This is a genomic window from Mycobacterium sp. MAA66, assembly GCF_041261665.1.
Lineage (GTDB): Bacteria > Actinomycetota > Actinomycetes > Mycobacteriales > Mycobacteriaceae > Mycobacterium.
This window is the reverse complement of the sequence record NZ_JBGCCC010000005.1, coordinates 114,479-169,855: the sequence shown is the minus strand read 5'-3', so window position 1 is coordinate 169,855 and position 55,377 is coordinate 114,479. Positions and strand designations below refer to the sequence as shown.

The following is a 55,377-nucleotide window of genomic DNA, read 5'->3' as shown; positions in this document are numbered from 1 at the left end:
GTGCACATGCTCAGCACTCTGTCACCGGTGGTCCTGCTGTGTCAATGGCATCTGCAGTTTCGGGCGGTTTGTACACCCCGCTTAGATGAGTCCGGTTTGGGGTGCGTGCCGGAATGTCCGTATCTGTCGCCAAAGTAATTGTGCAACAGGATAGTTCGCCGATCTACGCGAAGCGCTGGTTCGTTCGCCTCGCTTACGGAGTGGGCGTGACTATTTGGGCCCGCGTAGTAGTGCGGGTCGATAGAACGCGAGACTGTCAGGGTTTCGCAGGGCGTCTGGGCTTGCGACGCTGTCTGGGTCCGCGCCTTGCAGGAGTCGTTTGACGGGGATTTCGAGCTTTTTGCCGGTGCGGGTGTACGGGATGTCTGGGGCGGTCACGATCCGGTCGGGGACGTGACGGGGCGAGAGGTTCTGGCGTAAAGCGCGCTTGATGCGCGTGTGCAGTTCAGCTTCGTGCGCGGCGGGGTCTGTGGGTACGGCGAACAGAATGAGCTGACCATGTCCGGTTGTCGGGTCATCGAGATGGACGACGAGGCTATCGCTGATTTCGTCCAGGCTCTCAAGCACGTTGTAGAACTCTGCGGTGCCCAGGCGCACGCCGCCGCGGTTGAGAGTGGCATCGGAGCGGCCATTGATGATGGCCGAGCCTCGGCTGGTGATGGTGATCCAATCGCCTTGTCGCCAGATCCCGGGATAGGTGTCGAACCAGGTGTTGCGATAGCGGGAGCCGTCACGATCGTTGTAGAGGGCTACCGGCATCGCGGGGATGGGCCCGGTGATGACGAGTTCGCCGTCGGCGTCGATCACCGAGTTGCCGTCCGTGTCGAACGAATCAACAGGTATGCCCAGTGCACGACAAGACATTTCGCCGGACCACACCGGGGTGAGTGGCGAACTTCCGACAAGCACGGAGCACACGTCGGTGCCGCCACTGACCGAGCCCAGGAGGACTTTGGCGTCCAGGTGCTCGTAGACCCAGACGTAACCGTCGGGAGGCAGGGGCGAGCCTGTGGAACCGACAAAGCGTAGTGCGGCAAGGTCACCAAAGTTCTTGGGCTCGATGGCAGCGGCCCGGCAGCCCATGATGAATGAGGCGCTGAGCCCGAAATGGGTGACCGACTCGGCGGCCGCCACCTGCCAGAGCGGCCCGAAGTCCGGGTAGGTGGGGTTGCCGTCGTACAGAACGATGGTTGCGCCGGCCACCAGGCCCGACACCACGGTGTTCCACATCATCCAGCCGGTGGTGGTGTACCAGAAGAGGCGATCGCCGGGCTTGATGTCCAGGTGCAGCACATTGTCTTTCAGATGCGTGAGCAGCATCCCGCCGTGGCCGTGCACGATGGGCTTCGGTCGGCCGGTGGTGCCCGAGGAATACAGCACATAGAGTGGGTGGTCGAACGGGACGCGATCGAATGCCAAAGGTCCTTGCTTGGAAAGCAATTCAGACCACGCGAGCATCCCGTCCGGTGCGGTGTCGTCGAATGCCGAGGGTACGTACACGGTTGTTCGGATCGAGGGGATCGCGTTGATGAGAACGGCGTGTTCGGGGCGTCGGTCGATGGTCTTGCCGCCGAAGGTGTAGCCGTCAACGACGAGGAGCACCGTCGGCTCGATCTGGCCCAGGCGGTCGATGACGGCTCGGGTGCCGAATTCCGGTGGGCAGCAAGACCACACCGCACCCAGGCTCGCGGTGGCGAGAAACGCAACGACGGTCTCGGCGATGTTGGGCAGGTAGGCCGCTACGCGGTCACCGGGGCGTACTCCGAGTGCATGAAGTCCCGCGCGGGCGCGCGCAACTTGGTCACGCAGCTCACCGTACGTGAGTCTGACTGTGCCACTGCCTGATTCGGCGTGTGCGATTACTGCGGGCGCACTGGCGGGGCGTCCGTTGGACACGGCGTGTTCGGCGTAGTTCAGCCGGGTTTTGGGGAACCAGCGAGCGCCGGGCATGCTGCGATCGGCGAGCACCGGAGTCGCTTCACCGTCGGCTTGGATGTCGAAGAACTGCCAGATCGAGGTCCAGAAGCGATCGGTGTCGGACGTGGACCATTCCCACAAGCTTGCGTAGTCGCTGAAGGTTTCGCCGATATAGCCACGGCGACAAAGCCATTCGATGTAGCGGACGATCTCGGTGCCTGCGGCATCGTGCGGTTCCCAGAGCACGGTCGGCATGGCGACTCCTTCGGTCATCAGTCCCCGTTGACACAAGAATTCCGCGTCAAGAGCGGACAGTACCGCCAGCGGCGGCCTTAATGCAATGTTTTAGCGTTAAGGTCTGGAGGTGTGCTCCGCGATCCGAACAATCCGCGGAACTGGAGTGACACTGAATCTCAACTGAGACAAGAGAGTTCGCCACAGGAGTGGGTCGACGGAGCGGTGGCTTCATGGGTTGATTGTGTTCTCCCCGATTTGACGGCCCCAGATGTAGTCGGACGCGAACGGCGAACCGAGACCCAAGTGGTTGTAGGGCGCGATGGAGGCGCCGGTATCGATCACCGTGTACGGCATCGGCCAGATGTCCTTGGTGACGGTCCAGCAACCCGGCCGGCCCTCGGGGCCACCTGAGGCGTTGGTCCGGGGCAGGTTGTCCGGATAGACGTAGCGGTTCCCCGCGCCGCCGAGTTCGGTGTGACTCGTCATCGAGTAACCGTTGGCGCCCAGGGCCCTATTCAACGCCTGTGCGCCCCTCGCGAAACCGCGGATCATGCAGTCCAATTCGGGGCTGTACTTGTCGAGCAACTGAGAGGTCGGCAGCAGGTCCTGGGCCCCACGGACCAGGTACGGCGCGCCGCGTTCGAAGGTGTCGCCGCCGGTGTTGCCGAACCCGACCGAGGCCATCAGCGCTTGATCGACGTTGCCGCGCTGATCATTGAAGGTGTGCGCGGTAGTCACCGCGCTCTTCAGGCCGTCCCACAGGTCCGGTGACGCCTTGGCGTACACGTCGGCCAGGTCGGCGAAGCCCCTGGTGTCGTGTCGGAACGAGGGCATCCGCTGGTTCAGGTCGGCCAGGATGGTGTTGCCGTTGACCAGCGACTGACCGAACTTGTCGCCCAGCCCGTCGAGCGCTTGCGCGGCCGCGGTCAACGTCTGGTTCAGCTTGATCGGATCGATCTGCTCGGAGATCGCGGTGATGGTCTCGAACAGCGTGTTGAACTCGGTGGTGACGCTGACCGCGTCGACCACGTCACCGCTCTTGAGCCGCTGCGGTGAGGGGGCCGGGGGTGAGGTGAAGGCGATGTACTTGTTGCCGAAGGCCGTGGTGGCAAGCAGCTTGACGTCCACATTGCGGGGCAACAGGTCCAGATACTCGGGATCGACGTTGAGCACCAGGCGGGCCTCGGGCTTCTCGCCGTCACCGGTGATCGCTTCGGCGGCCTTCAGCCGGCCGATCGGCACCCCGTTGTAGGTGACCTTCGAACCCGCATCCATCGAAAGCCCGGAACGACTGGCCAGCACGTACAGCTGGGCCTTGGTGTCGAAGTAGCCGCGGAACTGGGCCCAGGTCACGGCCAGCACGATGGACATGATCACGGCCAGGGCAAAGCCGGCGATCTTGTACGGCGGGTTCTTGTCGGTGTTGAGCGGAGCGCGGACTTGGCCGTCGGCTATTGCGTGCTGTGGAGTCGTCATCGCGCTATGACTCCTTCGGTCATCAGTCCGCGTTAACGCAAGAATTCTGCGTTAAAAGCGGACTGTACCGTGAGCCGGGCGCTTAATGCAATGCTAGAGCGTTAAGAGTTGATGGCGTGCCTTACGGGCTGGACACGCCACGGAGGAGGGCGTCGACGATCTGCTCGATGACACCGTCGTCGACCGGCCAGCGGGTAATCAGCGCGCGCGTATGTAGCGGCGCGACAAGCAATTCGAGAACGAGGCGGGGGTCGGCACCGGCGGGCAGTTCGCCGCGATCGGTGGCGCGCTCGAAGATTGCGCTGGCTGCGTCGACGCGGGACTGCCAGTACTGGGCACGGCTGTCGGCGAGCGCTGGATCATCGTCGGCCACGGCCATCGCGCGAGACAGTGCCGTGCCAAGGGGTTTGTCCAGGCTGGCCTGGACTCGCTGCGCGAGCGCTATGAGATCGGTACGCAACGTTCCGGTGTTTGGGGCAGCTCGTTCCGATTGGCTGTAGTCCAGCAGCGCATCCAGGATCAGGTTCTCTACCGATCCCCAGCGTCGCAAGATCGAGGAGCCGTGCACGCCGGCCGCCCGTGCGATCTCACTGATCGACACGCCTTTTGGTCCCCGTTCGGCGATGACGTCTTGTGTCGCTTGCAGTACCGCGGCGCGAACCCGCGCGGAGCGCCCGCCGGTACGGCGCTTGATCTGCGTCTGGGTTTCGACGTCGCTCATCGTCCACATATTAATGCATGACTATTGCGTTACCGATCGACGCGGCCTAGTGTCGCCGTTAATGCACGAGTATTGCATTAACGGCGAAGAGAGGGCCACACGATATGACCAAGACACTGTTCAAGGACGGTGCCATTTTGAGCATGGATCCGTCGGTCGGCGACTTCCGCCGGGGCGACGTGCTCGTCGAAGACGGCGTGATCACCCATGTCGGCGATTCGGTCGGGGAGACCGGCTGCGATGTGGTCGACGCATCCGATGCGATCATCATGCCCGGGCTCATCGATGCTCATCGCCATCTGTGGTACTCGGGCGTGCGCGGTACCGGTATGGACGAGGCGGCCGGCGAAGCGCTCGCGGCGTGGAGCAAGCTCGGCCCCGCGTTCACCCCAGATGTGCTGTACGCCTTCACCCGCGCCGGCATCGCGAATGCGCTGGAGTCCGGCGTCACCACGGTGTTCGACTGGTGCCACGTCATCAACACCCCGGAGCTTGCCGAGGCTGCAGTCCAAGCCCACCTGGACATGCCGATGCGCGCGGTCTTCGCCTACGGCGCCTCGATGCGGCAGAAGCTCGACGAGTTCGCAGGCAAATTTGGCTCGGCCTCCTGGGACCATGCAGCGCAGTTGCGGCGTCAGTACTTCTCGTCCGACGACAAACGGCTCACGTTCGCGCTCGCGCTGCAGGGGCTCGACTTCACGACTCTGGAAATCACCCGTGACGACATTGCCGCTGCACGCGCGATGGGCGTCCCGATGAGCTTTCACACCGGTGTTGCGCTGGGCCCGGCGAAAGAGTCGATCAAACGGCTGGCCGAGGAGGGTCTACTCGGTTCGGATATGAGCTTCGTGCACTGTTGCACCACGACCGACGAGGAGTTCCGCTTGCTCGCCGAGCATGACGGACGGGCGGTCTCCTGCCCAGCCGTCGATGCCGCACTCAACTTCGGCGCGTCACCGTCGGAGCGCATGCGCAAGAACGGCCTGGCCCCGTGCTTCGGCGCAGATGCGATCGCTACCGCCAGTGGCGATCTGTTCGAGGAAGCGCGCGTCGGGCTGTTCCTCGAACGCAACGACTACGGACACGCCCGCCACCTCAACGGTGACGTCGTGATGACACACGGGGACCGCATCTCCGCACGCGAAGCCTTGGCGGCGGTCACGTCGGTAGCGGCCAGGAACTGCTGGCTCGAAGACCACGTAGGTTCCCTCACTCCGGGAAAGCGCGCCGACCTCATCCTGCTGCGAGCCTCCGACTCCAACCTCTGGCCGTTGGGGAACCTGCTGAGCGCCGTCGTGAGCGCCGCCAACCGCGGCAACGTAGACGCGGTCATGGTGGACGGCAAGTTCGTCAAGCGTGGCGGCCGGCTTGTCGACATCGACACTGCAAGTATTCGCACCGATCTCGTCCGTGCCCGCGACAGCCTTTATGCCGCAAGCGGTTACGACGACATCGAACCGAAACTAGCCGGCTAGCGGCGCCGACACAACACGGGAAGGGATCCACATGAAAGGCCTCGACAAGAAGGTCGCCATCGTCACCGGGGGCGCGAGCGGCATCGGACGCGCAACCGCAGAGCGACTGACATCAGAAGGTGCCCGCGTCGTGGTCATCGACATCGACGGTGAGGAGGCGGCCGAGGCGGCGGCTGAAATCGGTGGTGGGGCAATCGGTTTGGGTGGCGACGTGTCTTCTGAAGCCGACGTTCAGCGTTACTTTGGCGAGGCCGCGCGACACTTCGGCCACGTCAATGCGCTGTACAACAATGCCGGCATCGGTCCGTACAGCATGCTCGTCGACCAGGACCTCGTCACCTTCCAACGGCTGGTTGCCATCAACTACGTGGGTGTCTTCCTGAATTTACGGGAGATGTTGCGCATCTCCCGTGCCGCGGGCACGCCCGCGAATATCGTCAACACGACATCGTTGACCGTCGAGAGACCCACACCGCTGCTGGGTGCGTACGGCTCGACCAAGGCGGCGGTGATCAGCCTGACCCGCACCGCCGCGATCGAAACCGCTTGGACGGGAACACGTGTCAACGCGGTCATGCCAGGGCCCATCGATACTCCAATGATGCAGCAGCTAGATGACGCCGGTCGTAAGACCATGGCGGCGGCGATACCGATGGGGCGTTTCGGCCGACCCGATGAGGTCGCGGCGATGGTGGCATTCCTGCTGAGCGACGAGGTTCCGTATGCCACCGGTGGCGTGTACCCCGTTGCCGGCGGCGGTTCCTGAAATCTGCACAACTCTGAAACATGATCAGGGAAAACAACATTTAGGCCGATGCGCCGCCGCGAAGCGGACGCTGCTTCCCCGCGCGGTACGGGCTCCCATCGTAGGTAATTTCCCGTCATCCAGATCGGCGTGCCGAGACCCGTCGGTCGATCGAACCCCACCCTGCATTAATGCAGAGATCTTGCATTAATGCACGATTGGGCGTAACTTCCACTAAAGCAATAATCGAGCTTTAATGATGCGGGACCTAGGGAGAGCTGTCATGTCGTACCAATGGCCACTGGACGTACACGCACTGTTCGGTGAGCGGCACCCACAGATGGTCAACACCGGATTGCCGGCGGACGATGTCGAGGCCGTGGGTGCTGCGATCACCGACATGTGGGCGGACACCGCCGGTGGATGGGTCCCCGAATGGTCACGACTGGCCGCGACCTATGCGGCAGCTGGCTCGCACCAGGCCGCGGCGCTGGCCTACGGGTGGGCGAAGTTCCCGACTCTGGCCGACGATGCCAAACGTCAAGCTCTCGCCAATCAGCTTGAGCAGTACCAGCTTGCGGCCCCCGGGTTCGGAGTGCAATTCGAACGTCACGTGTTGGAGCTGCCGTATCGCGGTGGCACCACCGAGGTGCCGGTGCATGTGTACACGCCATACGACCTGCCCGCTGACCGGCCGGTCGTCATCGCCAGCGGAGGTGTCGACAGCTGGAAGATGGACGTGCATGGACTGCTGGTCCTGACGGCAGCCCGCCTGAGTGTGCGGGTGGTGGCTTTCGACATCGTGGGCACCGGCGAATCGGCGGTACCGATGACCAGTTCGGGCGGCGCGGAAATCATTCGCGGCATCGTCGATTTCGCCCGGCCCCTCGGTAATGGCATCGTTGGGCACATCGGAATTTCGATGGGTGGGCACTATTCGGCCCGATCCGGCCTGGACGGTGACGTGGACGCCGCCGTGGTGTTGGGTGGCCCGGTCGAAGACGCCTTTGGTGGTGACCGCGACGCGCCGTCGTTCGGTATGGACGGAATCGTCGGTAACGCACTGGGATTCGATACACCGCCCAGTTTTGAAGAACTGACAAAGGCTTTGCGAGAGTTCTCGTTGCGTCCGCTACTCGACCAGGACCGCAATGTCCCGATGTTGGTCATCAACGGAGCCGACGACGTCCACGTCCCACAACGCGACACCCTGGTGTTCCAGGGTCGCCGCGACACCACGGTCGAACTTGTCCCCGACACCGGGCACTGCGCGGTTTCCAAACTGCCCGAAGTGTTCCCGATCATTCTCGACTGGCTCGACCGCACCCTCGCCGCCCTCGCGCCGAGCGGGGAGTAGCCGACCTTACGTCGGCGGTGTGTGGTCCCGCGCGGCGTCTGCGAGGGTGTGCAGAGTCTCGACCAGTTGTCGTGCCTCGGTCTCACCTAGCACCTCGGCGATCCACTCGTGGGTTTTCCTCACCGGGGCGTGCGCCTGGCTGAGCTGTCGTAGCCCGGTCGCGGTGATGGATATCTGCCGTCGGCGCCGGTTGGCTGGATCGATGGTCTTGCTGATCAGATCGCGGCCCTCGAGCCGGTCCAGCAGTGCGGTAAGGGTCGACGTATCCAACGATGTGAGCGCGCCGAGCTCTGACTGCGACAGCTCATCGTGTTCGGAGAGCGCGAACAGGACCGAGAACTGTGGTGGCGTCAGGTCGGGAAGATGTTGCAGCCAGATGGCTGACACTGCCTGGTTCGCGCGACGCAGCTGGTGCACGGGGCTGTCGGACAGATTCCCCCTTTTGACCTTTGTGGTCTTCGCCATCACGCGACTATAGTCAGTGCCACAATAGTACGTACACGTATAATACGTATACGTACTATTGGTCACGGGTCGGGACCTGGCACTAACGAAGGATCGGCATGGAATACACGCGACTTGGCAATTCGGGGCTTCAGGTCAGCAGGATTGCGCTGGGATGTATGAGCTTCGGTCGGCCCAGCGCCGGCCGCGATTGGGCGCTAGATGAGGACCGGGCCGAGCCGATCTTCCGAACAGCAGTCGACCTTGGTATCACGTTCTGGGATACCGCCAATAACTACAGTGCGGGTTCCAGCGAAGAGATCACCGGCGCCGCGATCGCCAAGTACACCCGCCGCGACCACGTGGTGCTCGCCACCAAGCTATGGGCCCCGGTCGGTGACGGCCCTGGCGGACATGGCTTGTCGCGCCGGGCCGTCTTCGAACAAGTCGACGCCTCACTGCGTCGCCTTGGCACCGACTACATCGATCTCTATCAGATCCACCGTTTCGACCCGGACACACCGGTCGAGGAGACCATGGAGGCACTTCACGACGTGGTCAAAGCCGGCAAGGCGCGATACCTCGGCGCGTCGTCGATGTGGGCATGGCAATTCGGGAAGATGCAACACGCCGCACGGCTGCACGGATGGACACCGTTCATCTCCATGCAGGATCAATACCACCTGCTGCAGCGGGAAGAGGAACGCGAGATGTTCCCGCTGCTGGCCGACCAAAATGTCGGCTCAATCCCATGGAGCCCGTTGAGCGGCGGATTCCTGACCCGCCCGTGGGGGAGTGATCGCCCCACCGCTCGCGGGGCAGAGTCGGAGGCACGTCGCCGCGATATCTACGGCACCCCAACGATCTTGGACGCGGACAAGAAGGTGGTGGACGCAGTCGAACGCATTGGCCGCGACCGTGGCGTCTCGATGGCACAAGTGGCGATGGCCTGGGTGCTGAAGAACCCCGTCGTGGATGCACCGATCGTCGGCGCGACGAAGACCGATCACCTCGTGGATGCCGCCGCGGCAGTCGATCTGACCCTCACCGCCGAGGAGATCAAAGCCCTGGAGGAGCACTACACCGTCCGCCGCCCGACCTACTATCAATAGGCCGCGCAGCCTATTTCAGCGCCAACGCCCCGACTGGGGTGCCGGAGGCACCAGTTATCGGCAGGTGTGGGGCGGCCAACATGAATTCATACACGCCGTCCCGCGCGCAGTCCTCGGCGAGCGCTTCGAGGTCGAAGATCTCACCGAAGGCCATGCCGGCGTGGACGAGCAGCACGACGTGGAGAGGCTGGAAGTAGGCGATCTCGTTGGGCCGCACTTCCAGGCCCCAGGTGTCGGAGGCGATCGCGGAGAGGTCCTTGTGGCGCAGCCATGGCGCCGCGTGCAGGGAGATTCCCGGCGCATCGCCGCCGGCATAGTCACCCCAATTGCCGCGTCGTGCCCCCAGGAAACCGGTACGCACCAGCAAGGCGTCTCCGGCCAGTAGTTCGATGCCCTTGCTGTCGAGGAATCCTTCGATGTCATCACTGGTGATGGCGTACCCCGGGTCGAGCGAATCGACGCCTTTGTATCGTGCGATATCGGCCAAGACGCCCCGGGCAATGCCCTTATCCGCGACATGCTCGACTGCGTTGTGCGCCGATGCGGTGGCCGAAACCTCCTCGGCGGGACGGTTGTTGTACATCTTGCCTTCCCAGAACACATGGTTCAGGCAGTCCCACTGGGTGCCCGACTGCGTCGGCATGATCACGGTGTGGTCGGAGAACCCGATACCGGGGCGTGGTGAAAGTCCCATGGCCACAATGTCTTGCTGCCCGGTGACCACATCGGTCCCGGTCAGCGACGAGTACAAGACCGGATTGAAGCGGCCCCACTGCCCGGTCTGCGGGCCACTCTGGTCGTACGGCAGCGACAACGGAATCGACTTGCCCTGCTTCACCAAAGAAGCGGCATGACGGAGCTGATCAGGCCCTACCAGGTTCCAGGTACCCATTTGGTCGTCCTCGCCCCACCGTCCCCAGTTGGAGCATTCGGCGATGTATCGCCGCAGGATCGCCTCGTCCTCGTCGGTGGGCTTCTGGTTGTCGGTCATGGGTTTCTCTTTCGTATACGGACGGTGGTGTTGGCGCGGCTACTGCGGTACGTCGCCCCATGAGGTCGGACCCGCATCCAGGGGCACGTTCAGTGATTTCAGGAAGATCGACGTCATCACGTAATGACCAGTGAGAAGGGCGATCTCGGCGATCTGCCGGTCGGTGAAATCGCTTGTGAGGGCCTCGACCATCTCGGGGCAGACCGTGTTGGTGACTGCTGCGTCGACATAGGTCACCAAGCGCCCGAGCCGAGGGTCCTGAAAGTCGGTGGCCTTGCTGAGCAGTTTGTCGATAACGGCGTCGCCGACGCCCAGCGAACGGGCGATGTCAGTGTGCTGCATTGCCTCGTAGGGATTGTCGAGGATGCTACCGACCCGCAGGATGACGCATTCGCGGTCTTGGGGTGTCAGTGTCGAGTAGCGGAATGATATTCCCAGATCTAGATACAGTCCTGCCGATGCCTGGGCCAGGACGAGATACCGCATCAGGTTGGCGGGAAAGCGCTCGTAGACCGCTCGCTGTTCCGCGGTGAGCGCGTCAAGTTCAGGTGGGGTGGGCATGCGGTCTCCTTCCGTATTGTGGGCGACGGCGCGGCGGTGGGTGCAGTTGGCGAGGGCTGTTGGGCCGCTGCCTGATTCGTGGAATCGATTGCAGGCGCGGGCCGTTGCCATCTCGGTTTTCGGCGGTATCACCCACGGGATCGTCGGCCCCCGGCAGGCTAAATTGCTTGAGTGCCTTAGCCATTCGCCGTGACCATCAAGTAAGTACCTCGTGTTCGGGTCTTTCGGGTTTGTTGTCGCGCAACGAAGTCATTAACGCGCGATCAATGCGTTAGTTCCAGGTTAGCGTGATGCCCGATTAATCGCAACGCTCGTGCGTTAAAGGGGACTGTTCCCGTCAGTCGACAAGGGGTTGGTAGGGGTTCTGGTCGCAGAAGGGTGCGGCCGACGTGCGTGCTCGATCAGGAGGGGCCGACGCTATGGATGCCACGCATATGGTGAGAACACTGCCATGTTGGCCGGCGATCTCACGTTGGCTCAGGCGTCCGCTGGCGGTAGAGCTCTCGGTCCCGAGAATGCGATTCTCGGGTTAGTCCGCGGCGAATCCGTGGGCGCAGAAGTCCCACACTTCATCAGCTGTGATCGGCTTGATGGAGGCGTCATCGGAGCTGCTTGACTGCGCAACAAACATGACGGTCTGCATCGTCATCGCGGCCATCCGTCGGGCATTGATGCCGGACCGCAGTACGCCTGCCTCCGAGGCCTCTTCCATGAGTTCGGTCAGCAAGGCCACTAGCGGCGCGTGGGCGATCTTGACCTCGGACGGGTGCGAGACCAGCAGGCGCGGCGCAAAGTCGGTGAAGAGGGGGCGACGGGCGGTTGGGTCGGGACGAGACGACTCGAACAGCAATTGAACGGCAACCTTGAGTCGCTCGATCGGATCGGTCTGGCCTGCAGTGGCTGCCCGGATCTGGTCGGCTGAGCGGCTCAGTGCATCCTCGAACAGTGCCAGCAGCAGCTCGTGCTTGCCATCGAACTGCAGGTAGAAGCTGCGCAGCGACTGCCGTGAACGGTCGACGACTTCCTGGACGGTGAAGTCGGTGCTGCCCTTCTCGATGATGATGGCCTGGGCCGCGTCGAGGAACCGCTGCACGCGCTGCGCGGCACGCAGCTTGGCCGTCTTGATCGACCGTTCAACCGCGCGTTGTTTCCAGGCGGGTTCGTCGCTGGGGGTGGTCGTCACCAGCGGCTCAGCTGCAGGTCGATCAGGGAGAGCATGGATGAACTGTACCGGAGATAGTCTTGCCATCGGCGCGCTGGACCTCCTCGTCGACCACGTGTCCGAGATCGAAGCTTTCCCATGGCGAGAATTGTATTCTCATTCGCGTCCGAAAAGTAGGGCTGCCTGAAAAGTGGCGTTCCCCTTCGGGGCGGAGGGGTGCTAGAGCGGGGCGAGGCGAGGAGCGGAGCCGCGGGCCCGAAGGCCTGCACCGGCCTTCTTGGTGAGTTCTCTTGAGCTACCCAGTAATCCGTCGATCACCAGCGTGCGCTTCACATGGATGTGCAACTCGTGTTCTGCGGTGAAGCCGATGCCGCCGAGCACCTGCTGGCAGTGCTTGGCGGCGGTCAGCGCGGCTTTGCCCGCGGCGGCCTTGGCGAGCAGCGCGGTCAGGTCAGGGCTTTCGGCGTCGGGCAACGACAGGGTTGCCTCCGCGCCTTCGATGGCCACCAAGGTCTCCGCCAGCCGATGCCGCACGGCCTGGAACGACGCGATCGGTTTGCCGAACTGCACCCGGTCCAGCGCGTGTTGACGTGCCAGCGCCAACATCGCGCGTGCGGACCCGATCAGCCACCAGCCCAGTGCCTTGCGGGCTTCGCTCATCCGCATCAGTTCGCCGTCAGGCACCTGCCGTAGCGGCAGCCCACCGAGCACTGCGATGTCCGCGCGGGGAATCTGTTCCCAGATCACCCAGCCGCCACCGGCGTACGGCATCGGTGGAGTGCCGCCGGGCAGGCCGCCGATGGTCTCCAGCAGCACATCGTTGACAACCGAAGCATGCGAACCGGTTTCGCCCAAGAGTCGGAACACGAGGGGGATCGCGACGTCGGGCATCTCGGCCAGCATGTCTGCCCAGCCGAGGTCGGCCAGCGCGGCGTCCAACTCGGCACCGGACGACGAGAGCATGGTCTTGCGCAGGGTGCCTTCGAGCAACCCCAACGATTCGGCATCCATGGCAGTCACTCCTTCCCGAGATCCAGCAGTCGACGGGCGATGATGTTGCGTTGTACCTCGGCGGTACCGCCATAGATGGTGGCCGCACGCGAATACAGGAATTCGGCACGCCAGTCGTCATCGGACAGTTCGATGGTGCCGGGCAACAGGTCTCGTGCGGTGTCGTAGAGCTTCTGTTCGGCGTCGGCCAATAGCACTTTGTCGATCGAGGTGTCCGGGCCGAGCTTGTGTCCGGCAGCCAGCCGTTGCTGGGTGACCAACGATCGGCAGCGCAGGGTGTGCAGCGCCAGGAACGCCTCACCCAACTCGTCATCGACGCCGATGCCGGCGCCGCGGACCTTGCCGATCAATGCGTCGAATCGTGAATACAGATAAGCGATGCGCTGCCAGAAGCACGTCGAGCGTTCATAGGGCAGTAGGTCCATCGCCAATTTCCAACCGTCGCCGACCTTTCCGAGCATTCGGCTGGAGTCGACCACGACGTCATCGAAATACACCTCGCAGAACTCGTCGACCCCGTGCATGGTGTGCAGCGGCCGCACCGTGATGCCCGGGGTGTCCAGGTCGACGAAGAACGCGGTGATTCCAGCGTGGCCCTCGCCGGTGCGGGTCAGCAGGATGCACCTGTGGGAGTACTGCGCGAAGCTGGTCCACACCTTCTGACCGTTGATGGTGTAGCGCTGACCCTCCGCGTCCGGCACTGCGCGGGTGGTGATCGACGCCAGGTCACTGCCCGAGCCGGGTTCGGAAAATCCTTGGCACCACTGCTCTTCGCCGCTGAGCAGCTTGGGCACCATCTCGGCGGCCAATTCGGCAGTGGCGTAATCGATCATGGTCGGCGCCAGCACCTCGAGCATCGAGTAGGGACCCGGCTCGGCAAGTCGGCGGCCTACCACCTCTTCGCCGACGATGGCCCGAAGCATGGCCGGGCCGCCCAGACCGCCGGCGTGCTCGGGCCAGCCGTACCGGCTCCAACCGCCCTGGTACAGCGCCCTCTGCACGCGCGCGAATTGGCGCATATGGCCGTCCAACGAATGATCGTCGGGTGGGGTCAGGTCGTTCTCGGCCAGCCAGGCTTGCAGTGCGACACGGAAGATGGCGGGGTCGTGAAGGTCGGTCATGAGGTCGGAGCCGCTTGGCCGGCGACATCGGCCGGAGGCCGGCCGATCGCATGTGGCTTGCCATGATCGTGATCACCGTTGCGCCGGATGAAGGTCATGGCACGGGTTTTCAGCCGCCAGCCGTCCGCGGTGCGACGGTAGGTGTCGCGGTAGTAGCCGATCCGCATCTCGTGTGCCGAATGCTCGATGAAGCACAACGTCTGGGTGCCAATGGCAGCATCCGGGTCGTCGGCATCGAACTCGACCAGTGGCACACCGGTCATGAACAGACCTTTGGGTGCGGCATCGACCAGCACTGGAAACCGTTCCAGTGCATAGGTGTCGCCGAAGGCACTGTAGGTGCCGTCTGGGGTGAAAACGCTGACGAGACCTTCGATGTCGCCCTGCGTGATGGTCACGGCGTACTTGGCGAGCAACTGTTGGATCTCGACCAGATCGTCAGTTCTAGGTGGCGTACTCATTACGAAAGACCTTACCGCCCTTCATTACAAAATTCACGTGCTGTGTAACGGTAATGTCCTGGAGTGGATCGCCCGGGACGGCGATGATGTCGGCCAGCATCCCGTCGGCCAGGCGGCCGCGGTCAGTGACATTGATCAAGTCCGCGGCCACCACCGTTGCGGCGCGCAATACGGCGGCCGGAGGCATGCCCCACTCGACCAGGGTGACCAGTTCGTCGGCGTTGCGGCCGTGCGGGATCGCCGGCGCGTCGGTGCCGACGGCGATCTTCACCCCGGCCTCGTAGGCCGCCTTGATCGAAGTCTGGGCTTTCGGGAACATCTCGGCGGCCTTGTCCTGCAATGCCTTCGGTGCCTTGGATACGTCCATGGCCTGGGCCAGCCGGCGGGTGGTGACCAGGAACCGGTCATTGTCCACCAGCATCTGGATGGCCTCGTCATCCATCAGGAAGCCGTGCTCGATGCAGTCGATGCCGCAGGCCACCGCATGCTTCACGGCCTCGGCGCCGTGGGTGTGCGCAGCCACCCGCAGCCCACGGCGGTGCGCCTCGTCGACGATGACCCGCAGTTCTTCGTCTGAATAGTGTTGCGCGCCGGCCTCTCCGGTGAGCGACATGACGCCACCGGAACAGCACACCTTGATCAACTGGGCGCCGTGCTTGATCTGATAGCGCACCGCCTTGCGGATCTCGTCGACCCCGTTGGCGATGCCCTCCTCGACGGTCAGCTCCAGGACGCCGGGCATGAAGCCGGCGAACATGGTCGGATCCAGGTGCCCGCCGGTCGGCGTAATGGCATGTCCCGCAGGCACGATGCGTGGCCCTTCGATCAACCCCGCATCGATCGCGTTGCCCAGCGCGACGTCGAGGAGATACCCACCGGTCTTGACGAACAGCCCCAGATTACGCACTGTGGTGAATCCCGCCCGCAGCGTACGTCTGGCATTGCCGACCGCGCGCAGTACCCGGGTGGGCGGATCGTCCTGCACCTGGGACAGGCCTGGATTCTCCCCCCGGCCACCCATGAGCAGGTTCACCTCCATGTCCATCAGCCCCGGCAGCAGGATCGAGTCGCCGAGGTCGAGAACCTCTGAACCTTTGGGAATTTCGCCGCCGATCCCAACAATGCGCTCGCAGTCGACACGGACGATGCCGGGACGAATGATCGTCCCGGCATCGACGTCGACCAGGCCGGCCGCCTTGAGAGTCAACATGACTCAGACCACCGGCTCGCGGACCAACTCCACCCAGGCCGCGCCGCTGTCGAGTACCCGGGGCTGTTTCCACACCTCGACCGGGAAGCTGACCATGACCACGGACTGCATCAGATGCATGAGCCGCTTGGCGTCTTCGGGCATGTCGTGCAACGGGAATCGCGCGTCGAGATACACCATGACCTCTTCCAGCCGGGCCAGCCCGACGTCGTACAGATCCTGCATCTCGGCCATGGACGAGGCCAGTCGCTTGGCGTAGCGCTCCGGTTCGGTGGCCAGTATCCAGTCGGAAAAGCGCTCCAGATCGGCGAATTCGGCGGGCAGCAAGGCGTCGGTGGTCTCAGACATGTGCGACTCCATTGGTCTTGACGGCTTGGGAGGCCTTGTACTCGTCGACGTACTTGTGCGCGGTGTGGTGCAGGTGCCGCAGCAGGATCTCCTGGTCGCACAGTGGGAACTCGGTGACCGCGCGGGTTCCGATCTGGGTCTGCGTAGCCTCCAGAGTGTTGGCGTCCTGCAGCGCGTATTCCTTGAAGGTCACCGCCGCCAGTTCCTGCGACAGGCGCTGGCGGGTGTTCTTGGGCGGGACGAAGTACAGGTTGGCCTCGAAGATATGGGTGTCCACACCGGTGGGCCAGTAGTTGTAGGTCAGGTACCAACCCGGAACCCAGAGCAGCAGAGTGAAATTGGGGAAGAATTCGAAAGAGTCCTGACCCCAAGTCTTCTGACGCGCGGGGTTGACCGCGGGCGGCAGCTCGTCGGGCAGGATGCCCTTGATGTCGGGCCGGTCCCACGGGCCGAACAGGCCGCTGTGCAGGATCCGTTCGATCGGCTTGACCATGTTCAGGTCCTTGGGGGGGCTCATGCCGCCCCAGGACGAGATCATCGAGTGCTGATCCTTGATGTCGTAGTGCAGCGCCTCGAAGCCGACCTTGGCGAGCTTGTCGGCTTCTTCCTTGGTCGCCTGTTTCATGTGCAGGATCGGTGCATGGTAGAACTCGACGAACGCGTCGATGAACAGCTTCCAGTTCGCCTTGATCTCCGATCGGTAGCTGTACACCTCGGTCATCTCGTGAAAGGGGTAGCCCTCCAAGCCTTTTGCGAAATCGCCAAGGTATTCCCCCAGCGGCGCGGCGTCGTTGTCGAAGTTGACGAAGATGAAGCCCTCCCAGACCTCGCAGCGGACCGACTTGAGCGGGTAGTCGGCCTTGTCGACGTCGAAGAACTCCTGCTCCTGCTGGATGAAAGTCAGGTCGCCGTTGAGCGCGTAGCGCCAGGCGTGGTATTTGCAGGTGAATTGGCGGCAGCTGCCCGAAACCTCTTCGCCCGGATAGTCATTCCACACGAGTTTGTTACCGCGGTGCCGGCACAGGTTGTAGAACGCCCGGACGGTTCCGTCTTTGTCCTTGACGATGATGATCGATGTACCGGTGCCGACCGACGGCATCTCGCGGGTGAAATAGCTGCCGATCTTGGGTAGCCGCTCGACGCGGCCCACGTGCAGCCAGGTCTTGCGGAAGATGGCCTGCTGCTCCAGCTTCCACTGTTCCGGATCGATCGAGTCGGTGTAGTCGACCGGAGCTGTGCCCAATTCGGGCCAGTTCTCGGTCCAGCTGCCGGCCTCGGGTTTCGGAAAGTGCGCCATCTGTCAGTTCTCCTGTTCGGGTACCACGCCAAAAGTGTTGAATGCCATGGCCAGTAGGCCGTAACTGCCGATCGTGAAGACGAGGTCCATGCGTTGGCGTTCGTCGAGGTGCTCCGACAGCACCGCCCAGGTGGCGTCGGAGACGTTGGATCGTTCGTCGAGTTCGTCCACGGCGGTGAGTACGGCCTGGCTCAACTCGTCGTCGGCCTGACTGCGCCGCACCTTGTCGATGGCCTCGGGGGAGAGGCCCTCGCGTTCGGCCATCTCGGCGTGGTGCACCCATTCGTACTCACAACTCCGGCGGTGGGCGATCCGCAGGATGGCCAGCTCCCGCAGGCCCGCGGGCAGGGTCGAACCGAACAGCAGATAGCCGTTGAACCGAAGGAACGCCCGGGTCAGTTTCGGGTGGCGGGCCAGGGTTTCCAGCGCGGTGCCGGCCTGTCGGCGCTCCATGCGTTCCGGGGACACGAACCCGGACAGCGCGGTGATCACGTCGTCGTCCCACTCGTCGGGGGGCAGGGGTGCTACCCGCACCGGACCTCACCCCCTCTCGGCTCTCGCTTGTGAGAATCACATTCTCGTATTTGACCAACAGGTTTCCAGCTTTTGCCTGAAACGTCAATGCGCCGGCGCCCGCGTGGTTCGATGGAATTGCCCGTTTGAACCCCAAAACTGCAGGTGCCGGGGACTGGCGCGACCGATGGCATGTTGATTCTCGTACTGCGAGAGTCTAGTTTCCTAAAGTAGAGAATGTGGCGGCGGTGCCGCCAGTTGGGGACAAGGAGCGGTTGTGAACAAAGACGACATGATCCTGATCAGCGTCGACGACCACATCGTCGAGCCGCCGGACATGTTCAGGAACCACTTGGCCAAGAAGTACCTGGACGAGGCGCCGCGCCTGGTCCACAACCCGGATGGCAGCGACACCTGGCAGTTCCGTGACGTGGTGATCCCGAATGTCGCGCTGAACGCGGTTGCCGGCCGCCCGAAGGAGGAGTACGGCCTGGAGCCCCAGGGCCTCGATGAGATCCGGCCGGGATGCTTCAACGTCGACGAGCGGGTCAAGGACATGAACGCCGGCGGCATCCTGGGGTCGATGTGCTTCCCGTCGTTTCCCGGTTTCGCGGGTCGGTTGTTCGCCACCGATGATCACGAGTTCTCGTTGGCGTTGGTACAGGCGTACAACGATTGGCACGTCGAGGAGTGGTGTGGCGCTTATCCGGCGCGGTTCATCCCGATGACACTGCCGGTGATCTGGGACCCGGTGGCGTGTGCGGCCGAGATCCGGCGCAACGCCGCCCGCGGTGTGCACTCGCTGACCTTCACCGAGAACCCCGCGGCGATGGGCTATCCGAGCTTCCACGACTTCGAGTACTGGAAGCCGGTGTGGGACGCGCTGGTCGACACCGAGACGGTGCTCAACGTGCACATCGGCTCGTCCGGTCGGTTGGCCATCACTGCCCCTGATGCCCCGATGGACGTGATGATCACGCTGCAGCCGATGAACATCGTGCAGGCAGCCGCCGACCTGTTGTGGTCGCGTCCGATCAAGGAGTACCCGACCCTCAAGGTCGCGCTGTCCGAGGGCGGCACCGGCTGGATCCCGTATTTCCTTGAGCGCGTTGACCGTACCTACGAGATGCATTCGACGTGGACGGGTCAGGATTTCAAGGGCAAGCTGCCCAGTGAGGTGTTCCGCGAGCATTTCTTGACATGTTTCATCGCCGACCCGGTGGGCGTGACCACCCGCGGTCATATCGGGGTGGACAACATCTGCTGGGAGGCGGACTATCCACACAGTGACTCGATGTGGCCCGGTGCGCCCGAGCAACTCGATGAGGTGCTCAAAGCCAACGACGTGCCGGACGACGAGATCAACAAGATGACGTATGAGAACGCGATGAAGTGGTACCACTTCGATCCCTTCAGCCACATGTCCAAAGAGCAGGCCACGGTCGGGGCGTTGCGCAAGGCCGCCGAAGGTCACGACGTCTCGATCCAGGCGTTGAGCAAGCACGATCACGCCCACGCCGACATGTCGTCGTTCGCCGCCAACGCAAAGCAGTTGACCGGCAACAAGGACTAGTGGTTCGGCCAGACCAGGCGCCGGTGCTCGAGTGACCGCATCGGCGCGCGGTCGTGCACACATCACGTTAGGAGCAGACGGTGTCTAGTGGCATGAACTTCGAACTGACCGAAGATCAGCAGCTGATCCGCGCATCGGTTGCCGAACTCGCCGCCAAGTTCGACGACCACTACTGGATGCAGAAAGACCAGGGGCACGAATTCCCGCAGGAGTTCTACGACGCCATCGCCGGCGGCGGCTGGCTCGGCATGACCATTCCCGAGCAGTACGGCGGGCACGGCCTGGGTATCACCGAAGCCACCATCCTGGCTGAGGAGGTGGCCCGCTCCGGCGGCGCGATGAACGCCGCCAGCGCCATCCACATGTCGATCTTCGGCATGCAGCCGGTGGTGGTCTTCGGCTCCGACGAGATGAAAGCCGAGACGCTGCCGAGGATCGTCAGCGGTGACTTGCACGTGTGCTTCGGCGTGACCGAACCGACTGCGGGACTGGACACTTCGCGAATAACCACCTTCGCCAAGCGGGACGGCGACCAATACGTCGTCAATGGGCGCAAGGTGTGGATATCCAAGGCGCTGGAGTCCGAGAAGATCCTGCTGCTCACCCGCACCACGCCACGTGATCAGGTGGACAAGCCCACCGATGGGCTGTCACTGTTCCTGACCGACCTGGACCGCGACCACATCGACATCCGACCGATCACCAAGATGGGTCGAAATGCAGTGTCCTCCAACGAATTATTCATCGATGACCTGCGGGTGCCGGTCGAGCACCGGATCGGCGACGAAGGCAAGGGCTTTTCCTACATCCTGCACGGCCTGAACCCGGAGCGGATGCTGATCGCCGCCGAGGCACTCGGCATCGGCCGGGTAGCCCTGGACCGCGCCGTCAAATATGCCAACGAACGTGTGGTGTTCGACCGGCCGATCGGGATGAATCAGGGCATCCAGTTCCCGCTGGCCGATTCGTTGGCCCGGCTGGATGCCGCCGAGCTGATCCTGCGCAAGGCCACCTGGTTGTACGACAACGGCAAGTCCTGCGGCCGCGAGGCCAACATGGCCAAATACCTCTGTGCGGATGCGGGTTTCACCGCTGCCGATCGGGCCCTACAGACCCACGGTGGCATGGGCTACTCGGAGGAGTACAACATCTCCCGGTTCTTCCGGGAGGCCCGACTGATGAAGATCGCCCCGGTGAGCCAGGAGATGATCCTGAACTTCCTGGGCACCAACGTTCTCGGCCTGCCGAAGAGCTACTGATCCGCTAGGAGCGCAATGACGAACCCGATGTTCGACCTGACCGGCCGGTCGGCCCTGGTGACCGGTGCCGGCTGTGGCATCGGTGCCGCGGTGGCCGCCGCGCTGGCGCAAGCCGGTGCCGCCGTTCTGGTCACCGACATCAATCCGGAATCGGCTGCCACAGTGGCAGAGCGCATCGCCTCCGCCGGCGGCACTGCGGACAGCGCGGCACTGGACGTCAGCTCCCGGGAGGCGGCCGAAGCGGCCGCGTTGCGCGCATCTGAATTGGCCGACGGCACGTTGCACATCCTGGTCAACAACGCCGGCGTCACAGCACCGGCGATGTTCCCCAAGCTCACCGACGAAACCTTCCGACTCACCTTCGATGTCCACGTGATGGGCACCTTCCACTGTGCGCAGGCGGCGCTGCCGTACCTCCCGACCGACGGCACCGGTCGGATCATCAACGTGACCTCGTCGGCGGGCATCACCGGAACCCTGGGGCAGGTCAACTACTCGGCGGCCAAGGCCGGCATCATCGGCATGACCAAGTCGCTGGCCCGCGAGCTGGCCACCAAGAACGTCCTGGTGAACGCGCTGGCGCCGTTGGCCGCGACACCGATGACCGAAACCATCCGCAGCAATGAGAAATTCGCGGCCAACATGATGAACCGGATTCCGTTGAAGCGCTGGGCGGAAGCCGAGGAAGTGGCCGGGCCGTTCGTGTTCCTGGCCTCCGATGCTGCGTCGTATATCACCGGGCAGGTGTTGCCGGTCGACGGCGGCATGGTTATGTGACGGTGTGGGCGAAGTTTACGAGCGAACCATGGACCTGACCAGCAACTCGCGTTTGCCACTGGCCGGGATCACGGTCATCGCCATGGAGCAGGCGGTGTCGGCGCCGATGTGCACCCGCGTGCTGGCCGACTTCGGTGCCCGGGTGATCAAGATCGAAAACCCCGACGGCGGCGACTTCGCCCGTGACTACGACGACGTGGTGCTCGGCCAGGCCGCGCATTTCGTGTGGGCGAACCGGGGCAAGCAGTCGCTCGCCTTGAACCTGAAGTCCGACAAGGGAGTGGCGGTGCTGCACCGACTGCTGGAAGGGGCCGACGCATTCGTCTCCAATCTGGCGCCCGGGGCCACCGCACGACTTGGCCTGTCCCCGGCGGATCTGCGTGTGCGCCATCCGCAGGTGATACCTCTGGAGATCGACGGCTACGGGCCAGGAGGACCACTATCGGCCAAGCGTGCGTATGACCTTCTGGTACAGGCGGAATCGGGGTCGTGTGCGTCGACCGGGTACGCCGGCATGCCGGCCAAGCCGGGGGCGGCGGTCGCCGATGTCACCACAGGCCTGTACTCGGCGCTGTCGATCATGGCACTGTTGCTGGGGCGCGCCCGATCCGGTGATACCGGCCCGGCGCCGTCGGTGGCGGTCAGCCTCTTCGACACCATGACCGACATCATGGGGTACCAACTGGCCTACACCCAGCACTCCGGAGTGGACCAGATCCCGCTCGGCATGAGTTCACCGGCCGTCGCGCCCTACGGTGCCTTCGCCACCCGGGACGGGCAGACCGTGGTGCTGGGCACCACCAATGACCGGGAATGGCAGCGGCTGGCGCGGGAGATCATCTCTCGGCCGGATTTGGCCGACGATTCCCGCTTCGCCACCAACCCCGACCGCTGCGCACACCGTGATGAACTCAACCACGCCATCGAATCATGGTGTGCCGAGCGTGATCTCGACGATATTCAGCGGGTGGCCGACATGGCCGGCATCGGTAACTCCCGCTACAACCTGCCCAGCGAGGTCATCGCGCACCCGCACCTGAAGGCCCGCGACCGATGGCGGCAGATCGGCACCCCGAACGGCCCCATCGACGCTTTGCTGCCGCCACCGGTGATCAGCGATTTCGAGATGGGTATGGGCGCGGTTCCGGGACTTGGTGAGCACACCGATGCGGTACTGCGCGAATTGGGTTACCAGACTGTGGAAATCGCCGGGCTGCGGGCCGACGGCGTGATCGGATAGGAGCGCAGATGCGGGAAGTTGTGATCGTCGAAGCCGTACGTACGGCTGTCGGTAAGCGCAACGGCGGGCTGGCCGGCGAGCACGCCGCCGACCTGTCTGCGGTGGTACTCAATGAGCTGATGGACCGGGCCGGGGTGGCACCGGATCTGGTCGACGATGTGGTGTGGGGCTGTGTCTCCCAGGTGGGCGACCAGTCCAGCAATATCGCCCGCTATTCGGTGCTGGCCGCGGGATGGCCCGAACACATCCCCGGCACCACGGTCAACCGGGCGTGCGGATCTTCGCAGCAGGCTGTGGATTTCGCGGTGCAGGCCGTGATGTCGGGGCAGCAGGACATCGTGGTCGCCGGCGGCGTCGAGGTGATGAGCCGGGTTCCACTGGGCGCGGCCCGCCAGACGGGACAGCCCTACGGTCCGAAAGCCCTTGCCCGCTACGACGGTTTCAGCTTCAACCAGGGCATCTCGGCGGAGCTGATATCGCAGAAGTGGAACCTGTCGCGGGCCCGACTGGATGAATACTCTGCGCGGTCGCATGAACTCGCCGCAGCCGCTCAGGACGGCGGGGCGTTCACCACCCAGATCGTTCCGGTCTTCACTGCGGACGTGAGGAGCGATTCAGGTGGAGCCGATGGGGGCATCATGTACCAGGACGAAGGCATCCGCCGCGGCACCACGCCCGAGAAGCTCGCCGGGCTCAAGCCTGCGTTCATTGACGACGGGGTGATCCACGCCGGCAACTCGTCGCAGATTTCCGACGGTGCCGCAGCACTTTTGGTGATGACCCTGGAGAACGCACTGCAGCTCGGGCTGACCCCGCTGGTGCGCTACGTCGCCGGCGCGGTGACCGGGGCCGACCCGGTGCTGATGCTGACCGGCCCGATCCCGGCCACCGAAAAGGTGCTGCGAAAGGCCGGTGTCGGAATCGACGAGGTCGGGGTGTTCGAGATCAACGAGGCCTTCGCGCCGGTGCCGCTGGCCTGGTTGGCTGAGACCGGAGCCGACGAGGCGCGGCTGAACCCGTTGGGTGGGGCCATCGCGCTCGGCCACCCGCTCGGCGCGTCCGGCGCGGTGTTGATGACCCGCATGATCAACCACATGCGGGACAACGGAATTCGATACGGCCTGCAGTCGATGTGCGAGGGCGGCGGAACGGCCAACGCCACGCTGGTCGAACTGGTCGTCTAGGGGGATCGGGTGCAGCGCAATCTCTTCACCGAAGATCACGAAGCCTTCCGGGCCCTGGCACGGGATTTCGTGGAGAAGGAGGTCGTACCGGCCTACCCGTCCTGGGAGAAGGGCGGCCGGATGCCACGCCAAGTCTTCGAAACGATGGGTTCGCTGGGCATGCTCGGCATGGCCATACCCGAGGAATACGGCGGCGGGGGACAACCCGATTACCGCTACAACGTGGTGCTGCAGGAAGAGGCGGCGCGGGCGCTGGTGACGCTGTCCACGGTGCGCACCCAGCTCGAGGTGATCCTGCCCTACTTCCTGACCTACGCCGATGCCGAGCAGCGCGAGCGCTGGTTCCCGGGCCTGGCATCGGGCACATTGTTGACCGCGGTGGCGATGACCGAACCTGGCACGGGGTCGGATCTGGCTGGTATGCGCACCACTGCCGTGCGCGACGGTGACGATTGGATTGTCAACGGCGCCAAGACGTTCATCACCGGTGGCATGCAGGCAGACCTGGTGATCGTGGTGGCGCGCACCTCGACCGACCCGTCCAATCGTCGGCGGGGGTTGACCCTGTTCGTGGTGGAGGACGGCATGCCCGGCTTCACCCGCGGGCGCGAACTGGAGAAGATGGGCTGCAAGGTGCAGGACACCGCCGAACTGTCCTTCGTCGATGTCCGGGTTCCGGCGGCCAACGTGCTGGGCGGGGTGGATGAGGCGTTCGGCTACCTGGGGCACAATCTGCCGCAGGAACGATTGACCGTCGCGGTGGGCTCGGTGGCCCAGGCGCGGTCGGCGATCGCGGCAGCCATCGATTACACCCGGGACCGCAGGGCTTTTGGTACGCCGGTGGCCTCGTTCCAGAACACCAAGTTCGAATTGGCTTCCTGCTCAACCGAAGTCGAGGCAGCCCAGGCCATGCTGGACCGTGCCGTCGCGCTACACACCGATGGTGAGTTGTCCGCACCGGATGCTGCTCGGGTGAAGCTGTTCTGCACCGAGATGCAGGCCCGGGTGATCGACCGCTGTCTGCAGTTGTTCGGCGGATACGGCTACATCATGGAATACCCGATCGCCCGGCTGTACACCGATGCCCGCGTGGCCCGGATCTACGCCGGAACCAGTGAGGTGATGAAGGTGATCATCGCCAAAGACCTGGGCCTGTAGTGCGATTTACCTGCGTGCGTGCGTGCTCACCCGCCACGGCGGGAAACGTGGACATCGCGCAAGGCAACTGTGCTGCCGCCGGACCAAATGTAGCGTAACGTCGATAGTGTCGGGCAGCTCGGATTGCGAGCGAAAATGCCCGACTCCGAAGGAATCTGGTTGCCGGCCACGTGTCGAGTGCGCCGAAGATCGATCCTTCAGAAGATGCAATGTGCGGTCCGAAGGCTGAGCCGTTGTCCGTCAACTACATACCAGTCGGCGATCCCGGCTCATTGGAGGTCCGACCATGACCGTTACCGTGACACGTTCCGACGGGAGCGTCGACGAGTATTCGCGTTTCGGCGATGCATATTTCAAACGCAACGACGGTGGCCTCGACGTGATTCGAACTGGCGCCAAGAAGCCCTTCAATTATCAGTCGGGACAGTGGCTCGACGTCGAGGGCGATCAGAGCGCACACCGAGTACGCAGCTTTTGGCGTCGATGACCACTGATGACCTGAGCTCGATGCGGCGAAAAGTAGGGGTCGACCTTGAAGTGGAGGTAACTGCCCCGACGACGCTGGAGTTCCAGATCGCAGTCGCTCCACATCCGGGGGCTCAGGTAGTGGAGTCGTTGTCCGTCGTATTGGACGGCAATCCGATTGAGCCCATTGAGATCAGCGGTATGCACGGCGACCGCATCCATAAGATGGACGTCGCCGGTGGCACTCTCAAAGTGCACTACGCCGCCACCATCGATGGACGCGCCGATCCTGCTCCCGTCACCGAGTACGACCTGTCGATGTATCTGCGGCCCAGTCGGTACGCGGAGGTCGACAAGTTCTTCGGCTTCGCCGCAACGGAATTCATGAACTATGTCGGTTCGACGGTGCTGCTGGACAAGGTGTCCTCGTGGGTTGGAAACCGACTGAAATACGTCGCGGGCTCCAGTGACCCCATTGACGGCGCGGTGGACACCTTGCTTGCCGGTACTGGTGTGTGCCGGGATTTTGCCCACCTGGTAGTGGCCTTGCTGCGTGCGGTCTACGTTCCGGCCCGTGTGGTGTCGGTATACGCACCGGGCTTGTCCCCGATGGACTTTCACGCCGTGGCCGAAGCCTTTGTCGAGGGAAGCTGGCGGGTGGTCGATGCGACTCTGCTGGCACCGCGACAGTCCCTCGTGCGTATCGCCACCGGACGCGATGCAGCCGACATCGCCTTCCTTGACAATCACGACGGTGCTATTGCACTGACCGGAATGGCTGTGACGGCCGTTGTGGATGGCGATCTGCCGATCGACTCATTGGGCCAACTGGTGTCGATCGGCTGACTCCGGACCCCGGTGCGGCGCGCAGTGACGCAGCGTCAGCCCCGGGGGTTCGGAAAAGGTCAGAGGGCGGTTACGCCGACGGCTTGCGGGCCTTTATCACCCTGAGTGACTTCGAACTTCACCCGCTGATTCTCTTCCAGGCTGCGGAAGCCGCCGCCCTGGATCTCGGAGTGGTGAACGAATACGTCCGCCGTCCCGCCGTCCGGGGCGATGAAGCCAAAGCCCTTGTCGTTGTTAAACCACTTAACGGTTCCTTCGGTCATGCTGTACTACTTTCTTTCATGATGAATGCAAGTTGATGCATCCAAATCTATTGGGGCACAGCTTAAGACATCAATTCTCGTTAGTCGGCGTGCTGCGCTGTCACCAGCAGGTCCGTCGCAGTTGAGCGATTGTTGGGGCTCGCGGCGGTCATCAACGCCGAATGCGCTTCGGCCGGATCGGTGTCGGCCGGCACCGTGAGAAGGACAATCCTGTCGCGGTCGAGTCCAATGACCTCGACCGTATTGACCGGCTGGCGCTGGTATCCGTCGAGTCGTACCCGCCGCCCTCCGACGGCGAGTTTGGTGGGGGCTTTCGACCACTCGCCGATGTTGTACAAGACGCGGTCGATCTCTCCCAGCCGAACAGACAGCACCGCCAAGAGATCCGGCAGTTCATTGGTCAGATTGCCGGTGTGCGGCCACCACGCCCCATCCACGAATCCGCTGCGGGGAGCTTTGGGCTTCAATCTCAATCGTGGAGTCTGATTGGGGGATGTGCGCTCTGTCGTGGTTGTGTGGTCGTGTTGCAGCGTCATCGAGACGCTCCCGCCTTGACCGCGAACCGGCCAAATTCTTCGAATCGGCGACGGCGTAGCTTTGACCAGCCATGCGACGAAATACCGCCGATAACTCCAGCATACGCGCGCACGCAAGTCGTTCAGGTGGCGAGGTCCAGGGCGATGTCGGTCAGCATGTCTTCCTGGCCGCCGATCATGCCGCGACGGCCGGCTTCTTCGAGCAGGGTGCGGGCATCGACACCGAAACGGGCCGAGGCGATTTCGGCGTGACGAAGGAAGCTGGAATACACCCCGGCGTAGCCGAGGGTAAGCGTTTCGCGATCGACTCGAACCGGGCGATCCTGCAAGGGTCGAACCAGGTCGTCGGCAGCGTCTTCCAGCGCGTGGAGGTCACAGTCGTGCCGCCAGCCCATTTTGGTCGCTACGGCGATGAACACCTCCAGTGGAGCGTTGCCCGCGCCGGCGCCCATACCGGTGAGTGACGCGTCGACCCGGTTTGCTCCGTGCTCGACGGCGACGATGGAGTTGGCCACCCCGAGCGACAGGTTGTGGTGGGCGTGGATGCCGATTTCGGTTGCCTCGTCCAGTGCTTGACGTAGTGCCTCGACGCGGTCGGTGATGTCTCGCATGGTCAATGCGCCGCCGGAGTCGACGACGTAAACGCACGTGGCACCGGCTCTTTCCATCAACTGGGCCTGCTCGGCCAACGAGTGCGGATCGGTCAGGTGACTCATCATCAGAAAGCCCACGGCGTCCATACCGAGACTGCGAGCGGCGGCCAGGTACGGGGCGGCGATATCGGCCTCGGTGCAGTGGGTGCCCACCCGTACCACGGCTGCGCCGGCACGGTGGGCGTCGGTGAGGTGACGCACGGTGCCGATACCCGGCAGCAGAAGCGTGGCGACCTTCGCCCGGTGCACCGCGCCGGCAACGGCTTCGATCCATGCCAAGTCCGTGTGGGCGCCGAATCCATACACGCAACTGGACCCGCCGAGCCCGTCGCCGTGGGCGACCTCGATCGAATCCACCCCGGCGCGGTCGAGAGCGGTGGCGATGGTGGTCACGTCGTGCAGGGTGTATTGGTGACGGACGGCGTGCATGCCGTCACGCAGCGTGACGTCGCTGATGTAGAGGTCGTGACTCATGTTGCCGCTCCGGCGATTTCGACGGTCCGGGCAACGACGCGTTCGGCTGTGGCCCTGGCTGCGGCGGTCATGATGTCGAGGTTGCCTGCATACGCGGGCAGATAGTCTGCGGCACCGGCGACTTCGAGCATGGCGGTAACGCGAGTGCCGGTGAAGCTGCCAGTATCCGGTAGGTAGAGCGCCTTGCTGTTCGCGAACGTTTCGAATTGAATGCGTTGTTTGAGCCGGTATCCGGGTACATACGAATTGACCCGTGCGACCATGTCGGTGATCGATGACTCGATAGCATTTCGGTCGGTGTCGCCGTCGACCAGGCAGTAGACGGTGTTACGCATCAGCACTGGCGGGTCGGCCGGGTTGAGCACCATGATGGCCTTGCCTCGCCGTGCCCCGCCGACCGATTGCAGTGCGGTGGAGGTGGTTTCGATGAACGTGTCGAGGCCGGCGCGGGTTCCGGTGTCGGCTGACCGACTCGATATCGATGAGACGACCTCGGCGTAGGAGACGATGCCGCAGGCTGCGACAGCGGCAACGATCGGCACCGTGGCTTGCCCGTCGGAGGTCACCATGTTCAGGTTCGGCGCGTCCAGATGATCGTCGAGGTTGACCGCGGGTACGGAGTACGGGCCGATGGCGGCCGGGGTGAGGTCGAGTATCCGCACGCCGGTGGCTGCGAGTGCGGCCCGGTTGTGTTGATGTGCGCTGTCGGTCGCGGCATCGAAAACGATTCTGATAGAGCTGAATTCAGGCATCGCGAGTAGACCGTCGATGCCACCGGGGGTGGTCGGCACGCCGAATCGCCTGGCTTGGGCCAGCCCTTCGGAGGCGGCATCGATACCGACCATCGCCGCGACCCGCAGCGGGCCGCCGCTGCGCAGGATCTTGATCATCAGGTCGGTGCCGATGTTGCCGGACCCGATGATGGCGACCGGGTAATCCCGTCGGGTGGACACGCCGTGGGCCACGGTCATGACAGGCGGTTCTCGGCGATCATGCGTAGCGCCGTGTCGTATAGGGCGTGGGCGTGCAATTCGAACAGCGCAAGCAGGTCCACGGTGTCGCCGCCGATCTCCTTGGCGATGAACAACCCGTCGGCGCCGGCGATTGCATAGGTCACCAACTGCTGAACCTGTGCGGGTTCGAGTCCCGCGGTCATGTCTGCGAGTGCCTGCTGCAAGGACTCGGCCGCCTGCGTGCGCGACCACAGGAACATCTCGCGAGCTCGGGGCTCCACCGGTCGGCGCTCCAATGCCAGCATGAGCCCGAGCCGGAGGAAGTCGGGGTTGTCGAGCAGCGCCTTCGCGAGTTGTAGGGCCAGGGTGGTGATGCGCTCGCGTGGCTCACCGCCGGCGGGGAGCTGCCAGGCGTGTAGCCAGTCGGCGAAGCTGCGCTCGATGACCGCGGCGAGCAGGTCGTCTTTGTCCTTGAAGTGCCAGTAGATCGAACTGGCGGGCAGCCCGCATTTCTTGCTGACCAGTCCGATACTGGTGCCCTCGTATCCGCGTTCGGAGGCAATTTCGGTGGCGGCGTCCAGGATTCGTTCGCGGGACAGTTCGCCGTCGGCGCGCTTGCGGCGAGGCTTGGGGGTTTCGCTCATATCCACTCCCAGGTCTTGACTCCGTAGTGATCGCTACATTACCGTAGCGATCACTACAGAGCAACCGGAGGCCCAGTGAGCGCTCAGGACATCTACGACGTCGCCGTCATCGGCTATGGACCCACCGGCGCGACCGCGGCGAATCTGTTGGGCCAGCTCGGCCTGAAAGTCATTGTGGTCGAACGTGATCCCGACATCTACAACAGAGCGCGGGCCATCTCCACAGACGAAGAGGTGCTGCGGGTGTGGCAGTCGATCGGCTTGGCGGATCGACTGCAGCAGGACATGTTGCCCGACCGGCCGGTCGCTTTCGTCGATGCCGACGGTGTGCCGTTCTTCGAAATGACCATCACTGGTCGCGGATGCGGTCATCCACCGCAGCAGTTCATCTATCAACCAGCGATCGATAAGGTGCTCCGCGAAGGCGTCGCCCGGTTCTCGAACGTCGAGGTGCTGCTCGAACACGAATCGCTGCGGGCACTGAACAAAGGTGACCACGTCGAGTTGCTCTTGGCGGATCTGTGTACCGACACCGTCAAGAAGGTCCGCGCCGCGTACGTGATCGCCGCTGACGGCGGATCTTCGCCGACCCGCGGGCTCCTGGGTGTGGGTTACTCGGGTCGTACCTACTCGGAGCGCTGGGTGGTCATCGATACCAAGGTCATCGAAGAGTGGGATGCACACGACCGCTTGCGGTTTCATTGCAATCCCGATCGACCTACCGTGGATTGCCCGACCCCACTGGGACACCACCGCTGGGAATTCCCCGCTCGCGCAGGCGAATCTGACATAGACCTGGTCAGCGATGCCTCGGTCTGGAAAGTGCTCCACGATCAGGGCATCACCGAAGAGAACGTCGAAGTCCTGCGCGCGGTGGTCTACAGCCACCATGTACGCGTTGCCGACCGGTGGCGGGTCGGCAGAGTGCTGCTGGCCGGGGATGCCGCGCACGCCATGCCGCCGTGGATCGGGCAAGGGATGTCCGCCGGAGTGCGCGACGCGGCCAACCTCTGCTGGAAGATCGCTGCGGTGCTTCGTGGCCAGGCGCCCGAGTCTCTGTTGGACTCCTATGAGGCCGAACGCAAACCGCACGTGACCGAGGTGACCCGCCGTGCGGTGTTCACCGGCCGGCTGATCACCGAACGGAGTCGGGCAATCGCGGCGGTACGCAATCGGGTGATCCGTGCTTTCACGAAAATCCCTGGTGCCCTCACGCTCCTGCAGAAACGATGCTGGATACCCGACGCCCATTACGACGCCGGCTTCTTCGCCTCATCAGCCCGCCACGTGCCTGGTTTGCGTAAGGGTGGGGCCATCGGCTGGCAGATTCCGCAACCGTGGGTGACTGAGGGCACCACCGGAGACATCGTTCGACTCGACGACATCCTCGACCGTCAATGGGCCGTGCTGCACCTGGGTGCCGCACCGAGCGGAGCCCAGGCCTGGTCGGCGCGCGGGGTGCGCAGCATTGGAATCGGCAGCGACCTGACAGACCACACCGGCGCGCTGACCAAGTGGCTCGCCAGTATGAACGCCGTGGCAGTCGTTGTGCGCCCGGATGGATTCATCTATACCGCAGTCGATTTCGGGCAGCCGCTGCGTGCGCCGGCAGTCGGCCTGAAGCCCGTTGCATCTTCCTTCCCGACCCGAGACGGAGTCCTCGCATGACCATCACCGCATTGGCCGAACACACGATCACCGTCAACGGCCGGCCCATCTTCTACGCCGAGGCCGGCACCGGTCCGGCAGTGGTGATGCTGCACGGCGGAGGGCCGGGCGCCTCGGGAGTCTCGAACTACTTCCGCAACATCGACGCCCTCGCAGCCAACTACCGGGTGATCGTGCCCGACATGCCGGGCTACGGCCGATCCACCAAGACGCTCAACCAATCCGATCCGTTCGGCGCACTGGCCACCGCGATCCGCGGCCTGCTCGATGAGCTCGGTATCGACACCGCCCACCTGATCGGCAACTCCTACGGCGGCGCGGCAGCCCTGCGCCTGGCACTGGACACTCCCCACCGGGTGGGCAAGCTCGTGCTGATGGGTCCCGGCGGCATCGGCACGACCCGGGGCCTGCCGACCGCCGGACTCAGCAGTCTGCTCGGCTACTACGGCGGAGACGGCCCCAGTCGCGACAAACTGGCCTACTTCATCCGTAATTACCTTGTCTACGAGGGCGAGTCGGTGCCAGACGAGCTGATCGACCTGCGCTACCGGGCATCCATCGACCCCGAGGTGATCGCCAACCCACCACTGCGCCGGCCGTCTGGCCCGACGGCACCACTGACCCTGTGGCGTATGGACTTCACTCGCGACCCGCGGCTGAAAACCCTGCAGACCCCGACGTTGGTGCTGTGGGGCCGCGACGACAAGGTCAACAAACCCTCCGGCGGCCCGATGCTGCTCAACACGCTGCCGAACGCCGAACTGGTGATGACCAGCCATACCGGACACTGGATGCAATGGGAACGCGCGGAGCTTTTCAACCAGCTTGTCGCCGAATTCCTCAGTGCTGATTCGACACTCGCCCATGAGTAGCGTCTTCGGAAACGTCCACCTGGGTTATGTCGTCATCGATACTCAGAAGTTCGCAGACTGGCGCAGGTTCGGGCGGGATGCCATCGGCATGCAGGCCGATGACCTTTCTGGTGACGTCATGCGGTTCCGCCTGGATGACCATGAATGCCGATTCCTGCTACAGCGCGGACCCGCAGAAGACGTCACGGCACTGGGTTGGCAACTCGACGACCACGCCACCTTCGACGAAATCCTGACCCGCGTCACCCGCACGGGCGTGCCGGTCGCCGAGGGCACCGCGGAGCAAGCCAACCTGCGGGGTGTGGAACGTCTGGTGCGATTTCCCGGCCCGAACGGCCTCACTCAGGAGATCTTCACGCGAGCGCGCACCGGCAACACCCCGCTGCAGATGGTCAACCGTGGCGGATTCGTCACCGGCGACGCCGGTTTGGGACACGTCGCGCTGACCACCAAGAATCCGCACCTGACGCGCGGCTACTACAGCACCGTCTTCGATGCCCGACTGTCGGACTACATCGACGAGACGATCAGCGGGATCAAATTCAAGATCCGATTCCTGCGGGTCAACGAACGCCACCACTCCGTGGCAGTTGCGGCCGTCAACCGGTTGCCGCTCAACCCGATCCGCACGCGAGTTCAACACCTCAACATCCAGGTTGCCGATCTCGACGACATGACTACCTCGTATCAGCGGGTCAAAGAACTCGGCTTCGACATGGCGTTGGGGGTCGGTCAGCACACCAACGACAGGGAGCTCTCGTACTACGCGCTGACCCCGTCGGGGTTCGAGTGGGAGGTCGGCTGGAACCCGATTGTCGTCGACGAAAATACCTGGGAACCAACGACTTACCAGGGCATCAGCATCTGGGGTCACACACCGGCAGGGCAGAGCATCGTCGACAAGCTCGAACAGTTCAAGATCGGTGCCGCCTCACTGTTGCACCGCGAAGACTCGGTACCCGCACTGGCCGGTGCCGGTATCCCCGACAACTGATCAGGACACACTCATGGCGAGAATCGATACGCACCACCACGCCGTTCCGGCGGACTACCGTACGGCTCTGCGCACGGCCGGCATCGACGAAGCCGGCGGTCGCGCACTACCGCAGTGGAGCCCCGAAGCCTCGCTGGAGACCATGGACGCGCTCGAGGTCAGCACGGCGATCTTGTCGGTATCCACGCCCGGCACGACGTTCCTGCAGCGGGCCGCCGACGCCGCCGGACTGGCCCGCGACCTCAATGATCATCTGGCCGGCGTGGTGAGGGAACGGCCCGGCCGGTTCGGCTTTTTCGCGACCATCCCGATGCCACACGTCGACGCAGCGGTCACCGAAACCGTTCGTGCCCTGGACAGTCTGACGGCCGACGGCGTTGTGCTGCTGGCCAACAGCAACGGGGTGTATCTCGGTGAAGACGGACAGGACGACCTGTTCACCGCCCTCAATGAGCGCTCGGCGGTGGTGTTCATTCACCCCGCCGATCTACCAGGGCCGACCGTCCCGGGCGTGCTGCCGTTTGCCGCCGACTTTCTTCTCGACACCACGCGGGCGGCATACTTGTTGGTGCGTAATGGGATTCGCCGCAGATATCCCGACATCAAGTTCATCCTCAGTCACGCTGGGGGTTTCGTGCCCTATGCCAGCCACCGCATGGCGGTGGCGATCACCAGCGACACCGGAGCGAGCCCCGCCGACACCCTTGACGAGTTCCGCGGTTTCTACTTCGACACCGCGCTGTCGTCCAGCGCCGCTGCGCTGCCGTCGCTGCTGGGCTTCGCCAAGCCGGGCCACATCACCTTCGGCTCGGACTGGCCGTTTGCGCCACTGCCGGCCGCCAAACTGTTCGCAGCCGGGCTGGAAAACTACGACCTCGACACCGTCACTCGCGCGGCGATCGACCGCAACAACGCGCTTGCGTTGTTCCCGCGTCTCGGTGCGGCACCCGCTCCGCCGTCTCGATCACTGATCGACAACGCCAAATCCTTTGCGAGCCGGACAGTCATGCGCGGCGTTGCAAAGTTGATGACCGCACATTGACACCGGTGTCGCACCGCGCCGGCATCGCAGGGTGGCCGATGCGGTGTTCATGAACCGGCGCCAGGGCCGCCGATTACCGGTACGGTGCGCTCCAACGCGAACGCATGCGCTGCGGTCAGCACCTGGTTCTGCTCAACGACGACGCGGGCCAGGGGAGCGGAGTTCATGATGCTGTCGATCTCAGCGCGATCGGCGGCTCCGAAGAACACCATGCCGTGGTAGCGATGCTGGATCGGATTGTCGTGGGCTACGCCCGGTGACTGGTGGGCCAGCGCAGTCCATGGCAGGAACGTGTAGGCGCGCAGATCGGCTGCGCCAGCTGCCACAAGCGCCGGGGCCAGCTCGGTACGAACGAAACGATGGAACGCCGTTCCGCGGGCGCCGCGCCGGCGCCGTAGCAGCACCGCCACGTGTTGCCCCAGAGTGCCATCGAAACCTGTTGTCCACCAACGACCCCCACCGGGACCGGTGAGCTGGCCGAGCACCCGCGCAAACGCGTTCTGCTCGTCGAGATACACCTCTTTGGCGAACAAGCCGGTGGACAGCAAGCTGGCCTGGCTGCGGAACCGGATCTCTGCACAACCGTCGACGTGCCACTCGTCGGGGACGATGGTGCCGATTCCACCTGCGGTGGGCCAGAATCCGTGATCGGTCTCGGAGAACAGTCGCTGGTTGTACTCGACGATGTTCGGCAGCTTCTTGACTTTGTCGGCGTGAACGCCCTTCCAGTGATCGGTCGCAGTCTGTCGGGTCAGGTCGCGGCGCAGCATCAGCGGTGACACCATCGAGGTCGTGTGAATAGGTGGCGCGGTCATGCGAATCGCACCGTGTTGCGTTGCGTGCCAAGGTCAATGGCACCGTCGTCGGTGGCCACACTGGCTTCTACGACGTCGCCGTGATGCAGGTACTTCGGATTGCTTCCCTGGCGTTTGAAGAACGCCCTCCACTTCAGTGCCGGGGGCAGCAGGGCGCCGATCAGCTCGATCGGCTTAGGTGGTGCGCTCAGCGCGGTGCCGACCGGGGTTCCGGTCAGGATCAGATCACCGGCGGACAGGTCCTGGAATCGCGTCAGTGACTGCAGGGCTTTCAGCGGTTTGTAGATCATGTCAGGGCCGACGTGCATGTCTTGGCGCAGTTCGCCGTTGACCTTCAGTCGCAGGTGCAGATCGCCGAACCGCTTCCAGTCGTCGGCGTCGAGCAGGACCAGTGCCGGGCCGGCTGGGGTGAAGCTCGGATACGACTTCGCCTCGTAGAACTGGGTCTGCGGCAATTGGATGTCGCGGGCCGAGACGTCGTTGGTCACCACCAGCCCGGCCACCACCTCAGGAAGGTCCGCGGCCGTCAAGGAGGTTCCCACGGGGACGTCGCGGCCGATGACCAGCCCGACCTCGACTTCGTAGTCGAGCAGCTGTACATGGGCGGGTTTGACGATGTCGCCGAATGGACCGGTGATCGACGCCGATGACTTGCGGAAGAACGTGAGGGGGATCGTCTTCGGATCCATGCCCGAGTCGGTCACGTGTGAGACGAAGTTGGTCATCTGGGCGATCACCCGGCACGGCGCGGTGACCGGTGACACCAGTTGGAGGCTGTCGATATCCGCCATCGTGTTCGAGGCCGCGGCGACCTCGATGGCGGCGCGGTCGGCCAGCAGTTCGCCGGTAGTGGCTGCCACGGTATCGATCTGCGCTGCGCCGGAGCGGGTTTGGACCCACCAGGCATCGGCGGTACGCAGGACGGCGATGGTCATGATCGGGCTACTTTCATAAGGCCGATGAGGCGGTGCAGGTCGAATTCGTTCTCTTCCCGCAATGCGGTGAGCAGTGCGGTCGCTTCGCCGCGGAGGTGGCGTGCGCCGGTGCCGAGGAAATCGGTGGTGGCCGGCGGCCCCCACTGGGCCAGCCCGGAAGCGGTCAACGGTGCCCAGCCGGGTTTGAGGGTGTTGTCGAACATGTCGCCGTCGGTGAAGTGTTCGACGAGGAAGTCGTCGGGGTCGCGCCAGTAGTCGAAGATCTGGCTGCCTTGGATGTGCCTGCCGATGCCCCAGGAGCGTTGGTAGCCATTGTCTTTGAGGTGCTCGCCGCCCGCGGCCAAGGCGTCGAGATCGCAGACCTGATACGCCGAATGCAGATATCGGTTGGCCGGGCCCAGCGCCAATGCCACCGTGTGATGGTCGGCCGGCTCCGAACCGCGGTCGCAGCGGATGAAACTCATGGTAGGTCCCCGGTCACGCTGTCCGGGGTAGAACTGGAAGTCGCTGACGATCATCCCGAGGGTGTCGAGGTACCAGTCCAGTGCCGCACGATATTTCGTGGTCTGTAGCACCACGTGTCCGAGACGCTGGACGGCAGCAGGTGCCCGCAGTGGGCGCTGGGTGGCGTTGACGCGGCCGAGGTCGTGACCGATGTTGTAGGTCTGCGGGCGCTGCGCCGGCACCGGATCGAGCGGGCGGGTGCCGCTGACGACTTTGACCGGAAGGCCACTGGGATCGACCAGCGCCACGGCCACCCCGCCGAGCGAATCGGGAAGTGGCTGCACCTGAGTTCCGGTGGCTGTTGCCAGGCGCGGCACATCACCGTCGGCGGCGGTGAAGGCCATACCCCGAAATCGGGTCGTCGGTCCCCGTCGAATGATCACGCACGGGGCGGCGGGGTCGGTACCACGTAACTGCAGTTCGGTGTCCGTACGTGACACGGTCGCGAAACCGAAAGCGTGAGCGAAGATTTCGGCGCGCCGCAAGTCGGGTTTGTCGAACTCCAGCCAGGCAAGGTCGGCAACCTTGATCACCGGATTGGCGCTGCGGCCGGGATGTTCGCCTGTGAGTGCGCCGCGCTGGCTGTGCAGGCCCCGGTGGTCGCCGACGGTGTCCGTCATCGCGATTGTCCTTTCGTGATGAGTCGTGTCAGCGCGGATCGATTCCGCGCTGTCGGGACGCGAGAGTGCGTGTCGGGGTAGATGCCGGCGCCGCGGACCCGTGCCAACTCCCAGCCCTCGAGCGGCGGTCGCCCAGGACACGTCGAACGGATGGTCAGCGGGACTTGTGACCGCTAAGACCATTGAACACTAGTGTTTAATATCGATCAATAGTGTTCTAAATATTGCAGTAGAGTTGTTGATGGATCGGCGACGTGACAATGTGTCCGCGACTGCCCAGACCTGAGAGGGGCACCGCGTTGACCTCTACCGAACAACGGATCAACCAGGCCGCGATCCGGTTGTTCGTGCAGAAGGGTGCGACCCAGCTGACGGTCAGCGAACTGGCCGCCGAGGCCAACGTCGCCCGCGGCACCCTCTATCGCAATGTCGGTTCCATGGACGACCTGTTTGACCGCGTCGTTGCCGACTTCAGCGCCGACCTGCACCGGCGCGTGTCCGACAGTTTTGACGGCATCGACGACCCGGCGGCGCGGCTGGCCACCGGCGTGCGGATGTGGATCCGATACGGACACGACAATCCCGAACTCGGCCGTTTCATCGTCAAGTTCGGCCTGGCCGAGGGTGCGCTGCGAAGCGTCATGGTCGGCCCCACCATGTCGGATGTCATGAACGGAATCGACGCGGGCCGCTACGTGATCACTCGGGCTGATGGAGAAAGCGTTGCGGCACTGATCATGGGGTCCACCATCAGTGCTATGTGGCTGGTCCTGGAAGGGCATCAGACGTGGCGCGACGCCGGTTCTGCCACGGCCGAACTCCTGCTGCGGGCCCTCGGAATCGACGTCGGCGATGCGCGCGACATCGCCCGGCGTGAACTGCCCCAGCTCCGGCCCGCGTGACAGGCAGTTACAAAGCTAGCTGAGCGTGTAACTCGGCAGCTCGTTGCGGTCGCAGAAAAAGTGATGCTTGCCACATGTCGCGAACCAACCTACTGTGTGTTCAGTTGGTTGGTTGAACGAGAGGTTGTCCGTGACCGCGTCGCCCGAAACGCCGAGGCCATATGCGTCGCTGCTGGCCAAGGGCGAGGACCGCAAGCAGCGGATTCTCGAGGTCGCGGAGCGGCTGGTGGCTCGCAACGGCTGGCGCAACACCTCGCTGGCGCAGATCGCGCGGGAGGCCGGGGTCAGTCCGGCCGGCCTGCTGCACCATTTCGAATCAAAGGAAGCCCTGCTCGACGCGGTCCTGGACGCCCGCGACGCAGACGACAACGCACACGCTGATCTATCCGGCGATCTCGCGCACGAGATCGGCCGGGTCGCCGAACGTTTCGTCCGGGCGCCGGAGCTGGTCGGGACCTTCTCGGTGCTGCTGATCGAGAACATCGCTCCCGATGCGCTCCTGCACGACCGGCTGCTGAACCGTCAGCGCACGGCCACCAACATCGTCGCCGACATCATCCGGACCGGCCAGGACGAGGGCCGCTACCGCACAGACATCGACGCGGCCATCAAGGCCGTGGAAATACTGGCATTTGTCAATGGAATGGAGACCGCATGGCTACTCGACCCATCAATCCCTCTGGTCGCAGTGTTCAAGGGTTACGCGGAGTCCCTGACACGCGATTTCGCCGTGGAGCTGGTGACCGGATGACCGCGACCCAGGAGGTCGACATGCGGTACCGCCTCGATGTGGTCGCGCCGAGCGTGGCCGACGTGGTGGCCTCAGCCGGTGGCTGGTTGGTCGACCGGGTGATGGCCGGCTGGGATGTCACCGTGCTGATCTCCGGTGCGCAATCCGCCGCCGACCTGCGCCCGCTGCAGATCCTCGGTGTCGAGGTCGGCGATCTCGAGTCGGCGATGCAACTGTGGGAGCAGCGCCCGCATCCGCAGACCGTCGCGGTGGCGGCGGACCTGTTCACCAGCAATGACCAGGTGCGGGAGGGTGTGCTCGGGGCGCTGGAGCAGGGAATGACCGAGGTCACGCTGTGGGGCGAGAGTTGGCCGTCGGAGCTCGATGCCACTGTCGATTGCGTTCAGCACGAATTAAGTTCCGCTGCAATGGCATTCAAGACGCAGGCGATGAATGCGCTGGGTGCCGGTGGGGTGGTGGCAGGCGCCGAGGTGTTCCGCTGTGGCGTCATGACATGTCCCTCGGTGGCTGCGGACCTGGTGCCCGCCAGCTGATTTCGTGGTGGCCGGCACTCAGGGGCTGATCAGTACCTTGCCGATCGCCTTGCCGTCGGCGACCATCCGAAGCGCGGCGGCGGTGTCAGTCAATGCGAATTCGGCCCCGATGTGCGGACGGACCGCACCGGAGCTGAGCAACTCGCGCAACTCATGCTCGTTGCGAGTGAACTCGGCGGCCGGCACGTCCTGGAATTGGAATCCCAGTACCTGAATTCCCTTGATCAGGACCAGGTTCAGCGGAATGCTTGGAATATCGCCGGAGGCGTAGCCGACCGTGACGAACCGCCCGCCGCGGCTCAGCGCCCGTAGCGCCGGTTCGGACAAGTCACCGCCGACGGGATCGACCACCGCGTCGGCGCCGGTGGGTAGCGCCTGCTTCAGCGCGGACCGTAGGTTCTCGTCGCGGTAGTTGATCGACACTGCGGCTCCGTATCGACTTGCCGCGTCGAGCTTTTCGTCCGACGATGCCACCGCGATCACCCGCGCCCCGAGTGCGGTGGCCAGCGCCACCGATGCCAGCCCGACGCCACCGCCGGCGCCGAGCACCACCACCACATCACCTGCCGAAACCAGAGCCATCGACCGCAGGCAGTGGTACGCGGTGCGGAACGCCACGCCGGAAGCCGCCGCGGTCCGGTCGTCGATGTCCTCCGGTATCCGCGCCAACGCGGCGGTCGGCACGCACGTCTGCTCGGCGAACGCCCCGAACATCGTCGTCCCGGTCACTCGGTCACCGACCGCGAAATCTGTTACCCCCGAGCCCACTTGGGTGATCACCCCGGAGAACTCACTGCCCGGTACGAACGGCGCTGGAACACTGACCTGGTACCGATCGGCCACCAGCAGGACGTCCGGGAAGTTCACCGCGGCCACCGACACCCGGACCAGGACCTGGCCGGCCGCCGCGGTGGGGACCGGCAACTCGATGACCTGCACCACTTCGGGCGGACCGTGCTCCAGGCAGACTGCGGCGCGCACGGCTACCGAGGGTAGTCGGTTGAGGCGGCCAACTCGGCCGCCGAGGCCATCAACTCGGGGACGATAGGGCCGAACGCCTGCAGCTTGACGTCATTGCCGGCGCGCTGGAAGCCCTGTTCCAGCACGATGGCCAACTTCCACTTGGCCAGGATGAGGTAGTAGTCGAGATCGTCGACCTGGCGTCCGGACACCTCCGCGTAGTGCGCGACCACCTGATCGCGGGTCGGCATGTAGCGCATATCGACATACCCGGTCTCGGAAGCCTCTGGGGCAGTGGGGTCTTCGGGCCAGCCCTGCACCATCCAGGCCAGGTCCAGCTTGGGGTCCCCGACGGTGCCCATCTCCCAGTCGACCAGCGCGGCCAGCTGGGCCGGCTCGCTGTGTCGGTACATCACGTTGGCGAACTGGTAGTCGCCGTGCATCAGGCCGGGGACGAAATCCAGTGGTGCGTGGTGCTGTAACCATGCGGTGGCCTCGTCCATGCCGTCGATGTCGCGGCCCTTGATCCGCTCGAAGAACCCGGTCCAGCGTTGCACCTGGCGCTCGTGGAACCCGTCGGGACGGCCCAGGTCCTGTAGCCCCTTGGCTTGCCAATCCACCTTCGACAGCAGGGCAATCCCTTCGGCGAGTTGATAACTCAGCCCGGCACGCAGTCCGTGATCGGAATCGAACGGCTCGGGCCAGGTGTGCTGGTCCATTGGTGACCAGCCGTCGACGAACCCCATCACGTAGAACGGCCGGCCCAACACCGAGGCGTCCGAACACACCCCGATGGCCTTGGTGTGTGGAACTTCGGTGCCATCGAGGGCCTCGATGATCCGCCACTCGCGCAGGATGCCCTTGTCGCGGTCGGCCGGGGCGCCCGGCGGTGGGAGCCGGATGACGCTGCGATGCTCGCCGCGGGTGATCAGATAGATGACGTTCTGGGTGCCGCCGGAGAGGAATTCGGCCTCGGTCGGTTCGCCCGCGCCGGGCAGCCCGGCGTCATCCATCCACTCGGTCAGGCGGGCGATGTCGATGGTGGGATCGCTCATTGATTGCCCACTTCCAATTCCAGGAATTCGGCGTACTTGGCCTGTGCCGCTTCGCGTTTGCCGGGCAACCACTCGGTGGGCCACAAGCCGTCGGTACCGTGGTAGTCGCGCAGCACCTGCTTGGCGACCGTGGTCTTGTGCACTTCGGTGGGTCCGTCGGCCAGACCCATCACCGCCGCACCGGTGACCATGGCCAGGAACGGCATCTCGTTGGTGACGCCCAGTGCCCCATGTACCTGCATTGCGCGCCAAGCGATGTCGTGCAAGACCGTGGGCATGACGACCTTGACCGCGGCGATGTCCTTGCGGACCTTCTTGTAGTCGTTGTACTTGTCGATCTTCCATGCGGTGTGCAGCACCAGCAGCCGGAACTGCTGCAGTTGGGCCCACGAATCGGCGATGTAGGCCTGGATCGCCTGCTTGTCGGCCAACAGGCTGCCCGCGGTGTGCCGGGACAACGCCCGCTCGCACATCATGTCCAGGGCCCGCTGTGCCAGTCCGATGGTGCGCATGGCGTGGTGGATGCGACCACCGCCCAGGCGGGTCTGGGCGATGACGAAGGCCTGCCCCTCACCGCCGAGCACGGCGGAGTTCGGCACCCGCACATTGTCGTAATGGATCAGTGCGTGCGAGCCATGACCATCCGTTTCGCCGTACAGGCCGGAGTTCCGCACGATCGTCACTCCGGGGGTGTCAGTCGGCACCAGGAACATCGACATCCCTTGGTACGGACTGACATCTGGATTCGTCACCACCATGACGATCAGGAACGAGGAGGTCGAGGCGTTGGAGGAGAAGAACTTGTTGCCGTTGATCACCCAGTCGTCGCCGTCGCGGACCGCGGAGGTCTTGAATTGGGTGGGGTCGGCACCACCCTGCGGTTCGGTCATCGAGTAACAGGAGAAGACCTCGCCGTCCAGCAGTGGTCGAAGGTACTGCTCCTTCTGCTCGGCGGTGCCGTAGTGCGCGATGATCTCGGCGTTGCCGGTGTCCGGCGCCTGGCAACCGAAGATGATGGGCGCCCACTGGCTGCGGCCCAGGATCTCGTTGAGCAACGCCAACTTGAGCTGACCGTAGCCCTGCCCGCCGAGTTCGGGGCCAAGATGGGTGGCCCACAAGCCTTTTGCGCGCACCTGCGCCTTGAGTGGATCGACCACGCTGCGGCGCGTCTCATCGAGGGGGGTGAACTGCAGGTGCGGCCAGATCAGGTCCAGTGGCTCGACCTCGTCACGCACGAACGTGTCGGCCCACTCCAGCAGTTCGGCGAATTGCGGGTCGGTTTCGAAATCCCAAGCCATGACATCTCCTTCAATTCTCGGTCTGCTGAATTCCAGCGATCAGGGTGCAGATGTCCGCGCCGACCACCTCGGCGAATGAGCGGTGTCCGAAGGCGCCCGCGGCCCAATGCCGGGCGCCTTCGCTGACCAGTGTCATGGCCAGATAAGCCAAGTGGTTGACGTTGGTCGCCTCGGGCAGCTTGCCGTCGGTGCGGGCCCGCGCGAACAGCTCGGTGAACATGCCGCCCCCCAGGTCGGGCGGGGTGCCGTCGTTCAGGATGCGGTGTTCATGGCGATAGCCCTCGAGAATGGTCTCGACGATCAGTTCGCGCGGGTTCTGGTTCATGGAGTTCTCCATGCTGTGCAGTGCCGCGGAGATGACCTCGGCCATGTCGTAGTCGTCGGAGTCGGTGCCCAACAAGCCGGCGATCGTGCGCTGCGCTGCTTTGGTCGACATGACGCCGACCTCGAACAGCACATCCTCCTTGCGGGGGAAATAGAAGTAGAACAGCGCCTTGGAGACGCCGGCTGCCCGGCAGATGTCGGCCACGGTGGTGGTCGCGTAGCCGTTGGTGCGCCACAACGCCATCGCGGCCTGCACCAGCATCCGCTTGGTTTCCTTGGATCGGGACTGCGCCAGAGATGCTCGACGCTGACCCCGGTCAGGCGTTATCGGTGCGCCGATCCGTGGCATAGCTGCACGTTATCGCCGATCCGCAATTCTGACCAGGGTCAACTTTTCGCAGTGCCCCGCGCGGTCCGACGGACTTGCGGACGAGGGACGTTGACGCGGACCCGGCGGCTGTGAAAATCTTGATGTTCAATAGTGAGAGTCATATTCTCCTATTGCGAGATCGCCGAAACGGAGCGCAGATGGCGGACAGCCCGACCGACATGGATTTCTTCCGGGACGATCGATTGGTCGCCGATCCGTACCCGTACTTCGCCGCGCTGCGCAACAGGTGCCCGGTGACCCCGGAGAACCACCACGGCGTCACCATGGTCAGCGGCTGGGACGAGGCCGTTCAGATCTACAACGACGCCGACACCTTCTCGTCCGTCACGTCGGTGACCGGTCCATTCCCCGGATTCCCGGTACCACTGCAGGGCAAGAGCAAGGATGAGATCAGTGTGTTGATCGAAAAGCACCGTCCCGAACTGCCCTTCAGCGATCAGCTGCCCACGCTGGACCCACCCACCCACACCGACCACCGCGCCCTGCTCATGCGGTTGATCACGCCCAAGCGCCTCAAAGAGAACGAGGACGCGATGTGGAAGCTCGCCGACGAGGTGCTCGACACCTTCTTGGATCCGGGTGAGGGCGAGTTCATCAAGGGCTTCGCCAGCCCCTTCACCCTGCTGGTGATCGCCGACCTGCTCGGCATTCCCGAGGAGGATCGGAACAGCTTCATCAACGGCATCAGCCACAACTCCGGCGGTGGCGTCGGCGGCACCGGCGAAGAAGCGTTGGCGCACAGCCCATTGGAGTTCCTCTACGACCTCTTCGCCTCGTATGTCCAGGACCGGCGGGAGAACCCGCGCGACGACGTCATGACCGGAATGGCCACCGCCACTTTCCCGGATGGTTCGGTTCCGGATGTCGGAGACGTTGCGCGCGTTGCCACCAACGTCTTCTCGGCCGGTCAGGAGACCACGGTCCGACTGCTGGGCACGGCACTGAAGGTGATCGGGGAGCAGCCGGAGATTCAGCGGCTGTTGCGCGAAGATCGAAGCCTGATAACGAATTTCATCGAAGAGTGCCTGCGCATCGAGAGCCCGGTGAAGGGCGACTTTCGGCTGTCACGCTGTCCGGTGACGGTGGGGGAGGCGGAATTGAGCGAGGGCACCACGGTGATGGTGCTCAATGGCGCAGCCAACCGCGACCCGCGCCGCTTCGAGGACCCCGACACCTTCGACCCGGTCCGCAAAAATGCCCGCCAGCACTTGGCTTTCGGTCGCGGCATCCACAGTTGCCCGGGCGCCCCGCTGGCCCGCGCCGAGACCAAGGTCGCGCTGGAGCGGCTGCTGGACCGCACCGCCGACATTCGGATCTCGGCAGCCAAGCACGGCGATCCGGACGATCGGCGGTACCGCTACATCCCGACGTTCATCCTGCGCGGTCTGATCGACCTGCACCTCGAGTTCGACAAAGCCTGATGTCATGAAAGCCGTTGTCGACGAAGACCGTTGCCGTGGGCACGGCATGTGTCTGACGCTGTGCCCCGAGGTATTCGCCATCGGTGACGGGGGTTACGCCGAAGTCCTGGTCGACGAGGTTCCCCTCGAGTACGCCGCTGCAGTGGCCGAGGCCGTCGACTGCTGCCCCGAACAGGCGATCAAAACCGTTGAAGGAGAATGAGAATGGCCAAGGGTTACGTCCTGATCACCGAGACCGTCACCGATCCCAAAGGGATGGCGGAGTACGGCAAGGCAGCGCGTAACGCGATGGGCGGGGCCACCATTCTGTCGGTCGACCAGAAGCCGATCGTCGTCGAGGGCGCGTGGGAGTGCACCCAGACCGTCCTGCTGGAGTTCGAATCCGTTCAGGCGGCGAATGATTGGTACTACTCGGACGCCTATCAGGCCGCAGCCAAGCTGCGGCAAGCCGCCGCCGACTGCAACGGGGTCATCCTGTCGGGTTTCTGACCCACCCCGAGCGGACGGTCAGGCGGGTTTGTGGAACGTATAGACCTGATATTGCAGTAGGCCGAACGTGGACAGCCACCGCATCCATCGCGTGCCGACGATCATCATTTTCTGCGCGTCTGCTGAACCCTGCTCGCGGAAGAACTTCAGTAGGAACGGGTATGTCGGCAACGTGTTCTTGCGGATGTTGCGGCGCGCGTGCAGTTGCAGCCCGGCCCGTTTGCCCATGGCTTTGTAGCCCCGCAGGGGCACATTGCCCAGGGTTCCGTAGGACTTGGCGATTCGGGGGCGGATCGCCATCCAGATCGGGGTCTTGCCGAAGAACATCATGGTCGGCACGAAGTCGGACACCGCCAGATAGCCGCCGGGCTTGAGCACCCGGGCGGCCTCGGCCAGGAATTTCTCGCGCGAGGGGAAATGAAAAATGCACTCGACGGCCAGGATGCGGTCGAAAGAGTTGTCCTGGAACGGTAGCTGGCAGGCGTCTGCCTCGACCCAATCAATCGTGTTGCCGTTCAGGGGCGTGGTCTGGGCCGCCGCGGCCGCGAGCTGGCGCGGGTCGATGTTCAGGCCGGTGATGTTCATGTCGCAGCGGCTGGCGTTGATCTGCCCGATGGTGCCGCCGAACCCGCAGCCGGCATCGAGCAGCTTCTGTCCGTCGGTGACTTTTGCGGCCTCGATCAGCACGCCGTTCATGTGCTCCATGGCTGCGATGTAGTCGGCCCGGGTGCCATCAGCGCTCTTGGGGTCTTCCCAGTAGCCCCAGTGCACCTGGTTCTCCCAGAGCTGGCCCGTTTGGCCGCCGCCGGCCCGCTCGTCGATGAGGAGATCGAAATAGGGCAGGTCCGCCATGCGCGGACCGTAACACTGTCCGGCCTCGGTGGCGCGGACCTTGCCCGGTGCGGCCGCGGAAAATGGTGTCATTGGTGCCTTTCTCATGTGGCGCCGTTACAGGGTGGGCATGAACTCGGCGAGCGCAAGGATCATGAACACCACCAAGGCGAGCCCGATCAATCCGCCGGTGGGAATCATGGTCACGCAGACGACCACCCAGACCAGAAGCCTCGGCCATTCGAAAGGCTGATTCCCCATCACGCCGCCGCGGCGTTCCCGCAGGGTGTGGTATGCCGCCCACACGGCTGCCCCGGCCGCGGCAACGGTGATGATGCGCAATCCGACCGGCGTTGCGCCCAGTGCGAGAGCCACCATGATCGCCGCGGCCGTACATCGCATCCACACGGTCGTCCGGAACCTGGCCACCCGCTCTTGCGCGGCGCTACGGTCCGGCTCACCGCGATACCGGGGTAGGCGCCCGTCGATACCCAGGACCCGCCAGATCCACCGTGACCACGCGGTTCGCAGACCGAGGTCTTCGGCAACTCGTCGAACGTCTGCGGCCGACTCGGCCATCATCTGCCGCGATCGCGCACTGCGCCAATAGGAGGCCTTGAACACTCGTCGTGGAATCCCGAACTGCCGGGCGAACGTGCGTGGCGGCGCGATCATCTCCCCGATCAACCACCGAAGAAACAGCGGGAAGGTAATCGCGTACAGCGCCCGCCGGAAGCGTCCGGCCTTTTGGATGCAATTCGCCAGATGAACGTCGGCAAATGATATATGGCGAGCTTCCTCGGCCAGATGGATGTAGGTGATCTTATTCAGCAGCGAAGGAACCTGCGCCGTGCCTCGGTGTTGCAGCGTCTGCTGAAAATGCAGCGGCTGTTCGCCACAAAGTACCCCGATGAATAGGAAGACACTGGCGTAACCGCCGACAAAGCTCAGGATCGGCCCGAATATCCGGGAGCCTCGCCGCATCCCAGGCACGTCTTCGCCCGTGCGGTTGATGAATTCCTGGAACATCTGGATGTGATTGCATTCGTCGGCCAGCTCAGAGATCAGGTACTGCGATACCGGGGAGCCGTTCGGAAGCTTGCCGGCGTAATGGACCACTCCGCGGATCAACATCATCTCGAATTGAAGCGTGACCTTGAGCATGTTCGCAGTGAGCCATCGGCCCATGTCGATGCGGTTTTTCAAAGACTGTTCGGCATACCAGTCGGTTGCCGCCAGCGGAGCGATATCGGAATCCAGCTGCCAGCGGGGGTCGTTCTGATCGAGTGCGTTCTCGGTTGCGTCCCAGTCGATATCGACGTCCGGATCGAAACGCAGACGTGCCCTCGCGCTGGAGAGGGCCTCGACCCTGTCGGTATAGAGAGCCGCCAATGAGCTGTCGGCGTCGTTGACCGCCGTCATTTGCCAGTCCGTTGACGAATGTTGTCTGCCGCGAGGGTGGGTTTGCCGGCGCCGCCGACACTTTCGCTACGGGCGACCGAGGTATCGAATTCTGTCATCGCGGCGCTGACCCAATCGCGATGGCCGGGCTCAACGATTGTGGCCATGGCGAACGCCAAATCGCCTGCACCACCGGCGATGAGCGACACCCGTGTCATCCGCGTCCACCTCACGTCAATGCTGGTTGAACCGGCATAACGTAACACTCAGGCACTTCAAAGCGGATTAACAGTGCCCGACTGTTATGAATAGTTGATGCCGTTTTAGCCATTGCGTATTTAATACACATGGTCGGCATTCCTGTCCTGTGATTTGCCGATTGGATGTCGACCTGCGTGAAATCACCAAGACGCGTCGGCCTGCGGATTTGACGCCACCCGGTAACTGGCGATTCGTCGATCGCAGAAGGCTGCGCGTCTAGTTGCGCAGGTTTGCGACTGCGTGGATTGCGGCGCGGACCCGCGCGTCGGTGACCTGGGGGTCGGCGTTGTCGAACTTTCCGTCGAGGTAGAGAAACGCCAATCCGTGCACCAGCGCCCAGATCGCATCGCTGAGAGATTCGGTGTCAGAGTCTGGAAACGCGCGGGCAACGATGTCATTCACGTAGGCGGTGATGACGGTCGTGGCGTGCGCCCGTTCTGGGGTGGTGGGATCGCACGGTTCGCTGAACATCACCCGAAACAGGGCGGGTCGGCGCAGGGCGAACTGCACGTATGCCACTGCGACGTCGGCCAGTTCTTCTGGCGTTGACGGCTCGGGGTTGGCGTCGACCAGTACTTCGGCCAGGTCTTGATAGCCGACTGCCGCGACCGCTGACAGCAAGGCGTCCCGGTCGGCGTAGTGCCGGTATGGCGCAGCGGCGGTCACCCCGGCGTGCCGGGCCACGGCACGTATCGAAAGTGCCTCGGCCCCACCGTCTTCCAGCAATGCCAATGCGGAACTGATCAGGGCGGTCCGTAAGTCGCCGTGGTGGTACGTCGCGTTCGACGGTGGCATGAGTCCTTCCTCACACATGTTGACACCGTTTACATCGGTGCCTAATGTCAGCACTGTTCACATATGTCAGCAGTGTTTACATGTTAGCCGACTGGAGGCCTCGGACTCATGGCATCACCACTTTTCACCCCATTGACACTGGCATCGGGCCGCATCTTGCCGAACCGCATCGCCAAGGCCGCAATGGAAGAAAGCATGGCGGCAGCCGGTCAACTGCCGGATGAGCGATTGTTCACGCTGTACCGCCGTTGGGGTGCCGGCGGTACCGGCTTGCTGATCACCGGCAACGTGATGGTGCATGCCGACGCGCTGACCGGGCCGGGCGGCGTCGTGCTCGACGAGCACGCCCCGTTGGATCCGTTCGTTCGGTGGGCCGAGGCGGGTAAGGCCGGCGGCGCGGCGATGTGGATGCAGATCAACCACCCGGGCCGGCAGGTGCAGGCGGATATGCCGGGAGTGGCGTGGAGTCCGTCGGCCGTGGCTGTCTCGGGTAGCCAGGCCAAGCGCTTCGCCAAGCCGACAGCGATGTCGGCCGATCAAATTGCCGAGACGGTTCGACGATTCTCAGTTACCGCGGCGCGGGCCGAAGACGCGGGTTTCGACGGCGTCGAGATCCACGCCGCGCATGGCTATCTGCTCTCGCAGTTCCTGTCCCCGCTGGTGAACCAGCGCACCGACCAGTGGGGCGGATCGTTGGACAACCGCGCGCGACTCCTGCTGGATGTGGTGCGGGCGGTGCGCGAGTCCGTCACGCCCGACTTCTCGGTCGCCGTCAAGCTCAACTCGGCTGATTTCCAGCGCGGTGGCTTCGACGCCGGCGACGCGCGGCTGGTCATCGAGATGCTGGCACCGCTGCGTGTCGACATGGTCGAACTCTCCGGTGGCAGCTACGAGAGTCCGGCAATGACGGGACGACCGGCCGACGGACGGACCGCCGAGCGCGAGGCCTACTTCCTCGATCTGGCCTCCGAACTTGCTCTCACCAGCCCGATTCCGCTGATGCTGACCGGCGGAATCACCCGGCGCGCCACCGCTGAACAAGTCCTGGACCACGGTGTGGCGGTGGCGGGAATCGGCACCGCCCTCGCCGTCACGCCGGACCTTCCGCAGCGGTGGCGTAACGGCGCCGAAGCGACGCAAGCATTGCGTCCCGTGCGCTGGTCCGACACGCAGCTCGCCTCCGCCGCCGGCATGGCCCAAGTCCGCCAACAACTTCGACGCATTTCTCGGGGGGTACAACCGAAAACCTCGACCCACCCGCTGATGGCGTTGGCCTGCGATCAGCTCATTGCGCAGCGCGCCCTGCGCAATTACCGAGGCTGGCTCAAGGCCCGTCGGGCCGTGCCCTCTGCGCCGTCGTTGTCTGCAGCGAATAGGTATTGGCCAGATCGTCTTGGGTGACGTGCGTTCGCCGTCCGAGGAACGCCACGGCTGATCCGTACGAGGAATTCCGGAATTGACAGCCTCGTCAAGCCAGGCGGAAATCTGTCCACCATCGACAAAGGTTTGACGGGCTAGGTATATTACGCGCGATAACCGCTATGTAATGCCGACGAGCTCGCTCTCCACGTGCATGCTGGGCCTGATCGGAGGGTGCTGTCGATGAGTGCCAATAATGCCGAACGATCCAAGATCGGCCATCTCATCCGGGCGCTTGCCATCCCCATCGTCTTGGGCTGGTTCGCGCTGAACGTCGGCACCAGTGTCTTCGTCCCCAGCCTGGAGAAGGTGGGCGAGGCGCACACCGTCGGGCTGAGCGCCAAGGACGCGCCGGCGATGATCGCCATGAAGCAGATCGGCGCTGACTTCGGCGAATTCGACTCCGACAGCAATGCGATGGTCGTTCTCGAAGGAGACCAGCCGCTCGGTGCCGCCGCGCACCACTATTACGACGGTCTGATCGCGAAACTGCGGGCGGATACCGCTCACGTCGAGCACGTCGCGGACTTCTGGAGTGACCCGCTGACCGCCGTGGGTTCGCAGAGCAGCGACGGCAAGTCCGCCTACGTCCAGATCTATCTGCGGGGCAATCAGGGGGAGACCCTCTCCAACGACTCGGTGGCCTCGGTGCGGGACATCGTCGCGCAGTCGAATCCGCCGGCCGGGCTCAAGGTGTACGTCACCGGCGGCGCCCCGCTGATATCCGACCAGCACCACGCCGGCGACAAGAGCATCGCCAAGGTCACCGCCATCACCCTGGTAGTGATCGCGGTGATGCTGCTGCTGGTCTACCGGTCAGTGGTCACCCTGATCCTGATCCTGTTGATGGTGTTCCTCGAACTCGGCGCAGCCCGTGGTGTGGTTGCGTTCTTGGCCAACGCCAACATCATCGGGCTGTCCACGTTCGCGGTGAACCTGTTGGTGTTGATGGTCATCGCGGCAGGTACGGACTACGCGATCTTCGCCATCGGCCGTTACCAGGAGGCGCGTGGAGCGCACGAGGACCGGGAAACCGCGTACTACACCATGTTCGGCAGCACCGCGCACGTCGTGCTGGGGTCCGGCCTGACCATCGCCGGCGCCATGCTGTGTCTGAGCTTCACCCGGCTGCCGTACTTCCAAACCCTGGGCGTTCCGTGCGCGATCGGTACCCTCGTCGCGGTCATCGCCGCGCTGACCCTCGGCCCGGCCGTGATCACCATTGGTAGCCGATTCAAACTGTTCGAGCCCAAACGGGCGATCCGGTCTCGTGGCTGGCGGCGGGTCGGTGTCGTCGTGGTGCGCTGGCCCGGCCCGGTTCTGGTCGGCACCCTGGCGCTGGCGTTGGTCGGACTGGTGACCTTGCCCGGCTATAAGACGAACTACGACGCGCGCCGCTATCTGCCGGCCGACCTGTCGGCCAACGTCGGATATGACGCTGCCGAAAGGCATTTCAGTGCTTCGCGGATGAATCCCGAACTGCTGATGGTGGAGACCGATCACGATCTGCGCAACTCCGCCGACTTCTTGGTGATCAACAAGATCGCCAAGGCGATTGTGCACACTCCTGGTGTCGCGCGGGTGCAGACCATCACCCGGCCCGACGGAAAGCCCATCAAGCACTCGACGATTCCGTTCATCATGGGTATGCAGGGCGTCACCAGTCAGATGAATGACAAGTACATGCAGGACATGATGGCCAACATGCTGCAGCAGGCCAATGACATGCAGGTCAACATCGACACGATGACCAAGATGCAGAACATCACCGCGCAGATGGCTGCGGCAACGCACGGCATGGTCACGAAGATGGTCAAGACCACACTCGACGTGGCGGATCTGCGTGACCACATCTCGGACTTCGACGACTTCTTCCGCCCGCTGCGCAATTATCTGTACTGGGAACCGCACTGCTACGACATTCCGGTGTGCTGGTCCATCCGGTCGATCTTCGACACCCTCGACGGCATCGATACCACGAGCGACGACATCCAGAACCTGATGCCTGATCTGCTCAAGCTGGACAAGTTGATGCCCCAGATGGTCGCTCTGATGCCCGACATGATCTCGACCATGTCGCACATGAAGCAGTACATGCTGACGATGTACCAGACCCAGAAGGGCGGGCAGGATCAGCGGTCGGCCGCGCAGGACAACGCCTCGGCAATGGGTGACGCGTTCGACAACTCGCTCAACGACGATTCGTTTTATCTGCCGCCAGAAGCCTTCGACAACAAGGACTTCAAACGAGGGATGAAGAACTTCCTCTCCCCGGATGGCAAGTCGGTGCGGTTCATCATTCAGCACGAAGGCGACCCCGCGACACCCGATGGCATCTCGCATGTCGAGCCGATCAAGCAGGCGGCCAGGGAAGCCATCAAGGGCACCCCGCTGGAGGGGGCCAAGATCTATCTGGCCGGCACCGCGGCGACCTACAAGGACATGCACGACGGTTCGCAGTACGACCTGATGATTGCCGGAATCGCTGCTGTGTCACTGATTTTCGTCATCATGCTGGTGATCACCCGAAGCCTGGTGGCCGCTGGAGTCATCGTGGGCACGGTGTTGCTGTCCCTGGGTGCGTCGTTCGGCATGTCGGTGTTGCTGTGGCAGCACGTGCTCGGCCTCGAACTGCATTGGATGGTGCTGGCGATGTCGGTCATCCTGCTGCTGGCGGTCGGGTCCGACTACAACCTGCTGCTGGTGTCCCGCTTCAAGGAGGAGCTTCCGGGCGGGTTGAAGACGGGGATCATCCGGTCCATGGCGGGAACCGGATCGGTGGTCACCTCGGCCGGTCTGGTGTTCGCCTTCACGATGGCGTCGTTCACCTTCAGTGATCTGAAGGTCATGGCGCAGGTGGGCAGCACCATCGCGCTCGGGCTGTTGTTCGACACCCTGATCGTGCGTTCCTTCATGACGCCGGCGCTCGCCGCGTTGCTGGGCAAGTGGTTCTGGTGGCCCAAAGTCATCCGTCAGCAGGCATCCGAGCGGCGGTTGGCGGCTATCGGCATCGAGCCGGCCGAGGTCGGACACTGACGGCAGTTCCTACGGCGTGGATTGCGCAGAGCGGACGATCAGTTCGGCGACCATCTGGCGGGCCAGCGTGATCGGCGCCGTCGAACGGTCGAGCTTCGACGCGGAGAGTGCGCCGTCATAGATCAGCTGGATACGTTGGGCGGTCGCTGCGGCGTCCGGCACGTCGGCATCCTGAAGTAACGCGCTCAGCTGTGTGCGCATCCATCGCCGGTGCGCCCGTACCGGTTCCAGGATCTGGCCGGGAAACTCGGTGGCTGCGTTGGCGTACAGACAGCCGCGGAACTTGCGCGCGCGGGCGGCCGCCCCAGCCAGGTCGAAAAAGCTCAGTAGCTTGGCCACTGGATCGGTGGTGCTCAAATTCCGGGTTTCCCACCGCTTGCGATCAGCCTGATCCAATTCGTTCAGGTAGGCGATCACCAATGCGTCCTTGGATCCGTAGGAGCTGTAGAGACTGGCCTTGGCCACCCCGGCCTCGCGCAGGATCTGATCGATGCCTACGGCCCTAATTCCTTGTGCGGCAAATAGATTCGATGCAGTAGTCAGCAGACGCTGGGCCGGTCCGGTGCTGTCGTCGCGGGCGGCCGACAGATCGTGGCGGCGGGTCGAGGTCGCGCTCATGTGTGCACCCTAACCGACGTCAGCCCGATAGACAGACCAGTCTGTCCGTGCCAGCGTCGTGGGTGTCACCGCCGCCGACGAACAGGAACACACCGTGACTCTGTATCTCTACGAAATCGCAGGACTGCCCGGCCGGGCCGAAGTCGACCAGGCCATCAAGACGCTCGACGCCGAGGTGCATCGGGCCGGCGGTGAACTCATCGAGGCCCAGGTGACCGGACAGCACCGGGTGTTCGTGGTGGCGGCGTTCGCCGATGGCGGGGCGGCGCAGATCGACGCGGCTTCCGTCGCGGCGGCAGAACTGACCGGGCCGCACGAAGTGCGGCTGGTGGGGGCGGACCTGGACCAGTTGAAAGCCGTTCGTCCCACGGCCGGATATCTGGTCGAGTGGGATCTGCCCGCCGACTTGGACATGGACAGCTACCTGAGTCGCAAGAAGGCCAACGCACCCAAGTACGCGCAGGTGCCCGAGGTCAGTTTCCTGCGCACCTACGTTCGGGTGGACATGGACAAATGCCTGTGTCTGTACGACGCCCCGGACGAGGACGCGGTGCGGCGGGCCCGGGTGGCCGTGCAGACCCCGGTCGACCGCTTGTACGGCCTGGAAAGCGGCGGGCAATGACGACATTGGTCGCCGACGACGTCGCCGTTCGGTTGGCCACGGTTGCCGCCGGCGTGGACGCTCGAGCCGGTGATCTCGACGCGGGCCGCACGGATGTTCGCGACGACCTGAGGGCACTCGGCGCAGCCGGTTTGTTCGGCCTGCGGGAACTGCCCGCCATGGTCCGGGTGATCGAGCAGGTGTCGGCGGCGAGCCTGGCCGCCGGATTCTCGGCGTGGGCCCATCGCATGGCGATTCACTATCTGAGCGACGGGCCGCCGGAACTATTGGAGCCGCTGCTGGCCGCGCGGCGTCCGGGCGTCACCGCCATGGCGGCCGGCCTCAAACATGCGGCCGGGTTGGGGCAGATCCCGCTGGTCGCAGAAGAGCACCGCGGTGGTCTGCGGATCAGCGGACCAATCCGATGGGCTTCCAACGTCTTTGATGACGCCATAGTCGTGCTGCCCACTCGAACCGCCGCAGGCCGGCTCTACGTTGTCGCAGTTGATGTCGGTGCAACCGGGGTCGACATCGACCCCGCGCCAACCTTGATGGCACTGGGCGCCACGGGGTCGACATCGCTGCGCCTGGATGGCGTCGTGGTGGGTGCGGAACGGATCATCAGCGCCGATCTGATCGGCTTCGTCCGCCAGATCA

General features: G+C 63.9%; 57 protein-coding genes (1 of these 57 running past the window's edge). 26 read left to right on the top strand and 31 right to left on the bottom strand.

Annotation, left to right across the window (positions count from 1 at the left end):
- Positions 1–210: 210 nt before the first annotated feature.
- The 3 genes from ABIA30_RS17095 to ABIA30_RS17085 all read right to left on the bottom strand — a co-directional run bounded on the left by ABIA30_RS17095 (position 211) and on the right by ABIA30_RS17085 (position 4,351).
- Entirely contained in the window at positions 211–2,172 is a 1,962-nt protein-coding gene (locus tag ABIA30_RS17095) for an acetoacetate--CoA ligase (protein ID WP_370067440.1), read from the bottom strand.
- Positions 2,173–2,382: 210 nt separating this feature from the next.
- Positions 2,383–3,630 (bottom strand): MCE family protein, encoded by a 1,248-nt coding sequence (locus tag ABIA30_RS17090; protein ID WP_370067438.1) that lies wholly within the window; start codon positions 3,628–3,630, stop codon positions 2,383–2,385.
- A 121-nt stretch (positions 3,631–3,751) separates the two neighbouring features.
- Positions 3,752–4,351, bottom strand: coding sequence for a TetR/AcrR family transcriptional regulator (locus ABIA30_RS17085; protein ID WP_370067436.1), 600 nt, complete (start codon positions 4,349–4,351; stop codon positions 3,752–3,754).
- 104 nt (positions 4,352–4,455) lie between these two features.
- Between ABIA30_RS17085 and ABIA30_RS17080 the strand changes: the two genes are divergently transcribed.
- The 3 genes from ABIA30_RS17080 (at position 4,456) to ABIA30_RS17070 (ending at position 7,928) form a co-directional block, all read left to right on the top strand.
- Complete coding sequence (locus ABIA30_RS17080) at positions 4,456–5,826, top strand: amidohydrolase family protein (protein ID WP_370067434.1); 1,371 nt, start codon at positions 4,456–4,458, stop codon at positions 5,824–5,826.
- A 31-nt stretch (positions 5,827–5,857) separates the two neighbouring features.
- Positions 5,858–6,592 (top strand): SDR family NAD(P)-dependent oxidoreductase, encoded by a 735-nt coding sequence (locus tag ABIA30_RS17075; RefSeq protein WP_370067432.1) that lies wholly within the window; start codon positions 5,858–5,860, stop codon positions 6,590–6,592.
- A gap of 262 nt (positions 6,593–6,854) precedes the next feature.
- A complete protein-coding gene (locus ABIA30_RS17070) occupies positions 6,855–7,928 on the top strand; it encodes an alpha/beta hydrolase (protein WP_370067430.1) in 1,074 nt (357 codons plus the stop codon).
- Between the two features lie 6 nt (positions 7,929–7,934).
- Here the strand turns inward: ABIA30_RS17070 and ABIA30_RS17065 are convergent, their stop codons facing one another.
- Positions 7,935–8,393, bottom strand: a complete 459-nt coding sequence (locus ABIA30_RS17065) for a MarR family winged helix-turn-helix transcriptional regulator (RefSeq protein ID WP_370067428.1) — start codon at positions 8,391–8,393, stop codon at positions 7,935–7,937.
- A gap of 98 nt (positions 8,394–8,491) precedes the next feature.
- Here ABIA30_RS17065 and ABIA30_RS17060 point away from each other — a divergent pair, with 98 nt between their 5' ends.
- On the top strand, positions 8,492–9,484 hold the full coding sequence (locus ABIA30_RS17060) for an aldo/keto reductase (RefSeq protein WP_370067426.1): 993 nt from the start codon (positions 8,492–8,494) through the stop codon (positions 9,482–9,484).
- 10 nt (positions 9,485–9,494) lie between these two features.
- Here the strand turns inward: ABIA30_RS17060 and ABIA30_RS17055 are convergent, their stop codons facing one another.
- The 10 genes from ABIA30_RS17055 to ABIA30_RS17010 form a co-directional block, all read right to left on the bottom strand.
- The gene (locus ABIA30_RS17055; RefSeq protein WP_370067424.1) at positions 9,495–10,475 is read right to left on the bottom strand and encodes a cyclase family protein; all 981 of its coding nucleotides are present in this window, start codon (positions 10,473–10,475) and stop codon (positions 9,495–9,497) included.
- A gap of 39 nt (positions 10,476–10,514) precedes the next feature.
- Complete coding sequence (locus tag ABIA30_RS17050; protein WP_370067422.1) at positions 10,515–11,036, bottom strand: carboxymuconolactone decarboxylase family protein; 522 nt, start codon at positions 11,034–11,036, stop codon at positions 10,515–10,517.
- Between the two features lie 529 nt (positions 11,037–11,565).
- Complete coding sequence (locus tag ABIA30_RS17045) at positions 11,566–12,285, bottom strand: TetR/AcrR family transcriptional regulator (RefSeq protein WP_370067420.1); 720 nt, start codon at positions 12,283–12,285, stop codon at positions 11,566–11,568.
- 132 nt (positions 12,286–12,417) lie between these two features.
- Positions 12,418–13,209, bottom strand: coding sequence for an acyl-CoA dehydrogenase family protein (locus ABIA30_RS17040; protein WP_370067418.1), 792 nt, complete (start codon positions 13,207–13,209; stop codon positions 12,418–12,420).
- Between the two features lie 5 nt (positions 13,210–13,214).
- On the bottom strand, positions 13,215–14,330 hold the full coding sequence (locus ABIA30_RS17035; RefSeq protein ID WP_370067416.1) for an acyl-CoA dehydrogenase family protein: 1,116 nt from the start codon (positions 14,328–14,330) through the stop codon (positions 13,215–13,217).
- On the bottom strand, positions 14,327–14,791 hold the full coding sequence (locus tag ABIA30_RS17030) for a nuclear transport factor 2 family protein (protein ID WP_370067414.1): 465 nt from the start codon (positions 14,789–14,791) through the stop codon (positions 14,327–14,329). The genes ABIA30_RS17035 and ABIA30_RS17030 overlap by 4 nt, the downstream gene beginning before the upstream one ends.
- A complete protein-coding gene (locus ABIA30_RS17025) occupies positions 14,775–16,001 on the bottom strand; it encodes an amidohydrolase family protein (RefSeq protein ID WP_370067412.1) in 1,227 nt (408 codons plus the stop codon). Before ABIA30_RS17025 ends, ABIA30_RS17030 begins: the two co-directional genes overlap by 17 nt.
- A 3-nt stretch (positions 16,002–16,004) precedes the next feature.
- Positions 16,005–16,349: a hypothetical protein gene (locus ABIA30_RS17020; protein ID WP_370067411.1), complete on the bottom strand. Its 345-nt coding sequence runs from the start codon at positions 16,347–16,349 to the stop codon at positions 16,005–16,007.
- Positions 16,342–17,646, bottom strand: coding sequence for an SRPBCC family protein (locus tag ABIA30_RS17015; protein ID WP_370067409.1), 1,305 nt, complete (start codon positions 17,644–17,646; stop codon positions 16,342–16,344). The genes ABIA30_RS17020 and ABIA30_RS17015 overlap by 8 nt, the downstream gene beginning before the upstream one ends.
- A gap of 3 nt (positions 17,647–17,649) precedes the next feature.
- Positions 17,650–18,180 carry a carboxymuconolactone decarboxylase family protein gene (locus ABIA30_RS17010; RefSeq protein WP_370067407.1) on the bottom strand — a complete coding sequence of 177 codons (531 nt, stop codon included), beginning with the start codon at positions 18,178–18,180 and terminating at the stop codon, positions 17,650–17,652.
- 256 nt (positions 18,181–18,436) lie between these two features.
- On the opposite strand from ABIA30_RS17010, the gene ABIA30_RS17005 reads away from it, so the two are divergent.
- The 8 genes from ABIA30_RS17005 (at position 18,437) to ABIA30_RS16970 (ending at position 26,661) form a co-directional block, all read left to right on the top strand.
- Complete coding sequence (locus tag ABIA30_RS17005) at positions 18,437–19,732, top strand: amidohydrolase family protein (RefSeq protein WP_370067405.1); 1,296 nt, start codon at positions 18,437–18,439, stop codon at positions 19,730–19,732.
- Between the two features lie 92 nt (positions 19,733–19,824).
- Positions 19,825–20,991, top strand: a complete 1,167-nt coding sequence (locus ABIA30_RS17000) for an acyl-CoA dehydrogenase family protein (RefSeq protein ID WP_370067692.1) — start codon at positions 19,825–19,827, stop codon at positions 20,989–20,991.
- Positions 20,992–21,006: 15 nt separating this feature from the next.
- The gene (locus tag ABIA30_RS16995; RefSeq protein WP_370067403.1) at positions 21,007–21,768 is read left to right on the top strand and encodes an SDR family NAD(P)-dependent oxidoreductase; all 762 of its coding nucleotides are present in this window, start codon (positions 21,007–21,009) and stop codon (positions 21,766–21,768) included.
- Between the two features lie 28 nt (positions 21,769–21,796).
- On the top strand, positions 21,797–23,008 hold the full coding sequence (locus ABIA30_RS16990; RefSeq protein ID WP_370067401.1) for a CaiB/BaiF CoA transferase family protein: 1,212 nt from the start codon (positions 21,797–21,799) through the stop codon (positions 23,006–23,008).
- Positions 23,009–23,016: 8 nt separating this feature from the next.
- On the top strand, positions 23,017–24,192 hold the full coding sequence (locus ABIA30_RS16985; RefSeq protein ID WP_370067399.1) for an acetyl-CoA C-acyltransferase: 1,176 nt from the start codon (positions 23,017–23,019) through the stop codon (positions 24,190–24,192).
- Positions 24,193–24,201: 9 nt separating this feature from the next.
- On the top strand, positions 24,202–25,350 hold the full coding sequence (locus tag ABIA30_RS16980) for an acyl-CoA dehydrogenase family protein (protein ID WP_370067397.1): 1,149 nt from the start codon (positions 24,202–24,204) through the stop codon (positions 25,348–25,350).
- Between the two features lie 286 nt (positions 25,351–25,636).
- Positions 25,637–25,837 (top strand): hypothetical protein, encoded by a 201-nt coding sequence (locus ABIA30_RS16975; RefSeq protein ID WP_370067395.1) that lies wholly within the window; start codon positions 25,637–25,639, stop codon positions 25,835–25,837.
- A 20-nt stretch (positions 25,838–25,857) separates the two neighbouring features.
- Positions 25,858–26,661: a transglutaminase family protein gene (locus ABIA30_RS16970; RefSeq protein WP_370067690.1), complete on the top strand. Its 804-nt coding sequence runs from the start codon at positions 25,858–25,860 to the stop codon at positions 26,659–26,661.
- A gap of 59 nt (positions 26,662–26,720) precedes the next feature.
- Here ABIA30_RS16970 and ABIA30_RS16965 read toward each other — a convergent pair whose 3' ends face one another.
- From ABIA30_RS16965 to ABIA30_RS16945, 5 genes are all read right to left on the bottom strand, one after another.
- On the bottom strand, positions 26,721–26,924 hold the full coding sequence (locus tag ABIA30_RS16965; protein WP_370067393.1) for a cold-shock protein: 204 nt from the start codon (positions 26,922–26,924) through the stop codon (positions 26,721–26,723).
- Between the two features lie 80 nt (positions 26,925–27,004).
- A complete protein-coding gene (locus ABIA30_RS16960; protein WP_370067391.1) occupies positions 27,005–27,460 on the bottom strand; it encodes a DUF5994 family protein in 456 nt (151 codons plus the stop codon).
- 122 nt (positions 27,461–27,582) lie between these two features.
- A complete protein-coding gene (dmpG, locus tag ABIA30_RS16955; RefSeq protein ID WP_370067389.1) occupies positions 27,583–28,587 on the bottom strand; it encodes a 4-hydroxy-2-oxovalerate aldolase in 1,005 nt (334 codons plus the stop codon).
- Complete coding sequence (locus tag ABIA30_RS16950; protein ID WP_370067388.1) at positions 28,584–29,558, bottom strand: acetaldehyde dehydrogenase (acetylating); 975 nt, start codon at positions 29,556–29,558, stop codon at positions 28,584–28,586. Before ABIA30_RS16950 ends, dmpG begins: the two co-directional genes overlap by 4 nt.
- The gene (locus ABIA30_RS16945) at positions 29,555–30,184 is read right to left on the bottom strand and encodes a TetR/AcrR family transcriptional regulator (RefSeq protein ID WP_370067386.1); all 630 of its coding nucleotides are present in this window, start codon (positions 30,182–30,184) and stop codon (positions 29,555–29,557) included. The genes ABIA30_RS16950 and ABIA30_RS16945 overlap by 4 nt, the downstream gene beginning before the upstream one ends.
- Before the next feature lie 75 nt (positions 30,185–30,259).
- Here ABIA30_RS16945 and ABIA30_RS16940 point away from each other — a divergent pair, with 75 nt between their 5' ends.
- Genes ABIA30_RS16940 through ABIA30_RS16925 form a run of 4 tightly spaced genes read left to right on the top strand, consistent with a single transcriptional unit; the run spans position 30,260 to position 34,760 of the window.
- Positions 30,260–31,852, top strand: coding sequence for a bifunctional 3-(3-hydroxy-phenyl)propionate/3-hydroxycinnamic acid hydroxylase (locus tag ABIA30_RS16940; RefSeq protein ID WP_370067384.1), 1,593 nt, complete (start codon positions 30,260–30,262; stop codon positions 31,850–31,852).
- The gene (locus tag ABIA30_RS16935) at positions 31,849–32,724 is read left to right on the top strand and encodes an alpha/beta fold hydrolase (RefSeq protein ID WP_370067382.1); all 876 of its coding nucleotides are present in this window, start codon (positions 31,849–31,851) and stop codon (positions 32,722–32,724) included. Before ABIA30_RS16940 ends, ABIA30_RS16935 begins: the two co-directional genes overlap by 4 nt.
- Complete coding sequence (locus ABIA30_RS16930) at positions 32,717–33,718, top strand: VOC family protein (protein ID WP_370067380.1); 1,002 nt, start codon at positions 32,717–32,719, stop codon at positions 33,716–33,718. Before ABIA30_RS16935 ends, ABIA30_RS16930 begins: the two co-directional genes overlap by 8 nt.
- Before the next feature lie 13 nt (positions 33,719–33,731).
- A complete protein-coding gene (locus ABIA30_RS16925; protein WP_370067378.1) occupies positions 33,732–34,760 on the top strand; it encodes an amidohydrolase family protein in 1,029 nt (342 codons plus the stop codon).
- Positions 34,761–34,807: 47 nt separating this feature from the next.
- On the opposite strand, the gene ABIA30_RS16920 is transcribed toward ABIA30_RS16925, so the two are convergent.
- The 3 genes from ABIA30_RS16920 to ABIA30_RS16910 are packed head-to-tail and all read right to left on the bottom strand — an operon-like array spanning position 34,808 to position 37,634.
- Entirely contained in the window at positions 34,808–35,575 is a 768-nt protein-coding gene (locus tag ABIA30_RS16920) for an EthD domain-containing protein (protein ID WP_370067376.1), read from the bottom strand.
- Complete coding sequence (locus ABIA30_RS16915; RefSeq protein ID WP_370067374.1) at positions 35,572–36,510, bottom strand: fumarylacetoacetate hydrolase family protein; 939 nt, start codon at positions 36,508–36,510, stop codon at positions 35,572–35,574. Before ABIA30_RS16915 ends, ABIA30_RS16920 begins: the two co-directional genes overlap by 4 nt.
- On the bottom strand, positions 36,507–37,634 hold the full coding sequence (locus ABIA30_RS16910) for a VOC family protein (protein WP_370067372.1): 1,128 nt from the start codon (positions 37,632–37,634) through the stop codon (positions 36,507–36,509). The genes ABIA30_RS16915 and ABIA30_RS16910 overlap by 4 nt, the downstream gene beginning before the upstream one ends.
- A gap of 299 nt (positions 37,635–37,933) precedes the next feature.
- On the opposite strand from ABIA30_RS16910, the gene ABIA30_RS16905 reads away from it, so the two are divergent.
- From ABIA30_RS16905 to ABIA30_RS16895, 3 genes are all read left to right on the top strand, one after another.
- On the top strand, positions 37,934–38,536 hold the full coding sequence (locus ABIA30_RS16905; protein ID WP_370067370.1) for a TetR/AcrR family transcriptional regulator: 603 nt from the start codon (positions 37,934–37,936) through the stop codon (positions 38,534–38,536).
- 124 nt (positions 38,537–38,660) lie between these two features.
- Positions 38,661–39,287: a TetR/AcrR family transcriptional regulator gene (locus tag ABIA30_RS16900; protein ID WP_370067688.1), complete on the top strand. Its 627-nt coding sequence runs from the start codon at positions 38,661–38,663 to the stop codon at positions 39,285–39,287.
- Positions 39,288–39,307: 20 nt separating this feature from the next.
- Complete coding sequence (locus tag ABIA30_RS16895; protein ID WP_370067686.1) at positions 39,308–39,820, top strand: hypothetical protein; 513 nt, start codon at positions 39,308–39,310, stop codon at positions 39,818–39,820.
- An 18-nt stretch (positions 39,821–39,838) separates the two neighbouring features.
- On the opposite strand, the gene ABIA30_RS16890 is transcribed toward ABIA30_RS16895, so the two are convergent.
- From ABIA30_RS16890 to ABIA30_RS16875, 4 genes are read right to left on the bottom strand one after another with little or no spacing between them, the layout of a single operon-like run.
- The gene (locus ABIA30_RS16890) at positions 39,839–40,801 is read right to left on the bottom strand and encodes an NADPH:quinone oxidoreductase family protein (RefSeq protein ID WP_370067368.1); all 963 of its coding nucleotides are present in this window, start codon (positions 40,799–40,801) and stop codon (positions 39,839–39,841) included.
- Positions 40,802–40,803: 2 nt separating this feature from the next.
- Positions 40,804–41,835, bottom strand: coding sequence for a phosphotransferase family protein (locus tag ABIA30_RS16885; RefSeq protein WP_370067366.1), 1,032 nt, complete (start codon positions 41,833–41,835; stop codon positions 40,804–40,806).
- Positions 41,832–43,133, bottom strand: a complete 1,302-nt coding sequence (locus tag ABIA30_RS16880; RefSeq protein WP_370067364.1) for an acyl-CoA dehydrogenase family protein — start codon at positions 43,131–43,133, stop codon at positions 41,832–41,834. Before ABIA30_RS16880 ends, ABIA30_RS16885 begins: the two co-directional genes overlap by 4 nt.
- A gap of 10 nt (positions 43,134–43,143) precedes the next feature.
- On the bottom strand, positions 43,144–43,806 hold the full coding sequence (locus ABIA30_RS16875; RefSeq protein WP_370067362.1) for a TetR/AcrR family transcriptional regulator: 663 nt from the start codon (positions 43,804–43,806) through the stop codon (positions 43,144–43,146).
- A gap of 179 nt (positions 43,807–43,985) precedes the next feature.
- Here ABIA30_RS16875 and ABIA30_RS16870 point away from each other — a divergent pair, with 179 nt between their 5' ends.
- From ABIA30_RS16870 to ABIA30_RS16860, 3 genes are read left to right on the top strand one after another with little or no spacing between them, the layout of a single operon-like run.
- Complete coding sequence (locus tag ABIA30_RS16870; RefSeq protein ID WP_370067360.1) at positions 43,986–45,269, top strand: cytochrome P450; 1,284 nt, start codon at positions 43,986–43,988, stop codon at positions 45,267–45,269.
- A 4-nt stretch (positions 45,270–45,273) separates the two neighbouring features.
- Positions 45,274–45,471: a ferredoxin gene (locus ABIA30_RS16865; RefSeq protein ID WP_370067358.1), complete on the top strand. Its 198-nt coding sequence runs from the start codon at positions 45,274–45,276 to the stop codon at positions 45,469–45,471.
- Positions 45,472–45,473: 2 nt separating this feature from the next.
- The gene (locus ABIA30_RS16860) at positions 45,474–45,758 is read left to right on the top strand and encodes a DUF1330 domain-containing protein (protein ID WP_370067356.1); all 285 of its coding nucleotides are present in this window, start codon (positions 45,474–45,476) and stop codon (positions 45,756–45,758) included.
- 18 nt (positions 45,759–45,776) lie between these two features.
- On the opposite strand, the gene ABIA30_RS16855 is transcribed toward ABIA30_RS16860, so the two are convergent.
- The 4 genes from ABIA30_RS16855 to ABIA30_RS16840 form a co-directional block, all read right to left on the bottom strand.
- Positions 45,777–46,682: a methyltransferase domain-containing protein gene (locus ABIA30_RS16855; protein ID WP_370067354.1), complete on the bottom strand. Its 906-nt coding sequence runs from the start codon at positions 46,680–46,682 to the stop codon at positions 45,777–45,779.
- Between the two features lie 24 nt (positions 46,683–46,706).
- Complete coding sequence (locus ABIA30_RS16850; protein ID WP_370067352.1) at positions 46,707–48,011, bottom strand: diiron oxygenase; 1,305 nt, start codon at positions 48,009–48,011, stop codon at positions 46,707–46,709.
- Positions 48,008–48,199 (bottom strand): hypothetical protein, encoded by a 192-nt coding sequence (locus tag ABIA30_RS16845; protein WP_370067351.1) that lies wholly within the window; start codon positions 48,197–48,199, stop codon positions 48,008–48,010. The genes ABIA30_RS16850 and ABIA30_RS16845 overlap by 4 nt, the downstream gene beginning before the upstream one ends.
- A gap of 268 nt (positions 48,200–48,467) precedes the next feature.
- Positions 48,468–49,046, bottom strand: coding sequence for a TetR/AcrR family transcriptional regulator (locus ABIA30_RS16840; protein ID WP_370067349.1), 579 nt, complete (start codon positions 49,044–49,046; stop codon positions 48,468–48,470).
- Positions 49,047–49,154: 108 nt separating this feature from the next.
- On the opposite strand from ABIA30_RS16840, the gene ABIA30_RS16835 reads away from it, so the two are divergent.
- Both ABIA30_RS16835 and ABIA30_RS16830 read left to right on the top strand, forming a co-directional pair.
- Positions 49,155–50,447, top strand: coding sequence for an NADH:flavin oxidoreductase/NADH oxidase family protein (locus tag ABIA30_RS16835; protein WP_370067347.1), 1,293 nt, complete (start codon positions 49,155–49,157; stop codon positions 50,445–50,447).
- A gap of 201 nt (positions 50,448–50,648) precedes the next feature.
- A complete protein-coding gene (locus ABIA30_RS16830) occupies positions 50,649–53,501 on the top strand; it encodes an RND family transporter (RefSeq protein ID WP_370067345.1) in 2,853 nt (950 codons plus the stop codon).
- Between the two features lie 9 nt (positions 53,502–53,510).
- Here the strand turns inward: ABIA30_RS16830 and ABIA30_RS16825 are convergent, their stop codons facing one another.
- Entirely contained in the window at positions 53,511–54,119 is a 609-nt protein-coding gene (locus ABIA30_RS16825; RefSeq protein WP_370067343.1) for a TetR/AcrR family transcriptional regulator, read from the bottom strand.
- 94 nt (positions 54,120–54,213) lie between these two features.
- Here ABIA30_RS16825 and ABIA30_RS16820 point away from each other — a divergent pair, with 94 nt between their 5' ends.
- Positions 54,214–54,741, top strand: a complete 528-nt coding sequence (locus ABIA30_RS16820) for a DUF4242 domain-containing protein (RefSeq protein ID WP_370067341.1) — start codon at positions 54,214–54,216, stop codon at positions 54,739–54,741.
- A protein-coding gene (locus tag ABIA30_RS16815; RefSeq protein WP_370067339.1) for an acyl-CoA dehydrogenase crosses the window boundary here: on the top strand, positions 54,738–55,377 show its 5' portion. 386 nt of this gene lie beyond the right edge of the window; 640 of the gene's 1,026 nt are visible here — the first part of the coding sequence; the start codon lies at positions 54,738–54,740; its stop codon lies off the right edge, out of view. The genes ABIA30_RS16820 and ABIA30_RS16815 overlap by 4 nt, the downstream gene beginning before the upstream one ends.

Excerpts from the sequence above, each read along its gene's own strand:
- ABIA30_RS17095 (WP_370067440.1), bottom strand. The coding sequence starts at position 2,172 with ATGCCGACCGTGCTCTGGGAACCGCACGATGCCGCAGGCACCGAGATC.
- ABIA30_RS17090 (WP_370067438.1), bottom strand. The coding sequence starts at position 3,630 with ATGACGACTCCACAGCACGCAATAGCCGACGGCCAAGTCCGCGCTCCG.
- ABIA30_RS17085 (WP_370067436.1), bottom strand. The coding sequence starts at position 4,351 with ATGAGCGACGTCGAAACCCAGACGCAGATCAAGCGCCGTACCGGCGGG.
- ABIA30_RS17080 (WP_370067434.1), top strand. The coding sequence starts at position 4,456 with ATGACCAAGACACTGTTCAAGGACGGTGCCATTTTGAGCATGGATCCG.
- ABIA30_RS17075 (WP_370067432.1), top strand. The coding sequence starts at position 5,858 with ATGAAAGGCCTCGACAAGAAGGTCGCCATCGTCACCGGGGGCGCGAGC.
- ABIA30_RS17070 (WP_370067430.1), top strand. The coding sequence starts at position 6,855 with ATGTCGTACCAATGGCCACTGGACGTACACGCACTGTTCGGTGAGCGG.
- ABIA30_RS17065 (WP_370067428.1), bottom strand. The coding sequence starts at position 8,393 with ATGGCGAAGACCACAAAGGTCAAAAGGGGGAATCTGTCCGACAGCCCC.
- ABIA30_RS17060 (WP_370067426.1), top strand. The coding sequence starts at position 8,492 with ATGGAATACACGCGACTTGGCAATTCGGGGCTTCAGGTCAGCAGGATT.
- ABIA30_RS17055 (WP_370067424.1), bottom strand. The coding sequence starts at position 10,475 with ATGACCGACAACCAGAAGCCCACCGACGAGGACGAGGCGATCCTGCGG.
- ABIA30_RS17050 (WP_370067422.1), bottom strand. The coding sequence starts at position 11,036 with ATGCCCACCCCACCTGAACTTGACGCGCTCACCGCGGAACAGCGAGCG.
- ABIA30_RS17045 (WP_370067420.1), bottom strand. The coding sequence starts at position 12,285 with ATGGCAAGACTATCTCCGGTACAGTTCATCCATGCTCTCCCTGATCGA.
- ABIA30_RS17040 (WP_370067418.1), bottom strand. The coding sequence starts at position 13,209 with ATGGATGCCGAATCGTTGGGGTTGCTCGAAGGCACCCTGCGCAAGACC.
- ABIA30_RS17035 (WP_370067416.1), bottom strand. The coding sequence starts at position 14,330 with ATGACCGACCTTCACGACCCCGCCATCTTCCGTGTCGCACTGCAAGCC.
- ABIA30_RS17030 (WP_370067414.1), bottom strand. The coding sequence starts at position 14,791 with ATGAGTACGCCACCTAGAACTGACGATCTGGTCGAGATCCAACAGTTG.
- ABIA30_RS17025 (WP_370067412.1), bottom strand. The coding sequence starts at position 16,001 with ATGTTGACTCTCAAGGCGGCCGGCCTGGTCGACGTCGATGCCGGGACG.
- ABIA30_RS17020 (WP_370067411.1), bottom strand. The coding sequence starts at position 16,349 with ATGTCTGAGACCACCGACGCCTTGCTGCCCGCCGAATTCGCCGATCTG.
- ABIA30_RS17015 (WP_370067409.1), bottom strand. The coding sequence starts at position 17,646 with ATGGCGCACTTTCCGAAACCCGAGGCCGGCAGCTGGACCGAGAACTGG.
- ABIA30_RS17000 (WP_370067692.1), top strand. The coding sequence starts at position 19,825 with ATGAACTTCGAACTGACCGAAGATCAGCAGCTGATCCGCGCATCGGTT.
- ABIA30_RS16995 (WP_370067403.1), top strand. The coding sequence starts at position 21,007 with ATGACGAACCCGATGTTCGACCTGACCGGCCGGTCGGCCCTGGTGACC.
- ABIA30_RS16990 (WP_370067401.1), top strand. The coding sequence starts at position 21,797 with ATGGACCTGACCAGCAACTCGCGTTTGCCACTGGCCGGGATCACGGTC.
- ABIA30_RS16985 (WP_370067399.1), top strand. The coding sequence starts at position 23,017 with ATGCGGGAAGTTGTGATCGTCGAAGCCGTACGTACGGCTGTCGGTAAG.
- ABIA30_RS16975 (WP_370067395.1), top strand. The coding sequence starts at position 25,637 with ATGACCGTTACCGTGACACGTTCCGACGGGAGCGTCGACGAGTATTCG.
- ABIA30_RS16970 (WP_370067690.1), top strand. The coding sequence starts at position 25,858 with ATGCGGCGAAAAGTAGGGGTCGACCTTGAAGTGGAGGTAACTGCCCCG.
- ABIA30_RS16965 (WP_370067393.1), bottom strand. The coding sequence starts at position 26,924 with ATGACCGAAGGAACCGTTAAGTGGTTTAACAACGACAAGGGCTTTGGC.
- ABIA30_RS16960 (WP_370067391.1), bottom strand. The coding sequence starts at position 27,460 with ATGACGCTGCAACACGACCACACAACCACGACAGAGCGCACATCCCCC.
- dmpG (WP_370067389.1), bottom strand. The coding sequence starts at position 28,587 with ATGAGTCACGACCTCTACATCAGCGACGTCACGCTGCGTGACGGCATG.
- ABIA30_RS16950 (WP_370067388.1), bottom strand. The coding sequence starts at position 29,558 with ATGACCGTGGCCCACGGCGTGTCCACCCGACGGGATTACCCGGTCGCC.
- ABIA30_RS16945 (WP_370067386.1), bottom strand. The coding sequence starts at position 30,184 with ATGAGCGAAACCCCCAAGCCTCGCCGCAAGCGCGCCGACGGCGAACTG.
- ABIA30_RS16935 (WP_370067382.1), top strand. The coding sequence starts at position 31,849 with ATGACCATCACCGCATTGGCCGAACACACGATCACCGTCAACGGCCGG.
- ABIA30_RS16930 (WP_370067380.1), top strand. The coding sequence starts at position 32,717 with ATGAGTAGCGTCTTCGGAAACGTCCACCTGGGTTATGTCGTCATCGAT.
- ABIA30_RS16925 (WP_370067378.1), top strand. The coding sequence starts at position 33,732 with ATGGCGAGAATCGATACGCACCACCACGCCGTTCCGGCGGACTACCGT.
- ABIA30_RS16920 (WP_370067376.1), bottom strand. The coding sequence starts at position 35,575 with ATGACCGCGCCACCTATTCACACGACCTCGATGGTGTCACCGCTGATG.
- ABIA30_RS16915 (WP_370067374.1), bottom strand. The coding sequence starts at position 36,510 with ATGACCATCGCCGTCCTGCGTACCGCCGATGCCTGGTGGGTCCAAACC.
- ABIA30_RS16910 (WP_370067372.1), bottom strand. The coding sequence starts at position 37,634 with ATGACGGACACCGTCGGCGACCACCGGGGCCTGCACAGCCAGCGCGGC.
- ABIA30_RS16895 (WP_370067686.1), top strand. The coding sequence starts at position 39,308 with ATGCGGTACCGCCTCGATGTGGTCGCGCCGAGCGTGGCCGACGTGGTG.
- ABIA30_RS16885 (WP_370067366.1), bottom strand. The coding sequence starts at position 41,835 with ATGAGCGATCCCACCATCGACATCGCCCGCCTGACCGAGTGGATGGAT.
- ABIA30_RS16880 (WP_370067364.1), bottom strand. The coding sequence starts at position 43,133 with ATGGCTTGGGATTTCGAAACCGACCCGCAATTCGCCGAACTGCTGGAG.
- ABIA30_RS16875 (WP_370067362.1), bottom strand. The coding sequence starts at position 43,806 with ATGCCACGGATCGGCGCACCGATAACGCCTGACCGGGGTCAGCGTCGA.
- ABIA30_RS16870 (WP_370067360.1), top strand. The coding sequence starts at position 43,986 with ATGGCGGACAGCCCGACCGACATGGATTTCTTCCGGGACGATCGATTG.
- ABIA30_RS16865 (WP_370067358.1), top strand. The coding sequence starts at position 45,274 with ATGAAAGCCGTTGTCGACGAAGACCGTTGCCGTGGGCACGGCATGTGT.
- ABIA30_RS16860 (WP_370067356.1), top strand. The coding sequence starts at position 45,474 with ATGGCCAAGGGTTACGTCCTGATCACCGAGACCGTCACCGATCCCAAA.
- ABIA30_RS16855 (WP_370067354.1), bottom strand. The coding sequence starts at position 46,682 with ATGACACCATTTTCCGCGGCCGCACCGGGCAAGGTCCGCGCCACCGAG.
- ABIA30_RS16850 (WP_370067352.1), bottom strand. The coding sequence starts at position 48,011 with ATGACGGCGGTCAACGACGCCGACAGCTCATTGGCGGCTCTCTATACC.
- ABIA30_RS16840 (WP_370067349.1), bottom strand. The coding sequence starts at position 49,046 with ATGCCACCGTCGAACGCGACGTACCACCACGGCGACTTACGGACCGCC.
- ABIA30_RS16835 (WP_370067347.1), top strand. The coding sequence starts at position 49,155 with ATGGCATCACCACTTTTCACCCCATTGACACTGGCATCGGGCCGCATC.
- ABIA30_RS16830 (WP_370067345.1), top strand. The coding sequence starts at position 50,649 with ATGAGTGCCAATAATGCCGAACGATCCAAGATCGGCCATCTCATCCGG.
- ABIA30_RS16825 (WP_370067343.1), bottom strand. The coding sequence starts at position 54,119 with ATGAGCGCGACCTCGACCCGCCGCCACGATCTGTCGGCCGCCCGCGAC.